The organism is Streptomyces sp. NPDC059477, from assembly GCF_042749375.1.
Taxonomy (GTDB): Bacteria; Actinomycetota; Actinomycetes; order Streptomycetales; family Streptomycetaceae; genus Streptomyces.
The window spans coordinates 1-55,338 of sequence record NZ_JBHYUG010000048.1; the positions used below are offsets into that span (position 1 = coordinate 1).

50 protein-coding genes, 2 tRNA genes and 5 pseudogenes (1 of these 57 only partly in view) are annotated in these 55,338 nt (G+C 71.4%); 27 read left to right on the forward strand and 30 right to left on the reverse strand.

The features are described from left to right. Window positions 1-559: 559 nt before the first annotated feature. A complete protein-coding gene (locus ACFXAZ_RS23230) occupies window positions 560-1,486 on the reverse strand; it encodes a hypothetical protein (protein WP_384594399.1) in 927 nt (308 codons plus the stop codon). 177 nt (window positions 1,487-1,663) lie between these two features. On the opposite strand from ACFXAZ_RS23230, the gene ACFXAZ_RS23235 reads away from it, so the two are divergent. Further along, complete coding sequence (locus ACFXAZ_RS23235) at window positions 1,664-2,362, forward strand: hypothetical protein (protein ID WP_384594558.1); 699 nt, start codon at window positions 1,664-1,666, stop codon at window positions 2,360-2,362. A 310-nt stretch (window positions 2,363-2,672) separates the two neighbouring features. On the opposite strand, the gene ACFXAZ_RS23240 is transcribed toward ACFXAZ_RS23235, so the two are convergent. The 3 genes from ACFXAZ_RS23240 to ACFXAZ_RS23250 all read right to left on the reverse strand — a co-directional run bounded on the left by ACFXAZ_RS23240 (window position 2,673) and on the right by ACFXAZ_RS23250 (window position 4,594). Continuing rightward, the gene (locus ACFXAZ_RS23240; RefSeq protein WP_384594402.1) at window positions 2,673-3,770 is read right to left on the reverse strand and encodes a hypothetical protein; all 1,098 of its coding nucleotides are present in this window, start codon (window positions 3,768-3,770) and stop codon (window positions 2,673-2,675) included. A 135-nt stretch (window positions 3,771-3,905) separates the two neighbouring features. Continuing rightward, window positions 3,906-4,241, reverse strand: coding sequence for a helix-turn-helix domain-containing protein (locus tag ACFXAZ_RS23245; RefSeq protein ID WP_384594405.1), 336 nt, complete (start codon window positions 4,239-4,241; stop codon window positions 3,906-3,908). Next, a complete protein-coding gene (locus ACFXAZ_RS23250; protein ID WP_384594561.1) occupies window positions 4,238-4,594 on the reverse strand; it encodes a tyrosine-type recombinase/integrase in 357 nt (118 codons plus the stop codon). The genes ACFXAZ_RS23245 and ACFXAZ_RS23250 overlap by 4 nt, the downstream gene beginning before the upstream one ends. A 1,187-nt stretch (window positions 4,595-5,781) precedes the next feature. Here ACFXAZ_RS23250 and ACFXAZ_RS23255 point away from each other — a divergent pair. Beyond that, window positions 5,782-6,772 (forward strand): annotated as a pseudogene (locus ACFXAZ_RS23255) (tyrosine-type recombinase/integrase). Between the two features lie 101 nt (window positions 6,773-6,873). On the opposite strand, the gene ACFXAZ_RS23260 reads toward ACFXAZ_RS23255, so the two are convergent. Then, a complete protein-coding gene (locus tag ACFXAZ_RS23260; protein ID WP_384594408.1) occupies window positions 6,874-7,635 on the reverse strand; it encodes an SDR family oxidoreductase in 762 nt (253 codons plus the stop codon). A gap of 188 nt (window positions 7,636-7,823) precedes the next feature. Here ACFXAZ_RS23260 and ACFXAZ_RS23265 point away from each other — a divergent pair, with 188 nt between their 5' ends. Continuing rightward, window positions 7,824-8,696, forward strand: a complete 873-nt coding sequence (locus tag ACFXAZ_RS23265) for a helix-turn-helix transcriptional regulator (RefSeq protein WP_384594411.1) — start codon at window positions 7,824-7,826, stop codon at window positions 8,694-8,696. Window positions 8,697-8,801: 105 nt separating this feature from the next. Here the strand turns inward: ACFXAZ_RS23265 and ACFXAZ_RS23270 are convergent. Next, window positions 8,802-10,438: pseudogene (locus tag ACFXAZ_RS23270) on the reverse strand (Tn3 family transposase); the annotation flags it as partial. 544 nt (window positions 10,439-10,982) lie between these two features. Here ACFXAZ_RS23270 and ACFXAZ_RS23275 point away from each other — a divergent pair. The 3 genes from ACFXAZ_RS23275 (at window position 10,983) to glsA (ending at window position 15,077) form a co-directional block, all read left to right on the forward strand. Next, the gene (locus ACFXAZ_RS23275; RefSeq protein WP_384594414.1) at window positions 10,983-12,356 is read left to right on the forward strand and encodes a glutamate decarboxylase; all 1,374 of its coding nucleotides are present in this window, start codon (window positions 10,983-10,985) and stop codon (window positions 12,354-12,356) included. Between the two features lie 148 nt (window positions 12,357-12,504). After that, a complete protein-coding gene (gadC, locus tag ACFXAZ_RS23280; protein ID WP_384594417.1) occupies window positions 12,505-14,091 on the forward strand; it encodes a putative glutamine/gamma-aminobutyrate antiporter GadC in 1,587 nt (528 codons plus the stop codon). Further along, window positions 14,088-15,077, forward strand: a complete 990-nt coding sequence (gene glsA / locus ACFXAZ_RS23285; protein ID WP_384594420.1) for a glutaminase A — start codon at window positions 14,088-14,090, stop codon at window positions 15,075-15,077. The genes gadC and glsA overlap by 4 nt, the downstream gene beginning before the upstream one ends. Before the next feature lie 174 nt (window positions 15,078-15,251). On the opposite strand, the pseudogene ACFXAZ_RS23290 reads toward glsA, so the two are convergent. Then, window positions 15,252-15,716: pseudogene (locus tag ACFXAZ_RS23290) on the reverse strand (IS5 family transposase); the annotation flags it as partial. Window positions 15,717-15,913: 197 nt separating this feature from the next. On the opposite strand from ACFXAZ_RS23290, the pseudogene ACFXAZ_RS23295 reads away from it, so the two are divergent. Then, window positions 15,914-16,276, forward strand: a pseudogene (locus ACFXAZ_RS23295) (tyrosine-type recombinase/integrase); the annotation flags it as partial. Window positions 16,277-16,534: 258 nt separating this feature from the next. Here ACFXAZ_RS23295 and ACFXAZ_RS23300 read toward each other — a convergent pair. Then, window positions 16,535-16,608: transfer RNA gene (locus tag ACFXAZ_RS23300), tRNA-Pro, on the reverse strand. A 92-nt stretch (window positions 16,609-16,700) separates the two neighbouring features. On the opposite strand from ACFXAZ_RS23300, the gene ACFXAZ_RS23305 reads away from it, so the two are divergent. From ACFXAZ_RS23305 to ACFXAZ_RS23315, 3 genes are all read left to right on the forward strand, one after another. Next, window positions 16,701-17,213 (forward strand): DUF309 domain-containing protein, encoded by a 513-nt coding sequence (locus tag ACFXAZ_RS23305; RefSeq protein ID WP_384594422.1) that lies wholly within the window; start codon window positions 16,701-16,703, stop codon window positions 17,211-17,213. Window positions 17,214-17,280: 67 nt separating this feature from the next. Next, window positions 17,281-18,054: a precorrin-6A synthase (deacetylating) gene (gene cobF, locus ACFXAZ_RS23310; protein WP_384594425.1), complete on the forward strand. Its 774-nt coding sequence runs from the start codon at window positions 17,281-17,283 to the stop codon at window positions 18,052-18,054. A 330-nt stretch (window positions 18,055-18,384) separates the two neighbouring features. Continuing rightward, complete coding sequence (locus ACFXAZ_RS23315) at window positions 18,385-20,463, forward strand: MDR family MFS transporter (RefSeq protein WP_384594428.1); 2,079 nt, start codon at window positions 18,385-18,387, stop codon at window positions 20,461-20,463. 167 nt (window positions 20,464-20,630) lie between these two features. Here the strand turns inward: ACFXAZ_RS23315 and ACFXAZ_RS23320 are convergent, their stop codons facing one another. Both ACFXAZ_RS23320 and ACFXAZ_RS23325 read right to left on the reverse strand, forming a co-directional pair. Further along, the gene (locus ACFXAZ_RS23320) at window positions 20,631-21,395 is read right to left on the reverse strand and encodes a cobalt-precorrin-6A reductase (RefSeq protein ID WP_384594431.1); all 765 of its coding nucleotides are present in this window, start codon (window positions 21,393-21,395) and stop codon (window positions 20,631-20,633) included. 26 nt (window positions 21,396-21,421) lie between these two features. Then, entirely contained in the window at window positions 21,422-22,198 is a 777-nt protein-coding gene (locus ACFXAZ_RS23325; RefSeq protein ID WP_384594434.1) for a sulfite exporter TauE/SafE family protein, read from the reverse strand. Window positions 22,199-22,534: 336 nt separating this feature from the next. Here ACFXAZ_RS23325 and ACFXAZ_RS23330 point away from each other — a divergent pair, with 336 nt between their 5' ends. Then, window positions 22,535-23,347: an SAM-dependent methyltransferase gene (locus tag ACFXAZ_RS23330; protein ID WP_384594437.1), complete on the forward strand. Its 813-nt coding sequence runs from the start codon at window positions 22,535-22,537 to the stop codon at window positions 23,345-23,347. Between the two features lie 82 nt (window positions 23,348-23,429). Here the strand turns inward: ACFXAZ_RS23330 and ACFXAZ_RS23335 are convergent, their stop codons facing one another. Together ACFXAZ_RS23335 and ACFXAZ_RS23340 are read right to left on the reverse strand one after the other, a co-directional pair. Further along, the gene (locus ACFXAZ_RS23335; protein ID WP_384594440.1) at window positions 23,430-24,671 is read right to left on the reverse strand and encodes an amidohydrolase; all 1,242 of its coding nucleotides are present in this window, start codon (window positions 24,669-24,671) and stop codon (window positions 23,430-23,432) included. Window positions 24,672-24,754: 83 nt separating this feature from the next. Continuing rightward, the gene (locus tag ACFXAZ_RS23340) at window positions 24,755-25,666 is read right to left on the reverse strand and encodes a Cof-type HAD-IIB family hydrolase (RefSeq protein WP_384594443.1); all 912 of its coding nucleotides are present in this window, start codon (window positions 25,664-25,666) and stop codon (window positions 24,755-24,757) included. A gap of 243 nt (window positions 25,667-25,909) precedes the next feature. Between ACFXAZ_RS23340 and ACFXAZ_RS23345 the strand changes: the two genes are divergently transcribed. From ACFXAZ_RS23345 to ACFXAZ_RS23365, 5 genes are all read left to right on the forward strand, one after another. Then, complete coding sequence (locus ACFXAZ_RS23345; RefSeq protein WP_384594446.1) at window positions 25,910-26,722, forward strand: SAM-dependent methyltransferase; 813 nt, start codon at window positions 25,910-25,912, stop codon at window positions 26,720-26,722. A gap of 40 nt (window positions 26,723-26,762) precedes the next feature. Then, window positions 26,763-28,184: a glutamine synthetase family protein gene (locus tag ACFXAZ_RS23350; RefSeq protein ID WP_384594449.1), complete on the forward strand. Its 1,422-nt coding sequence runs from the start codon at window positions 26,763-26,765 to the stop codon at window positions 28,182-28,184. Between the two features lies 1 nt (window position 28,185). Continuing rightward, a complete protein-coding gene (locus ACFXAZ_RS23355; RefSeq protein ID WP_384594451.1) occupies window positions 28,186-29,319 on the forward strand; it encodes an amidohydrolase family protein in 1,134 nt (377 codons plus the stop codon). A 15-nt stretch (window positions 29,320-29,334) separates the two neighbouring features. Next, on the forward strand, window positions 29,335-29,871 hold the full coding sequence (locus ACFXAZ_RS23360) for an NUDIX hydrolase family protein (protein WP_382687064.1): 537 nt from the start codon (window positions 29,335-29,337) through the stop codon (window positions 29,869-29,871). Between the two features lie 160 nt (window positions 29,872-30,031). After that, window positions 30,032-30,451: a molybdopterin-binding protein gene (locus ACFXAZ_RS23365; RefSeq protein WP_384594455.1), complete on the forward strand. Its 420-nt coding sequence runs from the start codon at window positions 30,032-30,034 to the stop codon at window positions 30,449-30,451. A 32-nt stretch (window positions 30,452-30,483) separates the two neighbouring features. Here the strand turns inward: ACFXAZ_RS23365 and ACFXAZ_RS23370 are convergent, their stop codons facing one another. Continuing rightward, on the reverse strand, window positions 30,484-31,488 hold the full coding sequence (locus tag ACFXAZ_RS23370; protein WP_384594458.1) for an XdhC family protein: 1,005 nt from the start codon (window positions 31,486-31,488) through the stop codon (window positions 30,484-30,486). A gap of 476 nt (window positions 31,489-31,964) precedes the next feature. Here ACFXAZ_RS23370 and katG point away from each other — a divergent pair, with 476 nt between their 5' ends. From katG to ACFXAZ_RS23385, 3 genes are all read left to right on the forward strand, one after another. Beyond that, window positions 31,965-34,178 carry a catalase/peroxidase HPI gene (gene katG, locus ACFXAZ_RS23375; protein ID WP_384594461.1) on the forward strand — a complete coding sequence of 738 codons (2,214 nt, stop codon included), beginning with the start codon at window positions 31,965-31,967 and terminating at the stop codon, window positions 34,176-34,178. A 143-nt stretch (window positions 34,179-34,321) separates the two neighbouring features. Continuing rightward, the gene (locus ACFXAZ_RS23380; protein WP_384594464.1) at window positions 34,322-34,609 is read left to right on the forward strand and encodes a zinc-ribbon domain-containing protein; all 288 of its coding nucleotides are present in this window, start codon (window positions 34,322-34,324) and stop codon (window positions 34,607-34,609) included. Between the two features lie 117 nt (window positions 34,610-34,726). Then, a complete protein-coding gene (locus ACFXAZ_RS23385) occupies window positions 34,727-35,902 on the forward strand; it encodes a DUF418 domain-containing protein (RefSeq protein ID WP_384594467.1) in 1,176 nt (391 codons plus the stop codon). Here ACFXAZ_RS23385 and ACFXAZ_RS23390 read toward each other — a convergent pair. Together ACFXAZ_RS23390 and ACFXAZ_RS23395 are read right to left on the reverse strand one after the other, a co-directional pair. Continuing rightward, complete coding sequence (locus tag ACFXAZ_RS23390) at window positions 35,823-36,368, reverse strand: nuclear transport factor 2 family protein (RefSeq protein WP_384594470.1); 546 nt, start codon at window positions 36,366-36,368, stop codon at window positions 35,823-35,825. The two genes, ACFXAZ_RS23385 and ACFXAZ_RS23390, sit on opposite strands and share 80 nt — an antisense overlap. Window positions 36,369-36,486: 118 nt before the next feature. Next, window positions 36,487-37,410 (reverse strand): LysR family transcriptional regulator, encoded by a 924-nt coding sequence (locus ACFXAZ_RS23395; protein ID WP_384594473.1) that lies wholly within the window; start codon window positions 37,408-37,410, stop codon window positions 36,487-36,489. Between the two features lie 71 nt (window positions 37,411-37,481). On the opposite strand from ACFXAZ_RS23395, the gene ACFXAZ_RS23400 reads away from it, so the two are divergent. Further along, window positions 37,482-38,279 (forward strand): helix-turn-helix transcriptional regulator, encoded by a 798-nt coding sequence (locus ACFXAZ_RS23400; RefSeq protein WP_384594476.1) that lies wholly within the window; start codon window positions 37,482-37,484, stop codon window positions 38,277-38,279. A 91-nt stretch (window positions 38,280-38,370) separates the two neighbouring features. Here ACFXAZ_RS23400 and ACFXAZ_RS23405 read toward each other — a convergent pair whose 3' ends face one another. Next, on the reverse strand, window positions 38,371-38,721 hold the full coding sequence (locus ACFXAZ_RS23405; protein WP_384594479.1) for a VOC family protein: 351 nt from the start codon (window positions 38,719-38,721) through the stop codon (window positions 38,371-38,373). Window positions 38,722-38,880: 159 nt separating this feature from the next. Here ACFXAZ_RS23405 and ACFXAZ_RS23410 point away from each other — a divergent pair, with 159 nt between their 5' ends. Then, entirely contained in the window at window positions 38,881-39,729 is an 849-nt protein-coding gene (locus ACFXAZ_RS23410) for an SDR family NAD(P)-dependent oxidoreductase (protein ID WP_384594482.1), read from the forward strand. A 76-nt stretch (window positions 39,730-39,805) separates the two neighbouring features. Further along, a pseudogene (locus tag ACFXAZ_RS23415) lies at window positions 39,806-40,483 on the forward strand (oxaloacetate decarboxylase); the annotation flags it as partial. Here the strand turns inward: ACFXAZ_RS23415 and ACFXAZ_RS23420 are convergent. After that, window positions 40,483-40,665: a hypothetical protein gene (locus tag ACFXAZ_RS23420; RefSeq protein ID WP_384594485.1), complete on the reverse strand. Its 183-nt coding sequence runs from the start codon at window positions 40,663-40,665 to the stop codon at window positions 40,483-40,485. The pseudogene ACFXAZ_RS23415 and the gene ACFXAZ_RS23420 overlap by 1 nt on opposite strands. Window positions 40,666-40,721: 56 nt before the next feature. On the opposite strand from ACFXAZ_RS23420, the gene ACFXAZ_RS23425 reads away from it, so the two are divergent. Further along, entirely contained in the window at window positions 40,722-42,023 is a 1,302-nt protein-coding gene (locus ACFXAZ_RS23425; protein ID WP_384594488.1) for an amidohydrolase family protein, read from the forward strand. Between the two features lie 103 nt (window positions 42,024-42,126). On the opposite strand, the gene ACFXAZ_RS23430 is transcribed toward ACFXAZ_RS23425, so the two are convergent. Then, window positions 42,127-42,200, reverse strand: a tRNA-Pro gene (locus ACFXAZ_RS23430). Between the two features lie 122 nt (window positions 42,201-42,322). Here ACFXAZ_RS23430 and ACFXAZ_RS23435 point away from each other — a divergent pair. Next, window positions 42,323-43,024, forward strand: a complete 702-nt coding sequence (locus tag ACFXAZ_RS23435; RefSeq protein ID WP_384594491.1) for a transketolase — start codon at window positions 42,323-42,325, stop codon at window positions 43,022-43,024. A 73-nt stretch (window positions 43,025-43,097) separates the two neighbouring features. Then, a complete protein-coding gene (locus ACFXAZ_RS23440; RefSeq protein WP_384594494.1) occupies window positions 43,098-44,018 on the forward strand; it encodes a transketolase family protein in 921 nt (306 codons plus the stop codon). 21 nt (window positions 44,019-44,039) lie between these two features. Here ACFXAZ_RS23440 and ACFXAZ_RS23445 read toward each other — a convergent pair whose 3' ends face one another. From ACFXAZ_RS23445 to tdh, 7 genes are all read right to left on the reverse strand, one after another. Continuing rightward, window positions 44,040-45,344: an MFS transporter gene (locus ACFXAZ_RS23445; protein WP_384594497.1), complete on the reverse strand. Its 1,305-nt coding sequence runs from the start codon at window positions 45,342-45,344 to the stop codon at window positions 44,040-44,042. Window positions 45,345-45,507: 163 nt separating this feature from the next. Further along, on the reverse strand, window positions 45,508-45,867 hold the full coding sequence (locus ACFXAZ_RS23450) for an MmcQ/YjbR family DNA-binding protein (RefSeq protein WP_384594500.1): 360 nt from the start codon (window positions 45,865-45,867) through the stop codon (window positions 45,508-45,510). Between the two features lie 67 nt (window positions 45,868-45,934). Then, window positions 45,935-46,573, reverse strand: coding sequence for a GNAT family N-acetyltransferase (locus ACFXAZ_RS23455; protein WP_384594503.1), 639 nt, complete (start codon window positions 46,571-46,573; stop codon window positions 45,935-45,937). Continuing rightward, window positions 46,570-47,139: a helix-turn-helix domain-containing protein gene (locus ACFXAZ_RS23460; protein WP_384594506.1), complete on the reverse strand. Its 570-nt coding sequence runs from the start codon at window positions 47,137-47,139 to the stop codon at window positions 46,570-46,572. The genes ACFXAZ_RS23455 and ACFXAZ_RS23460 overlap by 4 nt, the downstream gene beginning before the upstream one ends. A gap of 95 nt (window positions 47,140-47,234) precedes the next feature. Next, window positions 47,235-48,137, reverse strand: a complete 903-nt coding sequence (locus ACFXAZ_RS23465) for a LysR family transcriptional regulator (RefSeq protein ID WP_384594509.1) — start codon at window positions 48,135-48,137, stop codon at window positions 47,235-47,237. A 33-nt stretch (window positions 48,138-48,170) separates the two neighbouring features. Continuing rightward, window positions 48,171-49,364: a glycine C-acetyltransferase gene (locus ACFXAZ_RS23470; protein ID WP_384594512.1), complete on the reverse strand. Its 1,194-nt coding sequence runs from the start codon at window positions 49,362-49,364 to the stop codon at window positions 48,171-48,173. Window positions 49,365-49,567: 203 nt separating this feature from the next. Further along, window positions 49,568-50,596, reverse strand: coding sequence for an L-threonine 3-dehydrogenase (tdh, locus tag ACFXAZ_RS23475; protein WP_384594515.1), 1,029 nt, complete (start codon window positions 50,594-50,596; stop codon window positions 49,568-49,570). A 319-nt stretch (window positions 50,597-50,915) separates the two neighbouring features. On the opposite strand from tdh, the gene ACFXAZ_RS23480 reads away from it, so the two are divergent. Together ACFXAZ_RS23480 and ACFXAZ_RS23485 are read left to right on the forward strand one after the other, a co-directional pair. Next, the gene (locus ACFXAZ_RS23480; protein WP_384594518.1) at window positions 50,916-51,212 is read left to right on the forward strand and encodes a muconolactone Delta-isomerase family protein; all 297 of its coding nucleotides are present in this window, start codon (window positions 50,916-50,918) and stop codon (window positions 51,210-51,212) included. 122 nt (window positions 51,213-51,334) lie between these two features. Beyond that, entirely contained in the window at window positions 51,335-52,009 is a 675-nt protein-coding gene (locus tag ACFXAZ_RS23485; RefSeq protein WP_384594521.1) for a GPP34 family phosphoprotein, read from the forward strand. Between the two features lie 104 nt (window positions 52,010-52,113). On the opposite strand, the gene ACFXAZ_RS23490 is transcribed toward ACFXAZ_RS23485, so the two are convergent. From ACFXAZ_RS23490 to ACFXAZ_RS23510, 5 genes are all read right to left on the reverse strand, one after another. Next, a complete protein-coding gene (locus ACFXAZ_RS23490; protein ID WP_384594524.1) occupies window positions 52,114-52,692 on the reverse strand; it encodes a GAF domain-containing protein in 579 nt (192 codons plus the stop codon). 73 nt (window positions 52,693-52,765) lie between these two features. Next, complete coding sequence (locus ACFXAZ_RS23495) at window positions 52,766-53,326, reverse strand: ATP/GTP-binding protein (protein WP_384594564.1); 561 nt, start codon at window positions 53,324-53,326, stop codon at window positions 52,766-52,768. Between the two features lie 208 nt (window positions 53,327-53,534). Then, on the reverse strand, window positions 53,535-53,906 hold the full coding sequence (locus tag ACFXAZ_RS23500) for a DUF742 domain-containing protein (RefSeq protein ID WP_384594527.1): 372 nt from the start codon (window positions 53,904-53,906) through the stop codon (window positions 53,535-53,537). Between the two features lie 2 nt (window positions 53,907-53,908). Then, window positions 53,909-54,343, reverse strand: coding sequence for a roadblock/LC7 domain-containing protein (locus ACFXAZ_RS23505; protein ID WP_382686537.1), 435 nt, complete (start codon window positions 54,341-54,343; stop codon window positions 53,909-53,911). An 87-nt stretch (window positions 54,344-54,430) separates the two neighbouring features. Continuing rightward, window positions 54,431-55,338, reverse strand: the 3' portion of a protein-coding gene (locus ACFXAZ_RS23510; RefSeq protein ID WP_384594530.1) for an ATP-binding protein. The gene runs 1,114 nt beyond the window's last position; the window shows 908 of its 2,022 coding nt (coding positions 1,115-2,022); its start codon lies off the right edge, out of view — the gene reads right to left on this strand; the stop codon is at window positions 54,431-54,433.

The following is a 55,338-nucleotide window of genomic DNA, read 5'->3' on the forward strand; positions in this document are numbered from 1 at the left end:
GAGTCCTCGAAGTCCTGGGAGTCGTCGAAGGGGAAGCGCTCGCGCACGGCGGCGTTCTCCGCGGCGATGCGGGGTTCAGCGGCCTTGGCGGCCTCGGCGGCCTCAGCGGCCCTGGCGGTCTCGGTGGACTCGGTGGCCCTGGCGGTCTCGGTGGACTCGGCCATCGTGGTCTCTCTCCCGTCGCAGGCCGTGGGGTCCTCCCCCCTCCGTGGCCACTGCCACGTTTCCGCAGGAGCAAGGAGCCGGCCAGCGCCGTGAACCGTCCGGGGGACGGAGCCGAAGCTCAAGCCGAAGCCGTCAAGTATGCGGCAGCAGGTGGTCCGTCATTCGGCGATGCCAGACGCGGTCGCTGGGGCTGCGTACAAGAAGCCCATTGGGCGTCGCCGGCGCTTGGGTGCGATTCCGGGAATACGGGTCTTCAGGATGCCGACCTGGCCGCCCTGTCCACCGTGGATCGGTTGTTGCCGCTTTGGGCACGGTACGCGGCGCCGTGGCGATCGAGATGCGTGGTTCATTGGGCCACCTGGGTGCAGGCTCGGGGAAACCGGTGTGCGGGTGGTCAAAGAACGCGATAGCGGTGTCGTACGGCGAGTCCGGTTGGTCGACGGCGAGACGGCGAACAGCGGGGGGGCGACGGCCGCCGGGGTGAGACGGGCGGTGGACGCGTACGCGCGGCGGGCGTGTTCGGCATGGAAGGCGTCATCGCCCGCGAGCGCACGGCCAGGGCGACGGCCTCGGCCGCGGTGGTGAAGCACAGGGCGGGGTCGATGTGCTCGGCGAACCAGCCCATGCGCGGGGCGATCACCGGCAGGCCCATGCCCTGGCAGTCGACCACACTCATGGACCAGGGGCAGGCCGGCCGGAACGGGGCGATCCCGAAACGGGAACCGGCCAGCAACTGCCGGTAGCGGACCCGGTCGCCTCGGTCCGAGACGACCTGCACGTGCGGCAGGGCAGCGAGCGCCTTACGCATCCGCTCCGGACTGTCATCGGGTCCGGTGCGCCCCGCCCGCCGCTGGCCGAACAGGTCCATCACGCGCACCCGCACCGTCCCGGAGACGGTCAGCTCCCTGGCCAGGTCCACGAATCGGGCAGTGCCGTAGCGCGCGTACAGGCGGTGGTGGCAGACCCCGATCGGCGCCGCACCCGGACGATCCCCGACCAAAGCGGTGGCGCCCGAGCTGGCGGGGTCGCGGACGATGCGGCAGCAGTCGCACGGCGGAGGCACCACCCGCATCCGGCCGGTGAGGTCGACGCCCGCCCCGGTGACGGCAGCCCACACCCAGGACGCCGCCGTATCGGAGTGCACCAGCACCCGGTCACACGCCGACAGACCGGCGGCGAACGCCAGCAGCACACTGCGCCCGAGCCCCGCGTCGTCGAGCGACGGGTCCGGCAGGAGCCCGCCGTCGCTGCCGGGCTGGAAGGGCAGGTAGTGGCAGTACCCGGCCAGCAGCGCACCGGACCCGGCCTCCAGCAGGGCCACGCGCACCGGACTGGCCGCGTCACCGCCAACCGCCCCCTGACCGCCGCCCTCACCGTCGCCGAAGCCGGGGGTTGATACTGGTGGGCTCGCGTATTCAACCGTCGCGAGTCGGCCCACCTGACTCCGGCACTGTTACTGAGCGTGACAGCCCTGGGGGAGATTCTGGGTGTCAGGGGCATCCGGTTGGATGAGCACGTGACTGTCTATGACGTAGCTCGCCAGTTCCCTTCGATCGCTGACCTGCGGAACCTGTGCCGCTCACTGGCGATGCTCGACGCGATCCTGAGCCCGGACTGGGAAGGCCGGTACTACTCCTTCAACGCCGGCTGGGCCGACAACGAGGAGATGGCCTCGATGCGCAACGGGTCGGGGGACGAGTACTCCATCGTGTTCTCCGCGGCCGGGGCCTACGTCCGTGGCTTTGACCACGAAGCACCGATGAGCCCGTACGGCAACGATGGCGAGCCCTGGCCGGGAGTGATCGACGAGGTTCCGGGGGTCTTCAAGCCCTTCGTCGAAGAGCCGGCGTTCACCGACGAGGATGACGTCCCCGTCGTGACGGCCTGCCTGTGGCGGGAGGCAACGGATGATCGGTGGCGGCACGGCGTGATCGACTTCCCCGCCGGGAGTTCCGACCCCGACGGGGCAACGGGCCTGTTCGAGCTCCTGGTCGACCGCTCGCCGGAGGCGTTCCAACGCTTCGCCGAGGACTGCTACGAGGTTCCCGTGGACCTGGAATCGGTGCGCGACGTGTATGCCTTGCGGCCGCTGAGCCAGAAGCTCGTGTCATCGCTGAACGCGGAGGTCACCCTCGCAGACCTAGCCGAGGACCTCGCCGAGATCGGCTACCCGCAGCCGACGCGGGACGTGATCTGAGCTTCAGCCGTGGGCGATTGGAGAGGGAGTCCAGCCGGATGGTGACCGGGTGTGGTCGCCTGCGGCGTATCGGCTCCAGGTCCCGCCGTTCTCTCTGAGGAGGCGGCTGGCGGTCTTGTCGTGGTAGCCGAGGGCGTCCGCGACGACGGGGGCGGGCAATTCGAGGAGTTGCTGTCGGACAGCGGCGCCGCGGGCAGCGGCGACCGGGATGCCGATCTCGCCCAGGAGTGAGGACAGGTGGTCGGGACGGGCTGGCTGGCCGGCTCGGCGGCCGGGGAAGAGCCAGCGGGACGCCTGATTGGTGCGGTGTTCATGTTGCCGCGGTCGGCGATATACGCCGGCAGCAGGGCTGCCGCTGGTGCGGGGAGGGAGAGGCAGGCTCCCCGAGCCGCAGAAGCGTGGTCCCTCCGTCGTGGAACACGTCGTCGACCGTCAGCCGGACGATCCGGGTGAGGGGTTGCGCGTAGAGGAGGACGATGACGCTGGCGACGCGGAGGCGCATCGGTGCGTCTGTGTCGGTCAGCAGCCGGCCGAGTGCGGCCAGGCGTTCGTCCTCGCTCAGGACGGGCCGCCGGGAGATCCTCTGTGCGGGGATGAGGAGGGAGCGTGGGCACCGGCGGCTCTGCATGGCCCAGTTGAGGAAGGGCCTCAGGGAGGTGCGGCCGCGTTCGATGTTCTCGGTGAACCAGGCGTCGATGTCGAGCTGGCCCAGGGACGCGAGGGTACTGTTCCGGGCGCTGAGCCAATGCGGGAAGGCCGTCGCGCAGGTGATCTGCTCGGCTGCGAAACCGCGGACGCTCGGTGTGATCCGACTGCGATCGGCTCGTTCCCGCAGGTGGGGAAGGACACGCCAGGTCGCGAAGAGCTTGATCGTCTTCAGGTGCTCGGGTTCTGCGATGCCGGCCAGGTGGCTGGGCAGCCATCGTTGGAAGGAGCAGATGTACTTGTCGACAGCGGGCAGGACTCCGCTGGCCATCAGGAGTTCTTCCAGATGGGCCGCTGCCCGCCAGGGCTGGAGTTCATGGAAGGCTTCGTGGGTCAGGGGGATCTGTCCGAGCCCGAGCCGCCGCAGTAGCTGCGAGGCGTTTCCCGGTTGGCCTCGGCGCATCGCTAGCCAAGCCAGGCCGCTTCTGGGCTCGTCCATCGCCACCAGCACGTCGAGCAAGGGCGTGAGCGTCGGGCGGACTCGGCCGGTACCGTCCTCCAGGAGGGCGGTCAGCCGGTCGGTGAGCGTGCAGCGTTCGCAGAGCCGGCCGCCGAGGAGTTTGCCTTCGAAGCCGCAGCGCGAGCAGTCGAAGGTCTGGGAGAAGCCGGCACAGGTCGTGCAGACCGCGGCGCCGTCGGCGGGGTGACGTCCGGGAAGGGCCCGGTCCTGGCCGCATCCGGGGCACGTTCCTCGCGTTCGCACCGCGCGGTCCGAGCAGGTCCGGCAGACGTAGCCGTCCGGCCAGGTGCCGGACTTGTGCCTGCGGCGGCCGGCCGCAACGGCAGCACTCGGCCATGAACCAGCGTTCGTACTGCTCGTCGGTGGCGTAGGGGCGGCTCATGCGTCGGGCAGGATGCGGGCCGCGCGGGGCCGGAGCTTCGCGACGTTGGAGGGCGGGGTGGGTAGGTCGCCGGTGGCGGTCTTGCGGACGCCGGCGTTCTCGGCGGTGGTGGTCACCAGGTCGGCCGGGGTGCAGGAGAGGATGTCGCAGAACGCGGACAGGACCTGCAGCGACAGCCTCTCCGGTGTGCCGGAGACCAGGCGGTGGACCTGGGAGGCGGACAGGTCGATGCCGCGTTCGCGCAGCAGCGGGACCAGTTCGGTCGCGGTGAAGATGTGGCGCTGGGCCATCAGCTCACGCAGCCGCCAGGTGTAGCCGACCTTGCGCTTCATGCCTGCTTTCCGTTCTGGGCCTGGAGGGCGGCGACGGTGGCGTCCAGGTGCCGGCGCAGGGTGCGGGTGCGGAAGTCCGAGGAGACGCAGGTGTAGATGGACGTGGTGCTGGCGTGCTCGTGGCCGACCTGTTCCTGGACGAAGCGAGGGTCCCAGCCGTCCTCGATGAGGTGGGTGACACGTAGGACCTTCGGAAGGAGTGGTAGTCCAGCCCGTCGTCCAGGCCCAGGGCCTTGCGGTAGGCGATGAAGCGGGAGTTGATGCGCTGGCAGCCGATCCGCATCCCGCGCTCGGACGGCCAGGCCGCGGGGTTGCCGTCGGTGCCCAGAAGCGGGCGGACCTCGGTGAACCACTCGTCCAGGACGTCGGGGGTCCAGCCGAAGACGGTCAGCACGCCGCGGCGCTTGGGCGGTGAGCCCTTCTTGGCCTTGCCGAACCGGACCTGGCAGTGGCCGAACTCGCCGTACTCGGCGCCGTGCGGGTTGCGGCCGAAGTCGGCGGCGTCGAGCATCCGCGTCTCGTTGCGCCGCAGCCCGTAGGCGTAGGCGGTCTTGAACAGGGTGGCGTCACGGAACGCCGGCAGCCAGCCCTTGCGGCCGAAGGCCCTGATCCGGGCGACCTCGTCGTCGCAGTGCTCGAAGAACGCGTGCAGCTCGGCCTTGGTGAAAGCCCGCTTCTTCGCGTCGGCCTCGTTGTCCTGGACGTGCACCACAGTGTTCCACTCGTGCACGACCTGGACTGGGTGGGTGCCGAACCGCTCCTCGCACGTGGCCGCCCAGTCGTAGAGCGGGTCAGTGACGAAGTGGCAGAAAGCCCGGACTGCCTCCGAGTAGGACCGGATCGTGGAACGGCGCAGGTCCCGCAGCGAGCGTAGGTCGCCGAGCCACTCGTCGACCATCGCCGGCGTCCAGTGCCACGGGTAGGTGTTCACATAGGCGGCGAACGCCTTGACCGTGTTCTCCCGGCCCTCAACCGTCGTCCGGGCCAGGTTCCGCGCGAGCTGCTGGTTGGCGAACCCGGTCAGCATCGCAGTGAAGACCTGTTCCTCCGGCCGCAGCAGCGCGACTCCGTCCACCAGGTGCAGACGTGCCGCACCTGGGATCGACCCGTTGAACCCCACCGGTCCACCACCCTCCGTCACTCGCGTCGTATGCGAGAAAACCGCATCTGATGCGAGTCGACGGACAAACAGCAGCTCAGTCAGCCGGACGAGTGACACCAGCTGGCGTCGCCTTCACGTCCGTCGCTACCGTCGGCACCAGCAGGCAGGACCAACTTCCATGGTCAGCACGCTGGCGGGCGCCATTGGCTACGACGATTCGCGAACCATCGCGAGTTCGCATCAGATGCAATTGACGGCACTTGGAACATCCATGTCAGATCGTGCGCTAAGCGTTCGTCGGCTCTGGTGGGAGGCTGACGGGGCGTCGGCGGCCGGAGGGTTCTGAAGTCGTCCCACAGATAACACTCGAATATCTGCGGTGGCTTGGTTTGTCACCTGCGGTGACGTTCTCCGGCCGCCGCGTGAAGCGGCCCTGTTATGTGCGGCAAGGGGGAAGCGGTGCCCACCATCGTGCAGTTGCCGGCTGGAAAGGCGTTGACCGTCCGAGCGGCGGCGGACGTGTTCCTCGACTCGCTCGGCAACCCGAACACGGTCCGGAACTACGGGATCGGGGTGGGCAAGACCGTCGAGCGGATCGGCGAGGGCCGGCCGCTGGCCTCGGTAGCGGACGATGAAATCGGCGAAGCCCTCGAACTGCTCTGGGGCACCGCAGCGGTCAACACCTGGAACTCCCGCCGGGCGGGGGTGCTGGCCCGGCTGGTGCCGGGATCGCGGCTACCAAGGGCCGATGGTCCCGGCCTGGGCGAAGCGGCTGACGGTGCCGGACTCCGAGACCCCCGCCCGCTCAAAGATGGCCATTGACCGGCTGATCGCGTGGCGCGAGGTGCACCTGCGGGAGAAGACGCTGTGGCGGATGCTCTACGAGACCGCCGGACGGGCGGAGGAGATCCTCGGCGTCAACATCGAGGAACTGGACCTCGCCGCGCGCCGCTGCCAGGTCAAGGCCAAGGGCGCCCGGAGCAAGGCCCGCCGCCTGGGCCAGGCGAGCGAGGACTACGTGCTGGAGACCGTCTACTGGGATGCCGGCACCGCCCGGCTGCTGCCCCGGCTCCTCAAGGGACGAACCCGCGGGCCGGTGTTCGTCACCCATCGCCGCCCGGGGCCGGGCAAGGTCGTCAGCCCCCGCGACGTCTGCCCGGACACCGGCCTGGCGCGCCTGTCGTACGGGCAGGCCCGCGCGCTGCTGGACGAGCACACCGCCCCGCGCGGCCTGGGAACGGGCTGGGACCTGCACGAGTACCGCCACTCTGCCCTGACCCACCTCGGCGAGCAGGGCGCCTCGCTGCTGATGCTGATGGCGAAGTCCCGGCACAAGAAGCCGGAGAACGTCCGCCGCTACTTCAAGCCCTCCCCGGAGGCGATCGCCGAACTCACCAGCCTGCTCGCCCTTGGAGATGCCCGCCGCTGAAACTGTCGCCGCCGGCCAGGCTGGGCCGCGCGGGCGGGGCCGTTCGGGTGGCGGGGTTCGGGCGATGAGCGATGAGGCCGCCGAGCGGGAGGGGAAGAGTGTCAGCCTTGGCGGCTGGGGAGCATGGCCAGCGCCTGGGATCGCTGTGCGACGAGGTCGTCGTAGGTGCCGTCGCGCTCGGCCCAGCGGTGCACGAGGACGCCCCTCACGAGGATCTCGTGGGGGGTGGGGTCCTGCGAGAGCAGGTGCATGACCTCGGTGGCGAAGTCGTCGAGCGGCAGCGCGTGCGGGTTCACCTTTTCCTGTCCTGCCGTGGCGACGGCCGGGGGGACGAGCTCGACGACGCCGACACCGGTGCCGTCGAGCTGCGCGCGTAGTGCCTCGGAGTAGGCGTGCACCGCGGCCTTCGAGGCGGCGTAGCTGGGCATGGGCGGGAACGGCAGGAAGGCGATGCCGGAGGTGACGGTGATGAAGGTGCCAGTGCCCCGTTGGACCAGGTGCGGGGTGAAGGCATCGATGACCCGGATGGTGCCGAGCAGGTTGGTGTCGATCGTCGTTGCTGTCGCCTCGAAGTGCGCGGGGTCGCGCAGGTCCTCCAGGAGCATGACGCCCGACATCGTCACCACGGTGTCGAGCTCGGGGTACCGGGCGAGCACGGCGTCACGGGCAGATGCGACGGAAACACTGTCGGTGACATCGATGCTGATCGTGCCGAAGCCTTCTTCAGCGAGTTCCGAGAGTGCCTCCGGGCTACGGCCGCCAACGGCCACGGTGCTGCCCGCCACAGCGAACCGCCGGGCCAACTCCCGCCCGATACCCGAGGTTCCGCCGACGATGAGAACGGTGCGGTTGGAGAGATCCACGAGGTCTTCCTTCAGTCCAGGGCGCCGTCGGCGTTCAGGCCGGCGGCGCAGACAGTGATGCTCTCTGTCTCTTTCAAAACAGTGCTATCGCAGTCTTGACGGCATCCGCCGGCTGTGGCAGGGCCCCCGTCTTCCCTGGTCCTGCCAGGGCCCCCTCTGGAAGACGCGCACCGCATTACGGTGTCGGTATGAAGGATGAGGAATCCGGCAACCGGCTCGGCAGCTACCTTCGTGCCCGGCGTGAGCTGGTCTCCCCGGCACAGGCAGGACTCCCGCCGGGGGGCAACCGCCGCGTGCCCGGCCTGCGCCGTGAGGAAGTCGCCCTGCTCGCCGGAATCAGTCCCGACTACTACCTTCGGCTGGAACGGGGCCGTGACAAGAACCCCTCACCGCAGGTCCTCGAATCACTCGCGCGGGTCCTGCAGCTCGACGACGTCGAGCGGACGTATCTGCTCGGCCTCGCGGCGGCACGCCCCAGGGAGCCACGGCGCAAGCGGCCCGAGCACGTACCGGCGCGGGTGCACGAGCTGCTCGCCCACCTTCAGATCCCCGCGTTCGTCGAAGGGCGCGCGTTCGATGTCCTGGCCTCCAACCCTATGGCGGTGGCGCTCTCCCCCCGCCTGCGGCCCGGCCAGAACCGGCTTCGTTCTCTCCTCCTTGATCCTGAGGAACAAGCCTTCCACCAGGACTGGACGAAAGCCACCGCCGATTTCATCGCCGCCCTTCGCACCACCATCGGGGACGACACCGACAACCCCCGGTTCGTCGAACTTGTCGGAGAACTCGCACTGTCCAGTCAGCGGTTCCGTACCCTGTGGGCCCGCCACGACGTCCGCAGCCTCGACGGAGGCACGACCACCGTCCACCACCCTGTTGTCGGTGAACTACGCCTCCACCGCGACAAACTCGCCATCGGCGACGTCATCCTCGTCGTCTACTACCCCGACAAGGACAGCGACAGCGACGAGAAACTGCGGCTCCTCGCCGCACTCTCGCACACCGAGTCAGCCGGTACAGCACACGACAGACCGGCGGACGCCCCGCCCTCAAAGACACCCTGACGAGCACGCGCCGCCCCACCGTCGCAACCAGAACGCCCGCACCATGCCGCACATCCGGACGTACCTCCATGGTCCACCCGTCCGGCGGTGCGGGCCAGGACCCGGTCATTCCTCGTCGGTGACGTCCGGGTCGCGCAGCGGGCGCAGGCCACCGGGCAGGTCGGGAAGCTGGAAGGAGTACCGGCCGAGCATGCTGATGTGATGCCTGACGAACGGCGAGAGGCGAGCCACGTCCTCGTCACGGACGTCGAAGCCATCCGCGCGCAGCTGATTCGCCGCGGCGTCCATGTACCGCGTATTGAAGAGCACGAGGGCGTTGAGGACCAGGCCCAGGGCGCCGAGCTGGTCCTCCGTGCCGTCCTGGTAGCGCTTGTACAGCTGCCCCTGCTTCCCATGGAAGATCTTCCGGGCCAGCGCGTGGCGGCCCTCCTGGAGGTTGGCCTGCATCTTGATCTGGCGGCGGTAGGCGGGCTCGTCGGCCAGGCGCAGGATGTGCAGGGTCTTGGCGATCCGCCCGTAGTGGGCGATCGCGTCGCCGAGCGGCGTGGGGCGGCCATCGCGGGACAGCGTCCGAATCACGTCGTACGCACGCACGGCCCCGGTGTGGATGGAGCCGATGATCCGAAGGATGTCCTCCCAGTGCCGTTCGATCCGGGCGAGGTCGACCCGGCCGCGGGCCGCGTCATGGAAGGCGCCGTAGTCGGCGGCGCGGTCGATGCGCCACATCTTCTGGTCCGGCAGGTCCGCGAGCTGCGGCGCGTACGCGAACCCCGCTGAGGTGAGCAGCCCGAAGACGATGTCGCTGTAAGAGGCGGTGTCGGTGACGATCATCTCGGGGCGCTTGCCGCCGTCGCGGTCGTAGAGGACGTCCAGTACGTACAGCGAGTCGCGCGGAGTGCCGGCCACCACCTTCCCGCCCAGCCCCGCCGCCTGGTCGTTGATCATGTTCAACCAGGTGGCACCGCCCCGGCGCCCGAAGTACTTCGGTTCGGCCGGGCGCACACCGACGGCACGGGGACAATGAACCGCATGCCGTCCACCGAGGCGACCAGGCCGCCGCCCCACGCCTGCGCGAGCGGGACGGACGCCTGGTAGTCGATCAGCGTGGCGTTCGCGGCCCGGTACGTCGCCAGCCGCAGATACGTCTGGTCGACATGGGACAGGCGCCCGTACTTCAGCGCGTCCGCGGCCCCGATGACCGGGGTGTAGCCGACGTTGCAGCTGTGCGCGACCAAGAGCGCGGCGATCGTCACGTGCAGATCCTTCAGTCGGGCCTCGCCGCCGGTGACCGAGGTGAACGCCTGGTCAGCGCCGGTCCACGAGAACACCTCCAGCAGGGCCTCCGGCAGGTCGACCCGGGGCAACATCGCCTCCACTGCCTCGCGCAGCTGGCGCAGGGAAGCGGGTTCGGGCTCCGGTTCCAGGGCGGCGAAGTGCAGGCGGCCGTCGTCGTCGAACACGATCTGGGAGTTCACCGGCACCCGCGCGGTGACCTCGCGGTAGGTGCCGTCCAGCAGCGCGGCCCGCGCCGCCAGGTGCTCACCCGCCCCGGCGGGCAGACCGAGCGACGCCAGCACGGTGGGCCTGGCCTGCTCCCACGCGTCCCCGTCCAGCAGCTTCGCGCGGAGGTCGCCCCACTTGGAGGAGTTCTTCGCGAACACCTGCTTGCTCCGCAGCATCCGGTGCAGATGCTCCAGCACGCACAACGCGTACGCCTTCCAGTCGACCGTGCCCGGCTCCAGGACGCTCAGGGCCCGGCGGGCCACCGAAAGTGTCTTTCCCTCAGCGATCTTGCGGAGGCAGCAGTTCTGTCCGCGTCGGCCGTCACGGATCCGGCAGACGGCCATGGTGTGCGGAACCGAGCTCAACGAGTGGCTGCCACCGATGCTGAGGCGGTGACGGACGTTGTTGTCGCTGGAGGTGTCCAGGGGTGCCCCCGCCCGTTTCCACTCCTGTGGACAAGACGACGACCGGGCGGGCAGGTCCCCACGCCGCTCCTGATCACCCCGGGTCGGTGGTGAGCACGATGAACGCGACGACGCGGCCGTCCCTGGACCGCGGACCACCCCCGCGCAGGGTCTGTGCGGGTGGTGCCGATACTCGCGTGTGCCGTTCGGACAGTCCGGAGGGCGGAGGCGGTCCGTCACATCGCGCCCGGCCGGCTGTGCGCCGTCCAGGTGGTGTGTGAGGCCGGGCGCCTTCGTTCGGGTGCCACGGGATGCGGGAGAGGCGTTCGGGCGGCAAGCCTGAAAGCGTCTTCTAGCGTCGGCGATTGTGGAGAGGTTGATGTCGTCGGACCCTGTGGTATCGGTGAATCCTCTGTTCGCGCGTCCTGGCGAGACCAGGTCGGTGGAGCGGTACAGGATGCCGGTGGATTCCATGCTGCCGGAGACGGCGTATCAGATCGTGCATGACGAGATCATGCTCGACGGCAACGCGAGGCTGAATCTGGCGACATTCGTAGGCACGTGGATGGACGAGTACGCGGCACGGCTGTACGTGGACGCGTTCGACAAGAACATCATCGACAAGGACGAGTATCCGCAGACAGCGATGGTAGAGGACCGATGCTGGAAGATGCTCGCGGAGTTGTGGCACGCTCCGGAGCCTCAGCAGACGATCGGCACCTCCACCGTCGGTTCCTCCGAAGCCTGCATGCTGGCGGGTCTCGCACTCAAACGGCGCTGGCAGCACGCCCGGCGTACCGCAGGGAAGTCCGCTGAGCGGCCCAACCTGGTCATGAGTTCCGCGGTCCAGGTGGTGTGGGAGAAGTTCTGCAACTACTGGGACGTCGAGGGCCGGTACGTTCCGATCAGCGAGGAGCACAAGACCCTCGACGGTCATGATCTGGCTTCCTATGTGGATGAGAACACGATCGGTGTCGTTGCTGTCCTGGGCGTCACCTACACCGGGATGTACGAACCCGTGAAGGAGATCGCGGCTGCTCTGGACCGGGTGCAGCAGGAGAGCGGGCTGGATGTTCCTGTGCACGTGGATGGGGCGTCCGGGGCGATGATCGCTCCGTTCCTGCAGCCGGACCTTGAGTGGGATTTTCAACTGGAACGGGTCCATTCGATCAACACCTCGGGCCACAAATACGGTCTCGTGTACCCGGGTCTGGGCTGGGTGGTGTGGCGGTCCGCGGATCTGCTGCCCGAGGACCTGGTCTTCAAGGTCAGCTACCTCGGCGGTGACATGCCGACCTTCGCTCTGAACTTCTCCCGGCCCGGCGCACAGGTCCTTTTGCAGTACTACCAGTTCCTGCGACTGGGCCGGACGGGATACCGCGAGGTGCAGGCGGCGTCACAAAGTGCCGCGATGTACCTCGCGCAGGAGATCGGCGGGATGGACGCGTTCGAACTGTGGAACGACGGCTCTGACATCCCCGTGTTCGCCTGGCGGCTCGCTCCCGGGCACACCATCAGATGGACACTGTACGACCTGTCCGACCGCCTGCGCCTGAAGGGCTGGCAGGTACCTGCGTACCCGATGCCGGACAGCCTCGCGGACATAACCGTCCAGCGGATCGTCGTGCGCAACGGACTCGGCATGGACCTGGCCCGCGCCCTGCTGGACGACATCCGTGAAGCGGTGGACTACCTCGACCGGCTCCAGAGTCCGCTGCCGTCCGAAGGGCAGACATCGGGCTTCCACCACTGACTCCCGGGAACCGGACCCCGTCAGCCACGGTGACCCGGCCCCAGCGCAGACCCCGGGCGGGCTTCCCTCCCTGCCAGATGACCGAATTTCGCCTCGAAAGCCCCCATGGCTTGAGCGGTCAGTACCCCACAGTACGAAAGGCCGGCCGATGAACGGCAGGACTGAGCTCCCACCAGAGGAGAAGGCGCCGGGGGTCAGCCAGAAGAGGCTGACCATCGCCGCACTCGTGATCATGAACATGGTCGCGGTCATCAGCCTGCGCGGACTTCCGGCCGAAGCCGAGTACGGGCTCAGCTCGATCTTCTACTACGTGTTCGCAGCCGTCTTCTTCCTGGTCCCGGTCTCCCTGGTGGCGGCGGAACTGGCAACGGGGTGGCCGGAGAAGGGCGGTGTCTTCCGCTGGGTCGGGGAGGCATTCGGCGGACGGCTCGCCTTCCTGGCCATGTCGATGCTGTTCATCGAGGTCACCATCTGGTTCCCGACCGCGCTCACCTTCGGTGCCGTGGCGCTGGCCTACACCGGCCCGGACAAGGGGCTGGACGCACAGCTCTCGGGGAAGCGGTTCTTCGTGCTGGCCGTCGTGCTCATCGTGTACTGGCTGGCGACGTTCGTTGCGTTCCGCGGGGTGGCGTCGTTCTCCCGGGTCGCGAAGTGGGGCGGCATCATCGGGACGATCGTTCCCGCGGGCATCCTCATCGTTCTGGGCTTCTCCTACGTGATCGCCGGGAACAGCCCAAGGATCGACACCGGCTGGGGCGAGCTCCTGCCGGACTTCGGCAACTTCAGCAACGTCGTCCTCGCTGCGAGCATCTTCCTTTTCTACGCCGGCATGGAGATGAACGCGATCCATGTCAAAGAGGTCAAGAACCCCTCGCGGAACTACCCGATCGCCATCCTCATCGCCGCGGTCGGAACCGTCGTCATCTTCGTCCTGGGCACCTTGGCCATCGCCTTCGTCGTACCGCACGCCGATATCAATCTCACGCAGAGCCTCCTGAGCGCGTACGGCGACATGTTCGACTGGGCGGGGATCTCCTGGGCGGCACCCATCGTGGCAGCCGCACTCGCGGTGGGGGTCCTCGCCGGGATCGTGACCTGGGTGGGCGGCCCTTCCTCCGGACTCCTCGTCGTAGCCAAGGGCGGCTACCTCCCCCGCTTCTTCCAGGTCACGAACGCACACGGTATGGCCACGCACATCATGTACCTCCAGGCCGGAATGGTGACGTTCCTGTCCGTACTCTTCGTGGTACTGCCATCCGTACAGGCGGCCTACCAGATCCTGAGCCAGCTCACCGTGATCCTGTATCTCGTCATGTATTTGATCATGTTCGCAGCGGCCATCCACCTGCGCTACAGCCAGCCGTACCGGCCCCGTCCCTACCGCATCCCGGGACGCGGGAACATCGGAATGTGGATCATCGCCGGGGCTGGTTTCATCGGCGCGCTGATCGCCTTCGTCCTCAGTTTTGTCCCGCCGGACCAGATCTCCATCGGCAGCCCCGCCCTCTACGTCGGCCTGCTGATGGGACTGGCGATCGTCTTCATTGCGCTGCCCCTGTGGATCTACGCGATCCGCAAGCCGCACTGGCGCGACCCGGATGCCGGGTTCGCCCCCTTCACCTGGCAGGCGGAAGGCCGCCACCCCGGTGTGCAGAGCGACTCCTCCGCCACCACCGGCGAACTCCTCCATCACCCGCCCCTCAAGGGGCCTTCCGGACCCGGGAACGCCCCGTGACGATCTGCGCCTCACGGATCCAGAGAACCCTCAACGCCGCACACGCCGACCACGCCGCCAACACGACCGGGGCGAACGCCGACTACATCCCCTCCCTCTCCACCGTCGACCCGAACCTCTTCGGCATCGCCGTCGTGACAGTCGCCGGCGAGGTCATCGAGGCGGGCGACAGCCGCCACGAGTTCGCCCTCGAATCGATCTCAAAGGTCTTCACCCTGGCCCTGGCCATGGAAGACGTAGGCCCGCAGGTCATCAGAGCGAAGGTCGGAGCCGACCCGACCGGGCTGCCCTTCGGCTCGGTCATGGCACTCGAACTCCACGGCGACAAGCCCCTCACCCCGCTGGTCAACGCCGGCGCGCTGTCGACGACCAGCCTGGTGCGCGCCAGCACGCCGTCGCAACGATGGCAACGCATCCTCAAGACGCAGAGAGCGTTCGCCGGAAGGGACATCTCCCTGAGCAAGGAGGTCGACGCCTCCGAGCAGAGCACGAACTTCCACAACCGGGCCATCGCGTGGCTGCTCTACAGCGCGGGAGCCATGTACGCGGACCCCATGGAAACCTGCGAGGTCTACACCCGCCAGTGCTCGACCATGGTCACCACCACCGACCTCGCCGTCATGGGCGCCACTCTCGCGGCAGGCGGAACCAACCCCGTGACCGGACACCGCGTGATCCGGGACACGTACATTCCCCGCATCCTCGCCGAGATGACCATGGAAGGCCTGTACGACACCTCCGGCGACTGGGCCTACACCGTCGGCCTGCCAGGCAAGAGCGGCGTCGGGGGCGGACTCCTCGCCGTCGCCCCCGGCCGACTCGCCATCGCGGCGTTCTCACCGCCCCTGGACCCGGTCGGCAACAGCGTGCGCGGCTGCGCGGCCATCGCCCAGATCGCCCACGACCTCGGACTCAACCTCTACCAGTCCCCAACCCCAGTAAGGACATCTCAGGCCGCCCCCGCACCCCCCGGCAGCAGCACATGACATCGACCGCAGCACCCAGCCCACACCCCTGACGCCATCCAAGCACCAGGTGTGCGACACCCCAAGAGATCCCCCGAGCCCGGGTGAGTCACCAACCTCGTGGCCAGGGGGTTCTTCCTCCCTCGTATGTTCTGCGACTCTGTGACGCAGCATCGGGATTCTTAAGACATCGTTTCAGTTGGTGAGTCTGCGGTGGCAGATGAGGGCTGCGGCTATGCCGACGAAGGCGAGGAAGTGCTCGGGCTTGCGTTGGTGGCGGCGGTGGAGTCGTCGGCAGCCGGCCAGCCACGAAGCCGTGCGTTCGACCACCCAGCGGTGCCGACCCAGGCGCTGGGAGGACTTGACGCCCTTGCGTGCGTTGCGGTGGCGGATGCCTCTGCCGCGGAGCCATCGGCGCAGGTGGGCGTAGTCGTACCCCTTGTCGCTGTGGAGCTTGGCCGGGCGGCGGCGCCGCGGTCCGCGGCGGGAGCGGATGGGCGGGATGCCGTGTACGAGGGGCTGAAGGCCGAGGCTGTCGTGCATGTTCGCGGCCGAGATGCCCAGCGACAGCGGCAGCCCGTTCCGGTCCGTGATCAGGTGGATCTTCGACCCGCTCTTGCCGCGGTCGGTCGGATTCGGTCCGGTCAGCGGCCCCCTTTTGCTGCCCTCACGCCGGCTGGCAGAAGCTCTACAAGCAGACCGAGGACGAACTCCTCGACCCACGCGCGCTGGGCCTGCCCGACTGGGAGACCCTCGTTGCGCTGGCCGACGCGCTCGTGGCCGCCTCTCACGACCGGTACCGCGGCTGGGGAGATGTGGTCGTCTTCGCCGCGTGCGCCGCCGCACGGATCGGCGAGGTGTCGGGCTGCCGCGTCGGGGACATCGACACCACGCAGTGGATCTGGACCGTTCGGCGCCAGACCACACCCGCGCCCGGCGGGCTGACCGACAAGGGCACCAAGGGCAAGCGGGCCCGCAAGGTTCCCATCGTCGAGGAGATCCGTCCCCTCGTCGCCCAGCGCATTCTGTCCGCCGGCCCGAATCCCGATGCCCGTCTGTTCACCGGCCCGCGCGGCGGACGCATCTCCACCGCCGTCCTGCGCGACGCCACACACGGGGACGACGTGGTCACCAAGCTCGGCTACGAGCACCTGCGCCGCCACGATCTCCGGCACACCGGACCGACCTGGTTCGCCGACGCCGGAGTCCAGGTCCGCGTCCCCCGCAGGATCGCCGGCCACGGATCCCTGACCACCACCCGGCGCTACCTCCACCCGGACGTCCACAAGATCACCGCCGCCGGAGCGACACTCTCCGTACACCTCAGCGCGCTGCGCGCACCACGCACGCTACCGAGCCCCATCGTCATGACCTGCTGCCCCCGGTCAAGGGCCCTGGTCCCCAACTGGTCCCCAGGAACGATCAAGGGCCGGTCTCGGATCTCTCCGAAACCGGCCCTGAACTACGACTGTCTCCAGTCGGGACGACAGGATTTGAACCTGCGACCCCTTGACCCCCAGTCAAGTGCGCTACCAAGCTGCGCCACGTCCCGATGCGCGTCCCGCGCCAAGGCGGTGAGGTGGGGAATCGCGCGGGACGTACATTACCCCACGTCCCGGGGCGGCCGTCGCGGACAATCGTCCTATGGACCATCGCAGCGAAACCGACGGGCGGCGTGACCGGGACAGTGACGGCCGGGCACGTAGTGCCCGGCCCCGGGACGGGCTGGGGCGGCCGTTGCCGTACGGGGCGACGGGGGTGGCTCGGCAGCCCGAGGGGATCGTGCGGACGCCGGAGGACACGGTGATGGAGGCGCAGGCGCTGCTGGACGCGGGGCGGCCGTTCCACGCGCATGAGGTGTTCGAGGACGCGTGGAAGGCGCGGCCGGGCGAGGAGCGCGGGCTGTGGCGCGGACTCGCGCAGCTCGCCGTGGGGCTGACACACGCGGCGCGCGGGAATCCGACGGGCGGGGCGCGGCTGTTGCGGCGGGGGGCGGGCGCGGTCGAGGAGTGGGCGGCGGAGTCGGGGCGGGCACGGCCGTACGGGATGGATCTCGGGGGGCTGGTGCGCTGGGCGCGGGACCTGGCGGCCGAGGTGGCGCGGGACGCGGCGAAGGTGGACGCGGTGGCGCGGGCGCCCCGGCTGCGTGGGCGGTGACCCGGAGCGGTGCGGGGCGGGGGTGGCGGCGGTCGCGTTGTCAGTGGCGTACGGCAGACTCGACGGTGTGCGAGAGATTCATGTCATCGGTATCGGCGCGGGCGACCCGGAGCAGCTCACCCTTCAGGCGGTGCGGGCGCTGCGGAGCACGGATGTGTTCTTCCTGCTCGACAAGGGCGAGGTGAAGTCGGATCTCACCGGGCTGCGCCGGGAGTTGCTGGAGGCGCACATACCCGAGGGCACCTACCGGATCGTGGAGGCAAGCGATCCGGAGCGGGACCGTGCGGCGGGCGGTACGCGGTACTCGCCGGCCGTGGAGGACTGGCGCAGCGCGCGGGCGGCGCTGTACGAGCGGCTGATCGCCGAGGAGCTGGGCGAGGACGAGCACGGGGCGTTCCTGGTGTGGGGGGATCCCGCGCTGTACGACAGCACGCTCGGGATCCTTGAGGAGGTGCTGGCGCGAGGCGCGGTGGCCTTCGCGTACGACGTGGTGCCCGGGATCAGCAGTGTCTCGGCGCTGGTCGCCCGGCATCGCACCGGGCTGAACAGAGTGGCGCGGCCGGTGCAGATCACCACGGGGCGGCGGCTCGCCGAGGGTTTCCCGGAAGGCGTGGACGACGTGGTGGTGATGCTCGACGCCCACCAGGTGTTCCGGAAGTACGCGGACCAGGACATCGACATCTACTGGGGCGCGTACATCGGCACCCCGGACGAGATCCTCGACTCGGGCCCGATCGCCGAGGCGGCGCCGCGCATCGAGCGGGCGCGGGCCGAGGCCCGGGAGCGCAAGGGCTGGATCATGGACACCTACCTGCTGCGGCGCCGAAGAGCGGACGGCTGACCGACACGGTCCACCGTGCCTGCGGTGTCGCGGTGCGGCACCCGCACGGTCGCGGTCCTCGACACCGGCACGGTCGCGGTCCTCGGTACCCGTGCGGTCGCGGTCCTCGGTACCCGTGCGCTCGCCGTCCTCGACACCCGCACGATCGCCGTCCTCGGTACCCGTGCGCTCGCCGTCCGCGCTGCCCATGCGCTCGTGGTCCGCAGTGCCCGTCCGGTCGCGGACCACCCCCCTGCGGTCCCGGATCACCCCACCCCCGGTCCCGGACCACGGCACCCGTGCGGTCGGTCCTGACATGCGGGGATGGACAGGTGGTGTGATCGTGGCTCAGTGACAGTCGCCGAGGAGATCGCCCCGCCCGCGGCCCAGCCGCCCGTTCTCGACAGACGACGGCGCAATGTCGTCTTCGTGACGATCATGCTCGGTGTGCTGCTGGCGGCACTGGACCAGACGATCGTGGGCACGGCGCTGCCGACGATCGTGTCGGATCTGGGCGGCGCCGAGCACATGTCGTGGGTGGTCACGTCGTATCTGCTCGCGGAGACCGTGTCGACCGTGCTGGTCGGCAAGTTCGGCGACCTGTTCGGGCGCAAGGTGGTCTTCCAGGTCTCGGCGATCGTCTTCATCACCGGTTCGTTCCTGTGCGGTCTGGCGTCCAACATGACGCTGCTGATCGTGTGGCGGGGCATGCAGGGTGTCGGCGCGGGCGGGCTGATGGTGACGGCGATGGCGCTGATCGCCGACGTCATCCCGCTGCGGGAGCGCGGCAAGTACCAGGGCGCGATCGGGGCGGTGTTCGGGGTGGCCACGGTCATCGGGCCGTTGCTCGGCGGGCTGTTCACCGACCATCTGACCTGGCGCTGGGCGTTCTACATCAACGTCCCGATCGCGGTCCTCGTGGTGGTCGCGGCGGCCCGGACGATCCCGGTGGTGAAGTCGGTGTCCCGGCCGATCATCGACTATCTCGGCATCGCCGCCGTCGCGGTCGGCGCCAGCGCGCTGATCCTGGGGACGAGTTGGGGCGGCAACGAGTACGCGTGGGGCTCCCCCGTGATCATCGGGCTGTTCGTGGGCGGGGTGGTGGCGCTCGGCCTGTTCTGCTGGGTGGAGACCCGGGCGGCCGAACCGATGCTGCCGATGCGGCTGTTCGGCAACCCGGTGTTCACGGTGTGCTCGGTGCTCAGCTTCATCGTCGGTTTCGCGATGCTCGGCGCGATGACGTACCTGCCGACGTATCTCCAGTACGTCGACGGCGACTCGGCGACGATCTCCGGGGTCCGTACGCTCCCCATGGTGTTCGGACTGCTGATCGCGTCGGTGTTCAGCGGCAATGTGGTCAGCCAGACCGGCAGATACCGGCTGTTCCCGGTCGTCGGCTCGCTGGTGATGGGCGCCGGCCTGTATCTGATGTCCCTGATGGGGCCGGACACCGGGGTCTGGCTGGAGTCGCTGTACATGTTCGTGCTGGGCACCGGCATCGGTCTGGGCATGCAGGTGCTGACCATCGTCGTGCAGAACACCGTTGTCTACGCCGATCTGGGCACCGCCACCTCCGGGGTCACCTTCTTCCGGACACTGGGCAGTTCCTTCGGCACCGCCGTGTTCGGCACGATCTACACCAACTCGCTCACCCCCAACCTCCGCGACGGGATCACCTCGGCCATCGCGACCGGGGCCGCCGATCCACGGACGATCACGCGTGCGGCGACCAGCCCCGAGGGCCTGCACCGGCTGCCCGCCGAGGCGGCGGCACCGATCATCCACGCGTACGCCGAGACGCTCCAGACCGTCTTCCGGTGGACCGTGCCGATCGCGGCCGTGGGCTTCGTGGTCGCCCTGTTCCTCAAACAGGTCCCGCTCCGCGACAGCTCACGGCTGTCCTCGACCGACATGGGAGACGCCTTCGCCCAGCCGCACGGCCCCGACTCCCAGCGGGTTCTGGAGGGTTCCGTCGGCCGGATCCTCGGCACCACCGACCTGGACACCGCGCGGCGGCTGGTGCGTGACTCCGACACCCGGCTCGACCCGGCGGGCGCGTGGGCGGTGATGCAGGTCGAACTGTTCACCCGCCTCGTGGGCCACGCCAGCCTGGGCCTGATCGCGGCCCGCCGCCACATGCCGCCGGAAGTCCTGCTGCCGGTCTTCGACCGTATGGTCCAGGAGGGCTATCTCACCCGTGACGGCTCCCTCTTCTCCCACACCGAGGCCGGTGCGCGCGAGGCCCGCGTGATCACCGACGCGTGGGCCGCCTGGCTGGAACAACGCGTCGAGCAGGACATCGGCCGCCCCTCGGGCAAGGACCTCCGCGCCGCGGTGGACACCATCGCCAAGCGCCTCCTGGTGGAGGACCTGAGCCAGGTACTCCCCACCCCCACCACCAACCCAACCTCGGACCCGGCTCCGGCCTGACCTGCACCTCCCGAGGGCACGCGCACACCGCAGGGCAATTCGGCGAGGACACAACCAACGCCCACCCCAACCCCCCAGAGGCGCGGGGAACTGCGCGACCAGCCACAACGCACCCACACCCGAAAAGCCCCCCAGCCCAACCCTCGCCCCCTCACCCGATCCCAGGTTCACCCCGCACAACCCACCCCCTCAAGCCACCCCACCACCCCCGCCACATCACCCACGACCACCCCCACCCCCACCGGCAGCGCAGGCCGCTCGACCACCACCACCGGCAACCCGGCCTCCCGCGCGGCGACCAGCTTCGCCGAGGTAGCCCCACCCCCACTGTCCTTCGTGACCACCACGTCAATGCGATACGCCCGCAGCAGCGCACGCTCATCGGCCACCCCGAACGGCCCCCGCCCCAGCACCACCTCCGTGTGCACCGGCACCGGCGGCTCAGGCGCCTCCACCGATCGCACCACGAATTCATTGCCGTCGAGAGAGGCGAACGCGGCGAGCCCCAACCGCCCGGTGGTGAGCAGCACCCGGCGCCCGAGGGAAGGAACGACCGACGCCGCGGCGGCGAGCGAGGGAACCCGGTGCCACCGATCCCCCGGCACCGACCGCCACCCGGGACGCCGCAGCACGACAAGGGGCACCCCGGTGATGGACGCGGCCCCCGCCGCGTTCCCCGTGATCCGCTCGGCGAACGGATGCGTGGCGTCGACCACCGCGTCCACCGCGTGCTCCCGCAGCCACCCGGCGAGCCCGTCCACCCCGCCGAACCCACCGATCCGCACCTCCCCCGCCACCGCCCCCGGCCGGGCCACCCGCCCGGCCAGCGAGGTCGTCACCCGCACCCCCGGCCGCACGGCGAGCACGGCGGCCAGTTCACGCGCCTCGGTGGTGCCGCCGAGGAGGAGGATGTGCGGGGAGGTGCGGGACATGGGCCGAGCGTACGGGGCGGCTCCGGTCACCGGAGCAGCAGCTGAACCCCGCCGACCACCGTCGCCGCGATCACGAGTTGTTCGAACATCCGCTGGTTGATCCTGTTCACAGCCCATCTGCCGAGCAACGCACCCGGCAGCACGAACACCACCAGCGCCGCGTCCAGCAGCAGCGACCGCGCGTCGATCAACCCCAGCCCCACACTGAACGGCACCTTGGACACATTCACGATCAGGAAGAAGAACGCCGACGTCCCCAGGAAGCCCAGCTTCCGAAAGCCCGCCGACAGCAGATACATCGACATCACCGGTCCCCCGGCGTTGGCGACCATCGTCGTGAACCCGCCGAGCACCCCGTACGACCGCGCCTTCACCCGCCCCGACCGCGTCACGATCTCGTCCGGGTCGGCCTCCCGCGCGCTCTCCTGGCGGCGCCGCCACACCGTGACAGCCGCCATCAGCAGCAGGATCGCGCCGATCGAGGTCCGCACCTGGGCGTCGTCCGCCCACAGCAGGAACACGGTGCCGAGCACCACCCCCGCCCCGACCGCCGGGAACAGCCGCCACAGCGTGGGCCAGTGGGCGTGCCGCCGGTACACGAGCACCGCGAGCACATCACCGGCGATCAGCACCGGCAGCAGGATCCCGGTGGACTCGCGGGCGGGCAGCACCGCGGCGAAGACCGCGAGACTGACCGTGTTGGCCCCGCTCACCGCGGTCTTGGAGAAGCCGACGAGCAGCGCGGCGAAGGCGAGCGCCGCGAACCCCCCACCGGATATGTGCCAGAGCGTCATCGTGTCCATGCCGACACCGATGCTAGATCCACGCAACTGCCCCCCGTAAGGTCCGACGTAAGGAGTGACTCATCACACGGCCGCCCCCCACACACCCCACACGTACCTACACACCCCCACCCATCGCCCCACACCGCCCCACACCGCCCAGCCGATACACACGCCCCTCCCCGTCCCCTCCCCGTCGACGCGTGGCCGAAGACCGACTCCGATCGGCCCCCGCCGCCGTGCCAGACTGCCTCGGACACCTGAGTGACACCCCGACGGACATCCGGCCGGACTCCCAGCGCCGAGGTGTCGTACGACGCTGGGCAGCACCCGAAGGCCGGGAAAGAGGAGCGCCCTGTGACCGGGACCGAGCCGACCGGCCCGCTGATCGACACGACCAGGCCGCACCCCGCGCGGGTGTACGACTGGTTCCTCGGCGGCAAGGACAACTACCCGGTCGACGAGGAACTCGGCCACCGGATCATGTCCATCGACACCGGCGCCCCGCGCGCGGCCCGCAGCAACCGCTGGTTCATGCAGCGGGCGACCCGGCTGCTGGCGCGACAGGAGGGAATCAGCCAGTTCCTGGACATCGGCTCCGGGATACCCACCGAGCCCAACCTCCATCAGCTGGCCCAGGCCGTGACGCCCGAGGCCCGGATCCTGTATGTCGACAACGACCCGATCGTCCTGGCGCATGCCGCCGCCCTGCTGCGCGGGACCCCTGAGGGCAGGACGGAGTACGTCCAGGCCGACGCCCGGAACGCGCGCACGATCATCGAACAGGCCGCGCGCGTCCTGGACTTCGACCGCCCCATCGCGCTGTCCCTGATCGCGCTGCTGCACTTCATCGCCGACGAGGACGGCGCCCACGACCTGGTGGGCACCCTTGTCGACGCGCTCGCGCCGGGCAGTTTCCTGGTGCTGTCCGCGCTGACGGCCGACTTCGAGCCGGAGAACGTACAGCGCGGTATAGAGGCGTACACGGCGGGTGGGGTCACCCTGGTCGCGCGCTCGCAGGGCGAGTTCGGCGGGTTCTTCAAGGGGCTCGACCTGGTGGCGCCGGGGGTCGTGGCGCTGCCCGAGTGGCACCCCGAACTGGCCGAGGACGAGTCGGACATCGGGGACAACCTGGTGTCCCTGTACGGCGCGGTCGGCCGCAAGCCCTGACGTCCAAGGCCCGCGAGATCCCGCCGCCGGGCGCCCCACGTGACGTAGGCCGGCTCGGTCCCCCATCCGAGCCGGCGGGCCCTCACGCCAGCCGGCTCAACGCCGCCGACACCAGCGTCCGCACTCCCGGTACCAGCGCCGCCGGATCCGGCGCGAACCGCGGGCTGTGATTGCCGGGGACGTTGGCGAACTTCTCCATGAGCCCGTCGCCGGGCGCCGCCGCCCAGACGTCCGGCGGGGTGGTGGTGACGTACCAGTAGTCGTACGGCACCCCCGGCGGCGGGAGCAGCGAGATGTCCTCGCTGCCCATCACCGGACCGAAGTCGAACACCGTGCCGGGCCCGAAGACCTCGCGGTGCACGGCGGCGATCTCCGCGTCGAGGGCGGCGTCGTTGACCGTGTTCGGATGGCCCGGCAGGACGGTGATCTCCGGCGGCACCGGGCAGCCGGCCGCGTCGCACTCGCCGCGCACGATCCGCTCGACGGCCGCCAGGACCCGGGCGCGCACGCCGGTGTCCTGAGTACGCAGATTCAGGGCGAGCCGGGCCTCGGCGGGGATGATGTTGTGCTGGGTGCCCGCGTGGAACTGCCCCACGGTCAGCACCGCGGAGTCCTTCGCGGCGACCTCGCGGGCGACGACGGTCTGCAACCGGGTGACGATGTGGGCCGCCGTCACCACCGGGTCGACGGTCGACTCCGGGCGTGACCCATGGCCGCCGACGCCGTGCACGACGACGTCGATGTCGTCGACGGCGGACATGGTCAGGCCGGGCGTGTGCGGGTAGAAGCCGACGGGTCCGGGCGCGGCGTGCTGGCCGAAGAGCACGTCGGGGCGCGGGAACCGCTCGCGCAGCCCGTCCGCCACCATCGCCCGCGCTCCCCCGCCGTTCTCCTCGGCCGGCTGCCCGATCACCACCAGCGTGCCGGACCAGCTGTCGCGGGCGGCGGCGAGGGCCTCGGCGGCGGCCATCAGCCAGGTGACATGCAGATCATGGCCGCAGGCATGCATCACCCCGTCGACGGTGGAGGCGTACGGCAGCCCGCTGGCCTCCCGGACGGGCAGCGCGTCCATGTCACCGCGCAGCCACACCACCGGCCCGTCGCCCTGGACGAGAACCCCGACCACACCGGTACCACCGACGCCCTCGGTGACCCCGTAACCGGCCGCCCGCAGCCGCCCGGCGAGCTTCGCGGCGGTCCGGTGCTCCTCGAACGACAGCTCGGGATGACGATGCAGATCACGGTAGAAGTCCGCCAGCTCCCCGGCCTCGATCCCGGAGGTGATGTCCCACGCCAGGCGGGCGACGGAGGCCGGCTCACCCATGCTGCGTCCCTCTCCTCGGTCCCGGTCCAGCTCTCGAACAGGTTCTCGCACTCCCCCCGGTCCTGCCCGTACGGCGACGCTCCTCAGAGGGGCGGATTGCCGCCCGGCAGCCCCAGCACCCGGCTGATCGTGCGCAGCACCCCGTTGTCGTTGTTCGACGGGGCCACATGGCGGGCCCGCGCCAGGATGTCGGGGTGGGCGTTGGCCATCGCGAAGGACCAGTCGGCGGTGTCGAGCATCTCCAGGTCGTTGAGGTAGTCGCCGAAGACCATGGTCTGGGCGGGGGTGATGCCCAGCTCGCGCTGGAGTCGCCGGACGGCGGCGCCCTTGTCGGCGGTGCGGTTCATGACGTCGACCCAGTGCGCGCCGGAGATCACGACCTGGTGGGTTCCGGCGAAGGGTGCCAGCGCCGGTGCGGTGGTCCGTTCGACGGCGCCGAAGTCGAAGAGGGCGACCTTGAGGATGTCGTCGTCCACGGCGGTGACGTCCTCGACGACCCGGTGCTGGACGTAGTACTTGCGCACCTCGGCGAGGAACGGCTCGTCGGCCCGTTCCACATAGGCGGACCGCTTGCCGCAGACGACGGCGCCGACATCGGCGCCGGACGCCACCAGTTCCCGTACCGTGCGCACGATCCGCGTGGCGACGCCGGGGGTGAGCGGGTCGGAGCTGAGTTCGACGCCGTCGCGGACCACGTACGTACCGTTCTCGGCGATGAACACCATGCCGTCGCGGGCGCGGGCGAACTCCCGGGCGAGGGTGGCGTACTGGCGTCCGCTGGCCGGGCTGAACAGCACTCCGCGCTCGCGCAGCAGGTCCAGGACGGTCCACAACTGCGGCGGCATCCGCTTGGCGTCGTCCAGCAGCGTGCCGTCCATGTCGGTGACGATCAGCCGGATGTCGGCGGGAGACCCCCTGTCCAGCCGGATGTCGGCGGGACGCCCCGCGTCCTCGGGGGCGGTGGGCGGCGGCGAGGTCGCGCGGGAGAAGGGCATGGACCGTTTCCTGTGGGGCGCCGGGAACACCGCCCGGGGCTGCGGATGAACATGCGTTCGCTGGATGTATCAGCCTACGGACATATGGACGTACGGCCGTCCAGCCTACCCGGCGCGCCCGCCGCCGCCCGCGCCCGGCGAGACCCTCGTCCCATTCCTAGGAAAGCCGATCATGGGCAGTGCACAATGACGGCGACACCGGCCGGGGCACGGCGGCCCCCGGGGGCGAGGAGGACGGACGACGTGAGCGAGAGCCCGACCCCGGCGGACGGACCGGCGGAGCCGAGGACGCCCGTGGCCCACAGCGCGCGGGTCTGGAACTACTGGGCCGGCGGCCGGGACAACTACGAGGTGGACGAGCGGGTCGGCGAGCGGGTCGCCGCGATGTTCCCGGTGATCCGTGACGTCGCCCATGCCAACCGGGCCTTCCTCGCCCGCGCGGTGGGCTTTCTCGCCCAGGAGTGCGGCACACGCCAGTTCCTGGACATCGGCATCGGGCTGCCCACCGTCGAGAACACCCATGAGATCGCCCAGCGTGTCGCCCCCGACGCGCGGATCGTGTACGTCGACAACGACCCGGTGGTGCTGATGTACGCCCGCGCCCTGCTGACCGGCACCAGCGAGGGGGCGACGGACTACGTCGACGCCGATGTGCGCGACCCGGAGGCGGTCGTCGAACGGGCCGCGAAGACCCTGGACCTCGACCGGCCGGTGGCCGTGCTCATGCTGGGCATACTGAACTTCGTCCAGGACACCGGTGAGGCGCGGGACATCGTGCGCCGGACGATGGCGGCGCTCCCGTCCGGCAGCCATCTGGTGCTGACCCACCCCACCGACGATCCCGCCCTCGGCGGCGAGGGCCAGCTCGCGGCGATGGCGTACTGGAACGAGCACGCCGGGCCCCCGATCACCGCCCGCGGCCGGGCCGAGACCGCTTCCCTGTTCGACGGGCTGGACCTTCTCGACCCCGGCCTGGTGTCGTGTTCGGCGTGGCGACCGGACGGCCAAGCCTCCGCCGTGGTACCGCAGTTCGGAGCGGTCGCCGTGAAGCCCTGACCCCGGCGCCGCCCGGACCGAGCACCACGCTGGAGGACACATGACCGCCGTCGCCCCCCTCGACCAGCTTGCCGATCCCGTGCCCGGTGGCCGTGCCGGGGAGGTGGAGCGGGCGACCGCGCTGGGCGCGGAGCTCGCCGGGCGCGGGGTGCACGGCATCGTGCTCGCCTACGTCGACACCGCCGGCGTCTGCCGGGTGAAGACGGTCCCGGCGGCCAAGCTGGCCACGGCGGTGGCGTGGGGCGTCGGCATGTCGCCGGTGTTCGACACGTTCCTCGCGGACGACTCGATCGTCACCACCGACGTCCTGGGCTCCCCCGACGGCGATCTGCGGCTCTACCCCGACCTCGACCAGCTCACCGTGCTGGCGGCGCAGCCCGGCTGGGCGTGGGCGCCGGTCGACCGGATCACCCAGGACGGCGAGCCGCACCCCGGCTGCTCCCGCACCTTCCTGCGCCACCTGGTGGCCCGTGCGGGGCGCGAGCACGGGCTGGACTTCCGCGCGGGCATCGAGATCGAGTGGACGGTCGCCCTGGCGGGCGTGCCGGACGACGGTTTCGTCCCGGCCACGACCGCTCCGGCGTACAGCGCGACCCGGCAGGTCGAGCTGAGCGACTACGCGGCGGAGCTGCTGGCGGTGTGCGCGGCGCAGGGGCTGGACGTGGACCAGTTCCATCCCGAGTACGCGGCCGGGCAGTTCGAGCTGTCGATCGCGCCGCTGGACCCGGTGGCGGCGGCCGACCGCAGCGTGCTGGTGCGGCAGACCGTGCGGGCGGTGGCCCAGCGGCACGGCCTGAAGGTGTCCTTCGCCCCGGCCGTGCGCGCCGAGGGTGTCGGCAACGGCGGCCATCTGCACCTGTCGGCCTGGCGCGACGGCGTGAACCTGCACACGGGCGGCGACCGCCGGCACGGCATGACGGCCACCGCCGAGTCCTTCGCGGCCGGGGTCCTCGCCCACCTCCCCGCGCTGACCGCCGTCACCGCGCCCAGCCCGGCGAGCTATCTGCGGCTGAAACCCTCCCAGTGGGCAGGGGTGTTCACCGCCTGGGGCCTGGAGACGCGGGAAGCGGGGCTACGGGTGATCCGGGGCACCGCGGGGCTGCGCGGCCGGTCCGCCAATCTGGAGGTCAAGCCGGTCGACCTGGCCGCCAACCCGTATCTCGCCCTCGGCTGCGCGATCGGCGCCGGGCTGGACGGGATCGGCGCGGGCGCCACGCTGCCCGAAGAGATCACCGGCGATCCGGCCCGGCTCGACGCCGCCGAGGCCAAGGCCAGGGACGTGCGCAGGCTGCCGGTCTCGCTGGCGGAGGCGGTGACGGAGTTCCGGGCGGACGACGTGCTGCGGGCCACCCTGGGCCCGGTCCTCGCGGACGCGGTGACCGCCGTACGGCAGGGCGAGATCGCGGCCGTCGCCGGGTTCGACGACGAGCGCGTGGCCGCCGCCTACCGGTGGAAGTACTGACATGGCGAAGGTGCGCGAGGCGCTGGACGCGCTGTGGCTGGTGGACCACCACTGCCACGGCGTGGTGACCGGCGCCCTGAGCCCGGAGGGCTTCGAGGACCTGCTCGGCGAGGGCGGGCCCGCCCCGGGGATCTCCCTGTTCGACACCCCGGCCGGTACCGCCGTACGCCGCCACTGCGCCCCCTTCCTCGACCTGCCCGCCCACGCCCCGCCCGCCGACTATCTGCGGCGCCGGGCCGAGCTGGGCCCCGACGAGGTCAACCGGCGATTTCTGGCCGCCGCCCGCACGGATGTGTTCTGCGTCGACACCGGCTTCGCGGCCGACCGGCTGACCCCGCCGGACGCGCTGGCCGGGGCGGCGGGCCGGGGGGCGGTGGCGTACGAGGTGGTACGGCTGGAGAGCCTCGCGGAGCGGGTCGCGGCCGGTGGCGTGGAGGCGGGCGAGTACGCCGACGCCGTACGGTCCGCCGCGCGGGCGGCGGTGGGGCGGCCCGGGGTGGTCGCGGTGAAGTCGGTGGCCGCGTACCGCACCGGCTTCGACCTGGACCCCAGACGCCCGGACGACCGCGCGGTCACCGGGGCGGCCCGGACCTGGCTGGCAGCGGGCGGCCGGCTGACGGACCCGGTGCTCGTACGGCAGCTGCTGTGGACGGCCGTCGACCTGGGGCTGCCGCTCCAGCTGCACACCGGGTTCGGGGACGCCGACCTGCGGCTGCACCGCGCCGACCCCGCCCTGCTGACCGACTGGCTGCGGCTGACGGCCGGCACGATCCCGGTCCTGCTCCTGCACTGCTGGCCCTACCAGCGGCAGGCCGGCCATCTCGCCGCCGTGTTCCCCCAGGTGTACCTCGATGTCGGCCTCACCCTGCACCACGTGGGACCGGTACGCGCGCGGGCGGTGCTGGAGGAGGCGCTGGAGATCACCCCGTACCGGAAACTGCTGCACAGCTCCGACGCCTTCGGGCTCGCGGAGTTCTACCATCTCGGCGCGCTCGCCTTCCGGCGCGGGCTCGCCGAGCTGCTCCAGGACCGCGTGGACGCGGGCGAGATGGCCCTGACGGACGCGCTGCGGGTCGCCGAGTGGGCGGGCCGGGAGAACGCTCGAAGGATCTACCGGATTTCCGACGACAACTGAAAGTATGATCTAGCAATGTCTGACATGACCGAGACCACGCCCGGCTGGCTGCCCTCCGACGAGCTGGAAGCGGCCCGTGCCCGGATGCCGATCCTGTACGTCGACGCGGTGCCGGTGCGTGTCGACGACAGCGGCGAGGTCACCAGCATCGGCCTGCTCCTGCGGATCGGACCGGACGGCACGGTCAGCCGCACCCTGGTCTCCGGCCGGGTGCTGCACCACGAGCGGGTACGGGACGCGCTGCTGCGCCACCTGGAGAAGGACCTCGGCCCGGTGGCCCTGCCCCGTATCCCGGCCTCCCTCCAGCCGTTCACCGTCGCCGAGTACTTCCCGACCCAGGGCATCACGCCGTACCACGACCCGCGTCAGCACGCCGTGTCGCTGGCGTACGTCGTCCCGGTCACCGGCGACTGCCGGCCCCGGCAGGACGCCCTCGACCTGGTGTGGTTCAGCCCGCAGGAGGCGCTGTCCGAGGCCGTGCACAGTGAGATGCCGGGCGGCCACAGCGCGCTGCTGCGGCAGGCGCTGGCGCATGTCGGGGTGGCGCCGTAGGGGGGCGACGACCGACCCCCGCCCGTCGGTGGCCCGGGGCACGTGACCGGTGTGCGGTGCGGGGGTTCGCGGTACTTTCTCCGGTTACGGTGGCCTCGCGCACGGTGACCGAAAATCGCCCCCGCGTACCCCCGTACCCACGCCTCCCGGGAGAACCGTCATGAGCCTGAGCATCCGTAACCAGCTGCCCGGCACCGTCACGTCCGTCACGCCCGGCGAGGCCATGGCGACCGTGAAGGTGCGGCTCGTGGGTGGCCAGGACCTGACCGCCGCCATCACCGCGGAGGCGGTCACCGACCTCGGCCTCGCGTCCGGGAGCGGGGTGCGCGCCCTGATCAAGTCCACCGAGGTCGCCCTCGCCACCGGCCCGGTCCAGGGGCTGTCGATCCGCAATCAGCTGCCGGGCACGGTCAGCGAGATCGCCGAGGGCGCCGCGATGGCGTCCGTGAAGGTGACCGTGGCGGGCGGCGAGCTGACGGCCGCGGTGACCAGGGACGCCGTCGACGATCTGGGCCTGCGCTCCGGCTCGTCGGTCGTGGCGCTCATCAAGGCGACGGAGGTGTCGCTGGCGGCGGGCTGAGGCCCCCTGTCACACGCCTCGCCCAGCCGCCGTCACGCTCCCCGCAGGGCGCCCAGCACCTCCGCGCAGATGGCGAGGGCCGTCTCCGCCGGGGTGCCCGCGCCCAGGTCGAGGCCGATCGGGCCGTGCACCCGGGTGAGCAGTTCGTCGCTCACCCCGGCCTCCCGGAGCGCGGCGGTGCGGCGGGCCTGGGTGCGGCGGGAGCCCAGCGCGCCGACGTAGGGCACGCCGGTGCCCAGCGCGTGGCGCAGGGCGGGGACATCGACGTCGGGCTCATGGCTGAGGACGATCAGACAGGCGGCGCCCGGCCGTTCGGCGATCAGTTTCCGCACGTCCTGCGCGGTGTGCGCCCCGCTCACCCGCCAGTCCAGCAGCGCGGCCTGCGCGGTGAGCAGTTCGGCCAGTTCACCGCCCCCGGCGATGATCAGATGCGGGACGGCCGGGCACGCCTCGATCAGCACCGGCCCGCCCTCGGCGGCGAACGTCTCCCGTCCGGCGCGACGGCGGTGCAGCAGCCGACGGGCCTGGCGGACGGCGTCGGGTGAGGGTCCGCCGCCACCTTCGTCGCCCTCGTCACCGTCGTATCCGTCGTAGCCGACGAGCGGGCCGGGTTCCCCCGCCGCGACCACCGTGCTATCGGCCCGGGTGCGTGTCCCGCTCAGCCGGGTGACGAGGGCGGCGTCCGCCCCCTCGGCCAGCAGCTGCCACCAGCGCGCGGGGACGGCGGTCAGCGGCTGGAGCAGCACCTCCGCCTGTCCGCCGCAGGTCAGCCGGGCCTCGGCGACCCGCTCGCCGTGCACCTCTACCGCGCACACGCGCGCGTCGCCGCCCTCGGCGAGCAGCGCGGTGGCCTCCTGGGCGAGCCGCGCGTCGCACGCGCCCCGGTAGAGCGCCCCGTACGGGATTCCCGCCGCGTCGATCAGGAGCGCGTCGGACGGGCGGCGGGGCCCGAAGCCCTGTTCGGTCAGCGGCCGGGCGAGCACCCCGGCCCGTCCCTCGGTGGCCCATCGCCGAGCGGTCTCGGCCAACTCGCGCATGTTCACGCCCCTTCTCGCCGTCCGGCGGGCAGTCTGGTGCCCTGGACTCTAGCGACCTGGGGATATCCCCCGTTTCGTTGACGAACTGGTCAAAGAGCGACAAATATCGCCGACCTATGGATTACCGATTCGCCCAGGTCACGCCCGGTCGGACCAAGATTCTCTGGACGACGTACAAAGCTTGAATAACTTCTTTTCTTGAACCCTTCGCGTCTGAGCGGATAGGTTGGGCGTCGTGACCGCAGCCCAGCCCCCGACACCCGCCGAGGAGCTGCGCGGAACCGGCCCCATGGGGAGGCCGTCCCGCGGCACCGGCATCGGGGGGGGGGGGGGGGGGGGCGGCGCCCCCCCCCCCCCCCGGGCCCGCCGCCCCCCCCCCCCCCCCGCCCCCGGCCGCCCCCCCCCCGGCCGGTCCGCCCTCGACCGTTCCGTCAGCAGTTCCTGAGCACCGATCAAGCAAGTTCGGAAGGATTCCCATGGCTGAGAACCCCGATGCGATCGTCACCGACCCGAAGGCGGAGGGCGCGGGCGGCTGCCCCGTCGCCCACGGTCGTGCCGCGCACCCCACCCAGGGCGGCGGCAACCGTCAGTGGTGGCCGGAGCGGCTCAATCTGAAGATCCTTGCCAAGAACCCGCCCGTGGCGAACCCGCTGGGCGAGGAGTTCGACTACGCGGCGGCGTTCCGGTCCCTGGACCTGGCGGCCGTGAAGCAGGACATCGCCGAGGTGCTGACGACGTCGCAGGACTGGTGGCCGGCCGACTTCGGCAACTACGGGCCGCTGATGATCCGGATGGCCTGGCACAGCGCCGGTACGTACCGGATCAGTGACGGCCGCGGTGGCGCGGGCGCCGGTCAGCAGCGGTTCGCGCCGCTGAACAGCTGGCCGGACAACGCCAGCCTGGACAAGGCCCGCCGTCTGCTGTGGCCGGTGAAGAAGAAGTACGGCCAGTCGCTGTCCTGGGCCGACCTGATGGTCCTGACCGGCAATGTCGCCCTGGAGACCATGGGCTTCGAGACGTTCGGCTTCGGCGGTGGCCGCGCGGACGTCTGGGAGGCCGAGGAGGACGTCTACTGGGGCCCCGAGACCACCTGGCTCGACGACCAGCGCTACACGGGCGACCGTGAGCTGGAGAACCCGCTCGGCGCGGTCCAGATGGGCCTCATCTACGTCAACCCGGAGGGCCCCAACGGCAACCCGGACCCGATCGCCGCCGCCCGTGACATCCGGGAGACGTTCCGCCGGATGGCGATGAACGACGAGGAGACCGTCGCCCTCATCGCCGGTGGCCACACCTTCGGCAAGACCCACGGCGCGGGTCCGGCGGACGCCGTCGGCGCCGACCCCGAGGCCGCCCCGATCGAGCAGCAGGGCCTGGGCTGGAAAAGCACCTACGGCACGGGCGTCGGCAAGGACGCGATCACCTCGGGCCTGGAGGTCACCTGGACCACCACGCCGACCCAGTGGAGCAACGGGTTCTTCAAGAACCTGTTCGAGTACGACTACGAGCTGACGCAGAGCCCGGCGGGCGCCAACCAGTGGGTCGCCAAGGACGCCCCGGAGATCGTCCCGGACGCGTTCGACGCGGACAAGAAGCACCGCCCGACGATGCTCACCACGGACCTCTCGCTCAAGTTCGACCCGATCTACGAGCCGATCTCCCGCCGGTTCTACGAGAACCCGGCCGAGTTCGCCGACGCCTTCGCGCGTGCCTGGTACAAGCTGACCCACCGTGACATGGGCCCGAAGTCGCTGTACCTCGGCCCGGAGGTCCCGGCGGAGACGCTGCTGTGGCAGGACCCGCTGCCCGCCGCCGAGGGCACGGCCCTCGACGCCGCCGATGTGACGGCGCTCAAGGCCAAGATCCTCGACTCGGGTCTCAGTGTCTCGCAGCTGGTCGGCGCCGCCTGGGCGTCCGCGGCCACCTTCCGTGGCAGCGACAAGCGCGGTGGCGCCAACGGTGCCCGGATCCGCCTGGAGCCGCAGCGCGGCTGGGAGGTCAACAACCCGGACGACCTGGCCCAGGTGCTGCGCGCCCTGGAGAGCGTCCAGGCCGAGTTCAACTCCGGCGCCAAGAAGGTCTCGCTGGCCGACCTGATCGTCCTCGGTGGCTCCGCGGCCGTGGAGAAGGCGGCCAAGGACGGCGGCGTCGAGGTCGAGGTGCCGTTCTCGCCGGGCCGGGTCGACGCGACCGAGGAGCACACGGACGCCGAGTCGTTCGCCGCGCTGGAGCCGGCGTACGACGGCTTCCGCAACTACCTCGGCAAGGGCAACCGGCTGCCGGCCGAGTACCTGCTGCTGGACCGCGCCAACCTGCTCACGCTGAGCGCGCCGGAGACGACCGTGCTGGTCGGCGGCCTGCGCGTGCTGGGCGCCAACCAGGGCGGCGCCCAGCTCGGTGTGCTCACCGAGACGCCGGGCACGCTGACGAACGACTTCTTCGTCAACCTGCTCGACCTGAACACCAGTTGGTCGTCCACGTCCGAGGACCAGACCACGTTCGAGGCGCGTGACGCCTCCGGCGCGGTCAAGTGGACCGGCACCCGTGCCGACCTGGTCTTCGGCTCCAACTCCGAGCTGCGCGCCCTCGCGGAGGTCTACGCGAGCGACGACGCGAAGGAGAAGTTCGTGACGGACTTCGTCGCGGCCTGGGCCAAGGTCATGGACCTGGACCGGTTCGACCTGCGCTGATCTTCGACCTGCGCTGATCGTTGCATCGCCCTTGTCCGGGCCGGCTCCGCGAGGGGCCGGCCCGGACGCCTTCGTCCCGGTGGGAACGGAGGGCGGGGCTCGGGAGTTCTCAGAGCGGAGACCGGCACGGGAGGGCATCAGACATGATCATTTTTGGTACCAAGGGGTATCTGTACCAGCTCGCGATCCTCACGCTGGTCTGCGGACGCTGCGGCAACCCGGCGGCCCACACCCTGCGCAAGCACGTCACGAAGTTCTCCCTCTTCTTCATCCCCTTGTTCCCGGTGTCGACGAAGTACACGACCCAGTGCACGTTCTGCGGGGCCGAGGAGCGGGTCACCAAGGAGGCCGCGGATCACCTGCTGACGCAGTCGGCGGCCGGTCAGGGCCCCCACATATCGGCTCAGCCGCAGCAGCAGTACCGCCCCTGACCTGCGGGCGGGGGTCCCCCGGTCCGAGGCGGGCCACCCCGGCTGCATCGAAGGATGCAGTGCCCTTTCCTCCATACGCAGGAAGAACGCGGCCCGGTCGCCGGGGACGCTGGTGTCATGTCCGAGAGCATGCGCGCGTCCCTGGCCGCACCGCCCGTCGGCGGGCCTCCCGGGGGCCGAATACCTCTCCTCGACGTCCTGAGAGGCGTGGCGATCCTCGGCACGCTGATGACCAACGTCTGGATCTTCGCCACGCCGGGCTCGGAGTGGGCGTTCCTCCAGGGTGTGCCGATGGCGGACCCGTTCGAGGAGCCCGCCGAGGCGCTGTTCCGGTTCCTCGCGGACGGCAAGTTCCTGGCGATGCTGACGGTCCTGTTCGGGGTCGGGCTGGCGATCCAGTACGACAGCGCGAAACGCCGGGGTACCGCGTGGCCGCGCGGCTACCGGCCCCGGGCGCTGTTCCTCCTCTTCGAGGGCACCGTGCACTTCGTCCTGGTCTTCGGCTTCGATGTGCTGATGGGCTACGCGCTCACCGCGCTGCTGGCGGCCCGGCTGCTGGTGCGGTCCGAGCGCGGGCGCCGGGTGATCATGTGGATGTCGGTGGGCCTGCATCTGGCCCTCATGACGCTGATCACCCTCGCGCTGCTGGCCGACCCGTCCGACGGCCCGCGTGGCGTGTCCGCCGGGACCGTCGATGTCTACGCGCACGGAAGCTGGCTCGACCAGATCACCTTCCGGCTGGAGAACGCGCTCGCGCTGCGCATGGAGCCGGTCATCTCCTTCGGTCTGCTGCTCTTCCTCTTCCTGCTGGGCGTACGGCTGTACCGGGCGGGCGCCTTCGCCGCGAGCGACCACGGACGTCTGCTGCGCTCGCGTCTGGCCCGCTGGGGCCTGGGCCTGGGCCTCCCCCTCAACGCGGCCGTCTCTCTGGGCGGCGGGGACCTCTTCTTCCTGGGCCGCTATGTGGCCGCGCCCCTGGTCGCCCTCGGCTACCTGGGCCTGATCGGCGTCCTGGTCGATCGCGCCCGGCTGCCGGGCGCCGCGACACGCGGCCTCAGCGCGGTCGGCCGTACGGCACTGACCTGCTACGTCCTCCAGAACGTACTGGCGATGCTGGCCTGTTACGGCATCGGGCTCGGCCTGGCGGAGACCTTCGCGGACAGCGGGCCGTGGTGGGTGATCGGCCTGTGGGCGGTGATCTGCGGTCTGCTCATCACCTTCGCCACGGTGTGGCTGCGCCGCTTCTCGCAGGGGCCGCTGGAGTCGGTGCAGCGGTGGGTGCTGCGGCGCTGAGGGGAGCGGACAGGGGGTTTGTCGAGGGTGCGTGCATGGCGTCACGGGGCAGGCGGGAATTGTCAGACACTCCCTGGGCCACGGGCTCGGTGAGGCCGCCCAGGAACTCGCGGTACTCCACGATGCGGCCCCGTGCGTCGACGCGGTGCAGGACCGTGGTGAGGAGGCCGGTGCAGGGCTTGCCGCGCAGGATCCCTTCGCCGCGGTTGCAGGACACGACCCAGGGGCCGTCGTGGAGGCGGAGGTTCTCGCCGGTCGTGGTGAGGCGGCTCGTCTCGAACATCGCGCGCCAGCGGTCCCGGTGTTCGACGGCCTCGGCGCCGGTCCAGCGGCCGGTGAGGGGCGGGGAGGGGAACTCGAAGACGACCTCATCGGCGTACAGGGCGATGTACTCGTCCCAGGCCCCGTCGGTCCAGGCCCTGCCGAACGCTTCGACGACGGCGTCCAGTTCTGCCTCGCGGTCCATGGCTGCTCTCCGTTGCTCGCGCGGGGCGGGGTCCCCGTACGTACCGACGAGGCTAGTCAGGGGGTGGGGGTGGGGAGCGCCGTGAAGGGGGTGGTGTCGGCACCAGGCATGGGCGTCATCAGAGTGCTGTGTCCGTGGCGCGGGCCGCGGTGCGCAGGGCGTCGGCGACCCGGGACACGGCGTCGTCCGGTGGGGTGGGCAGCCGGGCGAGGAGGAGCCGGCGCTGTTCCTGGGCGCCGCCGCGGACGGGACGGATGGCAACACCGTCGGGGGCGGCCGGGGCGAGGGAGGCGGGGACGGTCGTCAGTCCGCAGCCGGCGGCGACCAGGTGCAGCTTGGCCAGCCAGTCGCGGGCGGTGTGGGCGATGACGGGCCGTTCGTCGAGTCCGGGCCAGACCCCCATCAGCCGGTCCTCGCCGGCGGCGGGCCCGGCGATCCAGCGCTGTCCGCGCAGGTCGGCGATGTCGACGTAGGCACCGCGGGCCAGCGGATGGGACGCGGGCAGCGCGAGGCACAGGCTGCGCTCGGTGAGCGTCTCGGTCACCAGTGAGGGGGACTCGGCGTCCAGCGGGCGATACGGCGGGGTGGAGCTGAGCAGGGCGAGGTCGATGCCGCCGGAGCGCAGGGCGCGGACGAGTGCGGGGGTGCTGCCCTCGCGGGAGGTGACGGTGATCGCCGGGTGGGAGGCGCGCAGGGCGGTGAGGGCGCGGGGCAGCAGCACGGCCCCGGAGTTGGGCGGCCAGCCCACCCGTACGGTGCCGGCCCGGTCGGGCAGGCCGGACAGTTCCCGGGCGGTGCGGTCGATCTCGTCGAGCACGGTGGTGGCCCGGCGCAGCACCAGGTGCCCGGCGGGGGTCAGGCGCACGCCCTCGCGGCGCCGGTCGAGCAGCGTCGTCCCGGCGGCGCGCTCCAGGGAGGCCATCTGGCGGGAGACCGCGGACTGGGTGTAGCCGAGGGAGACCGCGGCGGCGGTGAAGGTGCCCTGCTCGGCGACCGCCCGGAAGACCCGGAGGGCGGTGAGGGAGACGTCCCGGAAGTCCATGACATTCACGCATATCACGTGTGCCGAAGTCTCGCTGGTGTCATGGATGGGGGGCTCCTACGGTGGTCGGTGTGACCGCTTTCCTGTCCGACCTGATCCAGCGTGCCGAACTCGGCTCCTTTCTGCGGGCCCGGCGGGAGGCGACCGATCCCCGGTCGGCCGGGTTCCGGCCGGGGCCCAGGCGCCGCACCCCCGGGCTGCGGCGCGAGGAACTCGCGCAGCTCTCCGGGCTGAGCGTCACCTGGTACACCTGGATCGAGCAGGGCCGTGACATCAGCGTCAGCCGGCAGGTCATCGAGAGCCTGGCCCGTGCCCTGCGGCTGGCGCCCGCGGAGCGTGCCCATCTCCTCACCCTGGCGGGCCTCGCCCTGCCGCCCGCCGCGCCGGGCTCCCGGACGGTCGACCCGCTGCTGCGCCGACTGGTCCAGGAGCTGCACCCCAGGCCCGCGTACGTGATGAACCCGTGGTGGGATCTGCTGACGTACAACGACGGTTACGCCGAACTGCTCGGCGGGCTGGACCGGCGGCCCGAGGGGGAGCGCAACGTCCTGTGGATCACCTTCGTCGAGTCGCGCGGCTCGGGGCTCTTCGTGGACTGGGCGGGCGAGGCACGGTCGCTGGTCGGCCAGTTCCGGGCGACGCCGGCGCGGTACCCGGACGATCCGCGCGGCACCGAGCTGCTGCATTCGCTTCAGCGGGCGTCCGGTGTCTTCCGTGAATGGTGGGACGCGCAGACGGTCAGCGGGTTCACTTCGTCCCGCAAGGAATTGCGGCACCCCCGGGACGGCCGGATCGACCTGGATTATCTAAGACTCGCCGATGCCCAGAACGAGCAGCAGTCCTTGATAATCTTTCTGCCGGGGAATTGACCGTTCCCGAGGTTTGACTGGCGTCCTACGAATTGCCAGGGGTCCTGCGAATCGACAGTGACCGGTCCCGCGAATTGAGGTGGGCCGTCCGTCACCCGGCCTGAAAACATTCGAAGACATTTCCGTCCCGGTCGCGCACGATGGTCCGGCGCCCGCCCGCCGCGTCCACCGGTCCGTCGATCACCGCGCCGCCCTCGGCGACAAAGGCGTCGACGGCCGCGGTGAGGTCGTTGACGTGCAGTGTGGCCTCGCGGTGGAACTTCTCCAGCGTCTCCGTGTCGCCCTCGATCAGCAGGATCGGGCCGACGACGGCCGGCCGCAGTCCGGGAAAGTCGAGCACGGGCGCGTCCGTGACGCCGGTGATCCGCTGGTAAAGGGGCAGCGCGTTCTTGATGTCGGTGACTTCGACACGCGCCGAGATCGATTCGATGAGGTTGCTCATGAATCTCACGGTAGAAATCCCCGTACCCACTTTCAATGCCTTGTCCGGGTGGCGGTACCACCAGCGTCATCGGCACCCGATCCAGAAATGACAAGCGTCTCGTTCTTGGCGCACTCTGGATTCCGGAAGCGGAATTGCGAAAGTATCGAGGAGGCACTCATGCCGAACGAACCGCGCGTCGCCCTGGTCACCGGAGCCACCCAGGGTCTCGGCCTGGCGCTGGTGAAGGCGCTCGCCCAGCGGCTGGAGGGCGCCGACGTCGTGTACGCGACGGGGCGCGACCAGGACCGGCTCCGCGAGGTCACGACCGCGCTCGACGGCACCGGCGCCCAGGTGCGGGCGGAGCACTTCGACGTGGCCGACCCCGAGCGCGCCGAGGAGCTGGCGGCCACGCTCGCCGACCGCCACGGCGGTGTCGACATCGTCTTCAACAACGCCGTCATGCGGGTTGGCCCCGGCGACGACCCACGGGCGGTCGTGGGCCCGTACACCGAGGTCAACAACTTCGGTACGACACGGGTGCTGCGGGCGTTCGCCCCCCGGCTGCGCAAGGGTGGCCGGCTGATCGTGGTCGCGAGCGCGCTGGGCACGCTCGCGTATCTCGCGCCGGTGCTGCACAGCCGGTTCGACGACCCGGCGACGCTGGACGACGTGGACCGCGAGGTCGCCGGGTGGCGGGACGCGGTGCGCGACGGCAGCGCGTTCAGCGGGCCCTGGCCGGCGTTCGTCAACATCCCGTCCAAGATCGGGCAGGTCGCGGCCGTACGGACACTGGCCCGGCGGCGGCGGGCGTCGGACCTGTCCCGCGATGTGCTCCTCGCCTCGGTGTGCCCCGGGATGATGAACACCCCCACCTCGCGGGAGTGGTGGGACGTCAGCGCCGCCCCGACCCCGGACGAGGCGGCCGTACCTCTGCTCGACCTGGTGCTGAAGCCGGTCCGCCCCGACCAGTACGGGGAGTTGCTGCGCGACGGCGAGGTACTGCCGTGGCACCCGGCCGCCGGCTGACGATCCACAGCGGCTTCCTCCACCGCCGAGGGGCCCGCTTGCCCATCCCGCGAGAAGAAGGACCCTCATGTCCCTCATGTCCCCCACCCTCGACCAACTGATCCGGTCCCACTCCCCGCTCATCGTCCCCAGCGTCCACGGCGGCATCTCGGCCCTCCTGATCCGCGAGGCCGGCTTCCAGGCGGCGTACGCGGGCAGTTACGCCACCGGCGCCACCAGGTACGGGCTGCCCGACATCGGATACATCGGCCTGGAGGACATGGCCGACCAGGTACGCCGGCTGGTCCCCCTCCTGGACGTGCCGGTCATCGTCGACGGCGAGGGCGGCTGGGGCAATCCGCTGCATGTCGCCCACGCCGTACGGGTCCTGGAGCGGGCCGGGGCCGCCGCCACGCACATCGAGGACCATGTCTTCGGCAAGCACCTCAAGGCGGACCCGGTGCTGGAGAGCGTCCGGGGGACGACCGACAAGATCAAGGCGGCCGTGGACGCCCGCGCGTCCGAGGACTTCCTGATCATCGGCCGCACCGACGCGTCCAAGCGCGGCACCGCCTCCGCCGACGGCCCGGCCGCGGCCGTCGAGCGGATGCTGGCCTATCAGGAGGCGGGCGCCGACGGCCTGTTCATCGCCGGGCGCCTGGACGAGCGGCACTGGCGGCTGCTCAGGTCCGAGGCCCGGGTGCCGGTCTACACCGTGGACCTCCCGGGCCGTACGGCGGCGGAGGTCGGGGCGTGGGGCGCGGACGTCGTGCTCTACCGGGCGCTGGGCCCGTTCGCGGCGGCGCAGGCCATGCGGCGCGCGTTCCGGACGCTGGCCCGGGAGGGGTCGACCACCACGATCGAGGCGGAGCTGGGCACCATGCCGGACTTCGACGAGTTCCTCGGCATCGCACAGGCCCGGGAGGAGGCCCGCCGATACGGACTCCTGGACTGCATCACCGCCCCCTCCCTCCCCCTGCCCTTTCCGCTCCTCGCGACAGACAGGCGGCGCCATGCCTCCCACCTGCTTCCACCACGCCCGGGTCATCACGGGCGACGGCCGTACCGTCGTCCAGGACGCGGGCATCCTCGTCGACGCCGACGGCCTGATCAGCGCGATCGGACCCCGTACGGCACTGCGGGTCCCGGCCGGCGCCCGCCGGGTCGATCTGGGCGGCCGGACCGTCATGCCGACGATCATCAATCCGCACGGTCACCTCGGCTATCTCCGCGACGCCACGGTGTCCAAGGACAACCACTCGCGCGCGAACGTCCTGGATCACCTGCACCGCCTGGCGTACTACGGCGTCAGCGTCTTCCAGCCCCTCGGCACCGACCGCGACGACGTGGAGATCACTCTGCGCGACACCCAGCGCTCCGGCCCGCCGGCCGACCCGGGGCTGCCGTCGCTGTTCACGGCCGGCACCGGCCTGGTCGCGCCCACGCCCGGCGAGATCAACGGCGGCCCCTACTTCGCGACGGACGTCGTGCACGAGGTGGCCGTCCCCGCCGGGGCCCGCGCCACCGTACGGGCCCTCGCCCGCAAGCGGCCGGACGCGATCAAGTTCTGGGTGGACGACCGCCGGGGCACCCGGAACAAGCCGGCCCCCGAGGTGTACGCGGCGATCATCGAGGAGGCCCACCGGCTCGGCTTTCTCGCCGTCGCGCGCATCTTCGAACTGGACGACGCCAAGGGCGTACTGCGCGCCGGGGTGGACGGCATCGCCCATATGGTCCGCTCCCCCGGCCCCGACGCCGAGCTGATCGAACTGCTCCAGGGCGACACCGTGTTCGCGTGCACGTCGATGGGCATCCAGCGCACGGCGTACGACGACAGCGGCTGGCTGGACGAGCCCGCGGTGGCCGAGACGGTGTCCGCCGCGGCTCGGGCGGAGGTCCGGGCCCGTATCGCCGCGCTCTCCCCGGCCGACGTGGCCGCCGCCGAGGCGTCGTACGCGGTCCTGGAGGAAGGGTTGCGGGCCTATGTCGCGGGCGGGGTGCGGGTGCTGCTGTCGGCGGACACGGGCGCGCGCACCCAGTTCTTCGGCATCGCCGAGCATCGGGAGGTGGAGTCCATGGTGCGGGCCGGGATGCCCGTCCTCCAGGCGATCCGCTCGGCGACGGAGCTGCCCGCCGAGGTGCTCGGCCTGCCCGACCGCGGCACCCTCGCCCCCGGCAAGCGGGCCGACCTGCTGGTCCTGGACGCCGACCCACGGGACGACATCGCCCACACCCGCGCGATCTCGGCGGTCTACTTCGCGGGCCGCGCGCTGGACCGGGCACGGCTGCGCGAACGCTGGACGGACGGGACGTAGACCGGACGGGATGTACAGCAGGCACAAACGCATGGGATGCACAGCGGGCGCAAACGCAGAAGAAGCCCTCACCGGCTCTCGCCGATGAGGGCTTCTCGCACCGTCGGGACGACAGGATTTGAACCTGCGACCCCTTGACCCCCAGTCAAGTGCGCTACCAAGCTGCGCCACGTCCCGGTGCCGTCTGACCTGGGGGTTTCCCTGGCCGAACGCGCACAGAAACCATACCGCACTCCGCCGGGTGGTCGCGCACCCGTTTCCTTGACCTGAACTTCGGTTGAGGTTGCACCATCGTCCGTATGACGATCACCGAACCGCGCGAGCGCTCCTTCGGCTACGACGACCTGCCCGCGCTGATGAGCCGGATGACCGGCGACGAGAAGCACGGACCGGCCGCGACCTCCACGCTGGACGTGCTGTGGGTGCTCTACGACCGGGTGCTGCGGGTGAGCCCCGAGCGCAGGGCCGATCCCGGGCGGGACCGGTTCCTGCTGTCCAAGGGGCACGGGCCGATGGCGTACTACGCGGTCCTGGCCGCCAAGGGGTTCGTGCCGGTCGAGTGGCTCTCCGGTTTCGGCTCCTACGACTCCCCGCTCGGACACCATCCCGACCGCACCCTGGTGCCCGGCGTGGAGATCGGCAGCGGTTCGCTGGGGCACGGGCTGCCGATCGCCGTGGGCACGGCGCTGGGGCTGCGCGCCCAGGGGCTCCCCGGCCCGGCGGTGTGGACGCTGACCGGGGACGCCGAGCTGGACGAGGGCAGCAATCACGAGGCCATCGCGTACGCCGGTCCGGCCGGCCTGGAGCGGCTGCACACGGTCGTGGTCGACAACTCCTCCGCCACCTACGCCCGGCCCGGCGGGATCGCCGCCCGCTTCGAGGCCGCGGGCTGGTCCGCCCGCACGGTCGACGGCCGTGATCACCGGGCGCTGTACGACGCCTTCACCGCACCGCACCCCGGCCGCCCGCACGTCGTCGTGGCCCGCGTCGAAGCCAGGTAGTTCCCGTCCGTCCGAGACCTCCCCCACCACTACCCCACAGCTACCCCACAGCTACGAAAGGCACCTACCCACCATGGACACCATGCGTGACCGTTTCGCCCCGACCATGGCGCGGCTGCTCGACGAGGATCCGCGGGTCGCGGTGGTCCTCGCCGAGATCGGCGTGGCCGCGTTCGACGAGGTGACGTCGCGGCATCCGGACCGGGTGATCAACGTCGGGATCCGAGAGCAGTTGCTCATCGGTGCCGGGGCCGGGCTGGCGCTGACCGGGCTGCGGCCGGTGATCCACACCTTCGCCAGCTTCCTCGTGGAGCGGCCCTTCGAACAGGTCAAGCTGGATCTCGGTCATCAGGACGTGGGCGCGGTGCTGGTGAGCGCCGCCGCGTCCTTCGACTGGCCCGCGGGCGGCTACACCCATATGGCGCCCGGCGATGTCGCCGTCCTGGACACGCTCGACGGCTGGACCGTCCATGTGCCGGGGCACCCGGACGAGGCCGAGACCCTGCTCCGGCACGCCGTCGCCGCGGGCGACGACAAGGTGTACGTCCGGCTGTCGGACCAGTCGAACGCGGAGCCGCTCCCGGTCGACGGCGCCGGATTCCACACCGTCCGCGAGGGCCGCTCCGGCGTGGTCGTCGCCGTCGGGCCGACCCTGGACGCCGTGCTCACCGCGACCGAGGGCCTCGATGTCACGGTCCTGTACGCCACGACCGTACGGCCCTTCGACTCGGCCGCCCTGCGGGCCGCCACCGAGGGTGCCGGAACCGATGTCGTCCTGGTCGAGCCCTACCTCGCGGGCACCTCCACCGCCGTCGCCAACGACGCCCTCACCGATGTCCCGCACCGTGTCCTCGGCCTCGGCGTGGGCCGCCGGGAGCTGCGCCGCTACGGCACCGCCGAGGAGCATGTCGCCGCGCACGGGCTGGACGCCGGGTCGCTGCGGGAGCGGATCAGCGGGTTCCTGGCGGGGGCGCGGGTGGCGGTCACCTTGTGACCCCTCCCGAGCAGGGAGCCGTCAGCTCGGCTGCCGGTCGCGCTCCTCCCGTATCGCCGGGGCGCCCGCGCCCACCGGTGGGGCGTCCACCCGTACCAGATTGCGGACCGCCGGTATCGCGAGCAGGGCGATGACGACGACGACGCTGGTCACGGCGGCGACCATGAGGACGCCTCCGGCGCCCAGACCGGCGGCGGCCGGACCGGCGAGGGCCTGGCCGACCGGCATCATGGCGAGGGAGCCCGCCACGTCGTAGGCATGGATCCGGTTGAGGACGTCCGGCTGGACCTGGGTCTGGACGCTGGTCGCCCACATCACGCTCCAGAACGCCATCCCGGCCCCGGCCACCGCCGCGCCCGCCGCCATCGCGGGGATACCCATGCCGAGCCCGACCGTCGCCGGGAACCCGGCGAAGCCGAGCAGGCTGATCGCGCCCGCGCGCAGCATCCGGCGCGGCCGGATCCGCAGGGCGAGCAGTCCGCCGACGACGGTTCCGGCCCCGAGCGCGGAGTTGACCAGGCCGTACGCCCCGGCGCCGTGCTCGCCCACGACCTCGGTCGCCACCAGCGGGGTGGTCGGGCCCCAGACGGCGATCATGTACAGGCACCAGACGAGGATCACGGCCCAGAGCCAGGTGCGGGAGCGGAACTCCCGCCAGCCCTCGACCAGATCGGCCCGGAAGGTGCTCTTCGCCCGGCCGTGCGCCGTGTGGCGCGTGCCGTACGCCGGTTTCGGCAGCCGCAGGAGCAGCAGGCACAGCGCGCTGATCGCGTAGGTGGCCGCGTGGGCGACGAACACCCCGCCGGGGTCGGTGAGTCCGACCAGGACACCCGCGGCGGCGGGTCCGGCGAGCTGGGCCGCGGACTCGGCGATGCGTATCGCGCCGTTGGCGCCCTGGACATCGCCGGCCAGCCGGGGGACCGTGCTGGCCACGCCGGGCTGGAAGACGGCGCCCGCCACGCCGTTGACCACGCCGATCGCGCAGATCTCCCAGAGCACCACATGCCCGGAGAAGAACAGCACGGCCGTCAGGGCCTGGGTGACCAGGCGCACCAGGTCGGCGCCGATCATCAGCCCCCGGGTGCCGAACCGGTCGGCGATCACCCCGCCGAAGACGACGAGCGCGGCGAAGGAGGCGGCCGTCGACGCCATCGCGAGGCCCACCGCGCCCGCCCCGTACCCGTGCTGGAGCAGTCCGGCGGCCAGGGCCACCGGCAGCATGGTGTCGCCGAGCCGGGCGACCGCGCGGGCGACGAAGAACAGGCCGAAGTCCCGTGACCAGACCGGGGGCGTCTTCCCCTCCCGCGCCCCGGCACCCGCCCCCATGAGGCTTCCCGCTCCTGTCCCCATCCCCGCTCCCGCTGGACCGTCCCCCGTCGACGGCGTCGACCTCCCGGACATCGCGCGCACACCCCTCCCCGGCTGATCCGCCGATCCCCACCACTGGTCTCCGGATGATGCCACGGGGCACTGACAACGCCCCGGCGCGTCACGTCCCGGCGGGCGTCCCCAACCGCGGGTGGGCGTCCAGGAGTCGGGTCGGGGCGGCCTGGCGCCAGGAGTCGGCGAGGATGTCCGTCAGCTCGTCCTCGCCCTCCAGCGCGGCCAGCCGGACCCGCACCCAGGCGAACTGCGCCTCGTGCCCGGCGATCCAGAACTTCTCCGGTTCGGCGAGGACCAGTTCGTCGCGCTCCTCCTTGGGGCAGCGCACGGCGATGGAGGTCTCGTCCTCGGGCAGCGTGGCGAACATCTTGCCCGCGACCCGGAAGGTGGGCATGCTCCAGGCGATCTTCTCCGTCGTCTCCGGCAGCGACAGGGCGATTCGGCGTACGGTTTCGGCATCCGGCATGACAGGCACGGTAACCGCTGCCACTGACAATGGCCCGATGCGCCGGGGTGTCCCGTGACGGGACGGCTCAGGGGTGCGCGTGCGGGCCCAGCCGCTTGTAGTAGATCGACGTCGGCCGTGGCACGCCCTGGGGGTCGGCCGCGTAGTCGGGGATCGCGCCGATCCGGGTCCAGCCCGCCGAGCCGTACAGCCGCTCGGCCCCGCTGTCCGTCTCGGTGTCCAGGTGCAGCAGCGTGACGCCGGACGCGGCGGCGGCCTCCTCGGCGGTGGTCAGGAGCCGGCGGCCGAGGCCCCGCCCGCGTGCGTCGCGGTGGACCATCAGCTTGACCAGTTCGGCGCGGTGACGGCTGTTGGGCTTGCCGGGGAAGGCGAGACTCACGGTACCGACGACCCGGCCCGCCGCCCGGGCCACTTCCCGGGCCACCTGGTCATCCGTCTCCCGGCCCAGCACCCGATCCGCCCCCGCGTCCCCGTCTCGCTCTCCCTCTGGCTCTCCCTCTGCGCCCGTCTCCGTCGCGACCCACACCGCCCGCCGCCCCTCGGCCACCCCCGCCGCCCACTCCCCCCACCACGCGAGCGCCTCCGCCCGTTCGAGGGGGGCGAGGAAGCCGACCGACGCGCCGTCGCCGACCGTGTCGACCAGCAGGTCCGCCAAGTCGTCCGCCAGGGAGCCGAGCCGGGCGGCGTCCACGCGCGTGATCCTCATGGCAGCACCACCGCCAGCACATACCGCGCGTCCCCCGGCCCCGGGCACCGGAACCGCGTCGCCCCCCACACCCGCAGCCGCAGACAGTCCCCCGCCTCCAGCAGATACCCGGCGTCCTCCGCCGTGATCTCCACCCTGCCCTCCAGGAGCCAGATGTGCTGTTCCAGGCCGGGCACGGGCGGCCGGTCATAGGCGATGTCGGCGCCGGGCGTCAGCCGTCCCTCGACCAGTTCACCGCGCAGCCCCGGATGCGGCGGCGACACGGACCGGCGTACGAAACCGGACGCGCGGTCCTCCCACACGGGCTGGTCGGCGGCGCGCAGCAGCGGCGCGGGGGCGGCGGCCTCCACCTCGCCGAGCAGCCGGGACATGGTCCGGCCGTAGACATGGCAGAGGCGGTTGAGGGTGGCGGCGGTGGGGCTGATCTCGGCACGTTCGGCGCGGGAGAGGGTGGAGCGGCTCACTCCGGTGCGCTCGGCGAGGTCGTCCAGCGACCAGCCGCGCTCGGCGCGGAGTTCGGCGAGACGGGTGGCCAGCCGGGCGTCCACGGGATCGTCGTCTCTCATATGTCGCCCCCTACATTGCCTCTCACATTCGGGATGATATCCCAGATGTGAGACAGAGGGAGACGGTCATACGAGGCGACCGGACAGCCGCGCGCTCACACCGGCGCCGCCTCCCCCAGTGCCGCCAGGACCGGGCGGATCAGCGGGTGTTCCTCGGCGCCACGGCGTACGGCGGCGAAGACCCGGCGGGTCGGGGCGACCCCGTCGACCGGGCGGACGACCACGCCGGTGAGGTCCATGCCGTGCAGCGCGGAGCGCGGTACGAGGGCGACGCCGAGCCCGGCGGAGGCGAGGGCGACGACCGCGCGGAAGTCGTCGGAGGAGTGTTCAAGGCGGGGCTGGAAGCCCGCGTTCTCGCAGGCGAGGACGACCACGTCATGGCAGGGATTTCCGGGGTAGGGGCCGATCCACGGGTCCTTGGCCAGCTCGGCCAGCGGCACCACCGCCGCGTCGGCGAGCCGGTGGGCGATGGGCACGACCGCGTCGAACGGCTCGGCGTACAGCGGCACCGGGGACAGCCGGGGGTCGTCGGCGGGCGGCGCTCCCCGGTACTCGACGGCCACGGCGACATCGATCTGCCGGTCGAGGACCATCGCGAGGCTGGCGTCGCCCTCGGCGTCCCGGACCCGGATGCGGATGCCGGGCGCGGTCGCGGCGAGCCTCGCCACGGCCGGGGCGACGACGAGGGCGATGCCGGTGGCGAAGGAGGCGACGGTGACCGTGCCGGCCGCGCCGGAGCTGTAGGCGGCCAGCTCCGCCTCGGCCCGCTCCAACTGGGCGAGCACGGCGTGGGTGTGGCCCAGCAGGATCTCGCCGGCCGGGGTGAGCCGTACGCCCTTGGCGCCGCGCTCCACCAAGCGGTGGCCGGTCTCCTGCTCCAGGGCGGTGAGCTGCTGGGAGACGGCCGAGGGGGTGAGGTAGAGCGCGGCGGCTGCCGCGGTGACCGTGCGGTGGTCGGCCACCGCGCGCAGGATGTGGAGCCGCCGTGCCTCGATCATGGGCCCATTGTCGTCCCAGGGCGTCGGCCCTGGTCAGACGGCCAGTTCCGCGCGGGCCGCGACGAACGCGTCCACGGCCCGGTGCACGTCCTGCGGGGAGTGCGCGGCGGACAGCTGGACCCGGATACGGGCCTGGCCCTGGGGGACGACGGGGTAGGAGAAGCCGACGACGTACACCCCGCGTTCCAGCAGCAGTTCGGCCATCCGGCCCGCCTCGGCCGCGTCGCCGATCATGACGGGCGCGATGGGGTGGTCGCCGGGGAGGATGTCGAAGCCCTCCTCGGTCATCCGGGCGCGGAACAGCGCGGTGTTCGCCCTGAGCCGCTCCCGCAGGTCCCCCGCCGACTCCAGCAGGTCGAGGACCTTGAGGGAGGCGGCGGCGATCACCGGGGCGAGGGTGTTGGAGAAGAGGTACGGGCGCGAGCGCTGGCGCAGCAGGGCGACGATCTCGGCGCGGGCGGCGACATAGCCGCCGGAGGCGCCGCCGAGGGCCTTGCCGAGGGTGCCGGTGATGATGTCGACGCGGTCCATGACGCCGTGCAGTTCGGGGGTGCCGCGTCCGCCGGGGCCGACGAAGCCGACGGCGTGCGAGTCGTCGACCATGACCATGGCGTCGTGGCGGTCGGCGAGGTCGCAGATCTCGGCGAGGGGGGCGACGTACCCGTCCATGGAGAAGACGCCGTCGGTGACGATGAGCCTGCGGCGGGCGTCGGAGGCGTCCTTGAGCTGCTGCTCCAGGTCGGCGAGGTCGCGGTTGGCGTAGCGCAGGCGGCGGGCCTTGGACAGCCGGACGCCGTCGATGATGGAGGCGTGGTTGAGGGCGTCGGAGATCACCGCGTCCTCGGGGCCGAGCAGCGTCTCGAAGACTCCGCCGTTGGCGTCGAAGCAGGAGGAGTACAGGATCGTGTCCTCCTGGCCGAGGAACGCCGACAGCCGGGCCTCCAACTCCTTGTGCACCTCCTGCGTACCGCAGATGAAGCGGACGGAGGCCATGCCGTAGCCCCAGCGGTCCAGCGCCTGGTGGGCGGCGGCGAGCACCTCGGGGTGGTCGGCGAGCCCGAGGTAGTTGTTGGCGCAGAAGTTGAGGACGTCGCCGGGGCGCCCGCCCGCGCTCACCGTGACGGTCGCGGACTGCGGACCGGCAAGGACCCGCTCGGGCTTGTGCAGCCCGGCGGCCCGGATGTCGTCGAGGGTGGCGCGCAGATCGTCGCGCACGGATTCGAACATCGTGGAAGCTCCTCAGGGATGACGCGGTCAGGTGGATACGGGGTGACGCCTGAATACGGGGTGATGCCTGGACACGGGGTGACGCCTGGACACGGGGTGATGCCTGGACCGGTGGCGACGCCGGGACACGTGGCGACGCCGGGACACGTGGCGACGCCTGGAGGTGTCGTAGCGCCTGGACGTGTGGTGACGCCAGTGCCCGCTTACGTGGTCCAGTCCAGGATGACCTTGCCGCCCGTGCCACCGGCGGCATCCTCGAAGGCCGTCTCGAAGTCGCGGTAGCCGTAGCGGCCGGTGATCACGGGGGCGAGGTCGAGGCCGCCTTCGAGCAGCACCGACATGGCGTACCAGGTCTCGAACATCTCGCGGCCGTAGATGCCCTTGATCGTGATCATCGAGGTGACGATCCGGGCCCAGTCGACGGGGAACTCCTCGGCGGGCAGCCCCAGCATGGCGATCCGGCCGCCGTGGGTCAGATTGCCGATGATGTCGCGCAGCGCCTCGGGGCGGCCGGACATCTCCAGGCCGACGTCGAAGCCCTCGCGCAGTCCGAGGGTGCGCTGGCCGTCGGCGACGGTCTCGGCGGAGACGTTCAGCGCGAGGCTCACCCCGATCTTCCGGGCCAGCTCCAGGCGCTCCTCGCTGACGTCGGTGATCATGACGTGCCGGGCGCCCGCGTGCCGGGCGACGGCGGCGGCCATCAGGCCGATCGGCCCGGCGCCGGTGATCAGCACGTCCTCCCCGACCAGCGGGAACGACAGCGCGGTGTGCACGGCGTTGCCGAACGGGTCGAAGATCGCGGCGATGTCGAGGTCGACGGGGACCCGGTGCACCCACACATTGCCCGCGGGCAGGGCGACGTACTCGGCGAAGGCGCCGTCGCGACCGACGCCCAGTCCGACGGTGGCCCGGCACAGATGACGCCGCCCGGCCAGGCAGTTACGGCATTTGCCGCACACCAGATGGCCCTCGCCGCTCACCCGGTCGCCCACGTCGATGTCGGTGACGTCCCGGCCGGTGGCGACGACCTCGCCGACGAACTCGTGTCCGACGACCAGCGGGGTACGGATCGTCTGCCGGGCCCAGCCGTCCCAGGACCGGATGTGCAGATCGGTGCCGCAGATGCCGGTGCGCAGCACCTTGATGAGGACATCGCCGGGCCCGACGGCCGGCTCGGGCACGTCGGCGAGCCACAGACCGGGCTCCGCCTTCTCCTTGACCAGCGCCTTCACGCTACGGCTCCAGGGGTTCGGGTACCGGGCGCGGGCATGCCGAAGCGGCCCGGACCGGGGAGGGAGGGTGGATTCCGGTAGCAATCTGCCCCATGGGAGCGCCCCGGTCCATCGAGGATTTCTTAAGCGGCACCCCAGCTTTGCTACAGGCCCGTGGACAGGGAGGCCGCGGCGACGCGCCTGGCCCTGCCCCACGTACACCCGAGGCGGCGGCCCCGATACGTCACCCGGCGCAGTCCCGGGTGCGCCGCCCCGGGCCGGCTGGGAGGCTCGGCGTCCGGCGGCGGGACGGATTCCGCCCGACATGAAAGAGCCCCCTATGCGTGAGTTTCTGGTCCAGATCACCACCAAGGTGCCCGACGGCACCCCGCGCGAGGAGGTCGCCGTGCTCCGTGCCGCCGAGACGGAACGCTCGGCGGAACTGGCCGCCTCCGGCCATCTGTGGCGGCTGTGGCGCCCCGAGGGCGAGCGCCGCAGCATCGGCATCTGGTGCGCCGACGACGAAGCGGACCTGCACGCGCGCGTGCTGGACACGCTCCCGCTGCGGCCCTGGATGACCGTCTCCGTCACCCCCCTCGAACCGCACCCGAGCGACCCGGGCCACGCGGGGAAGTGACCGATGAGATCCACGACATGCGCGTAGAGAGCCCCGCGACTGCCGTACGACGGCCAGAATCGAGGGACGTCACCGGCCGCCGCGGTCGGTGACCCACTCGGCCGACCGACCAGGAGCCGCCCATGAACACCGCCCGGGACCTCGCGATCGTCGCCCTGGACTCGGCGCCCGAACGCCCGCTGGAGCAGGGCGATCTGTCGCTGGCGCTGGCCGGGGCCGAACTGCTCGACCTCGCCGACGCGGGCGCGCTCTCTCTGGACGGCGACGACATCGTCCCCGGCACGGCGTCCCGCACGGGTGACCGTCTGCTGGACGGAGCCGCCGGGCTGCTGGTGCGGGAGCGGCCGTACGAGTCGGTCGAGGACTGGCTGTGGCGACGGGGGCGGGAACTGGCCGCCGCCTACACGGCCGACCTGGAGAAGGACGGGCTCACGGCCCGTCCGCGCGGGCGCCGGATTCCGCTCAGGGCCACCCGCGCGGAGCTGGTGGACTCACCGGAGCGTGGTCGGGCCCGCGAGCGGCTCGCCTCCGGCGATCCCGTACTCACCGCGCTCGCCGCTGCCGCCGGGGTCGGCGAGTTCGGGGAGGCGGGGGAGTTCGGCGGGGACGTGGATGCGGACCCGTCCGAGGATGCCGGGAAGGCGACCGCCAAATCTCTCACCGACGAATCCTTCACCGATGAGTCCCTCACTGCCGTTCTCGCCGCCGTCGGGGGTGCGGTGATGGAGCTGGAGGCCGTACGCCAGCGCCGGGCCATCGAGGACGCGGCGTTCGACAATGTGTGGCGCGGGTGGTGAGCCGTTGAGGACGGGGCGGGAGCGGGCAGAGACCGGGCGGGCTGAGTGACCCGCCATCAAGGCACGCCGTACCCCCAGGCCCCCCGCCCCTCCCGCCCGCCCCCTCACAACGCCGGGAATCCGTCCGCCTCCCGGCGTTCCAGGCGGGCGGCGAGTTCCGCGGCGGCTGCCTTGATGGTCTCCAGGCCCGGCCGTCCCCAGGGGCGGGGCGTGACGTCGGAGACGGACACGGTGCCCAGCACCATGCCCAGGGTGTCGATCATCGGCGCGCCCAGATAGGAGCGGACGCCGAACTCGTCGACGACCGGATTGCCCGCGAACCGCGGATAGTCGCGGACGTCGTCGAGTGCCAGCGCCCGGCGCCGCGCCACCACGTGGGTGCAGAAGCCGTGCTCGCGCGGCAGGAAGCGGCCGATCTCGGGCCGGGTGCCGTCCTCCCGGACCACCGGCACCGGGTCCGCCATGTGCAGCCCGGCGAAGAACTGCCCGTTCCCGGCCAGGAAGTTGACCATCGCGTACGGCGCCCCGGTGTGCTCGGCGAGGCGGGTCGCGAAGGCGTCGAGGGCGGGTTCGGGGCGTTCCCCGAGGCCCAGCCCGCGCAGTCGGCGGACGCGGGCGGGTGCGTCCTTGTCCTCGGGCGTGAGCAGCAGACGACCGGCCGGGCGGGGCGGGTCGTAGCTCATCGTCCGCCTCCCTCGCTGTGGGCGCTTGGCATGTGCGGCTCCGATGGGTGGGGTGGTACGGGCGGCGGGGCCGTCACCGGTGCGCGCCATGGCTCGGCGTGGGGTCCGGGGAGTGGGCGATCAGATGACGGACGAGGGTGAGCAGGGTCTGGACCCCGGACGCGGAGATCCGGGCGTCACAGCGCACGACGGGGATTCGCGGGTCCAGGTCGAGCGCGGCGCGCACCTCCTCGGGGTCGTAGCGGTGGCCACCGTCGAACTCGTTGACGGCGACGATGAATCCGAGGCCGCGCTCCTCGAAGAAGTCGACGGCGGCGAAGCACTCGGCGAGCCGCCGGGTGTCGACCATGACGACCGCGCCGAGGGCGCCCTCGGACAGCTCGTCCCACATGAACCAGAACCGTTCCTGTCCGGGGGTGCCGAACAGATACAGCACATGGTCGGGATCGAGGGTGATCCGGCCGAAGTCCATGGCGACGGTCGTCTCGACCTTGTTCTCGACGCCGTCGAGACTGTCGGTCTCCTCGCTGACGGCGGTGAGCAGTTCCTCGGTGCTGAGCGGCGCGATCTCGCTGACCGCGCCGACGAAGGTGGTCTTGCCGACGCCGAAGCCGCCGGCGACCAGGATCTTCAGCGCGGTCGGGAACGGATCCGAGTCGCCCCCTTCGTCGTCGTCCGCCCGGCCACCGTGACGGTGGTCGTCGTGGCGGCGGTGGTCGTGACCTTGGTCGGCACGGTCGAGATGACCGCGGTCGTCGTGGCGGTGGTCGTGGTGACCGCGGTCGGTCACGGAGTCGTACCCGTGCGGTGCGAGGTCATGGCGGGCCGCGCCGGTGGCGGGGTCAGAGCTGTCGTCGTAGTCCATCGAGCACTGCCTCCAGAAGGGCCCGGTCTGTGGGGTTGTGGTGGAACACGGGGGGCTTGGTGGTGAGCGCCCCGCAGTCGAGGAGGTCGGACAGCAGCACCTTGGTGACCACCGCCGGCAGCTTCAGTTGGGCTGCCACCTCGGCGACCGAGACAGGTGCCCGGCACAGGTGGAGCACCTGGGCCTGTTCCGGGCCGAGATAGCCGAGGGGGGTCGCCCCGGTGGCCATCAGCTGCGACATCAGATCCAGTGCGACGGAGGGGCGGGTGCGGCCGTTGCTGACGGTGAACGGCCGCACCAGCCGCCCCGCCGCGTCGTCGAGCCAGGGCCCGTCGCCGGCCGCCGCCACGCTCAAGACCTCATCGCCGTGGGTTCGACGGCGTGCTGCCGGGGCGCGGTCACCAGATAGGGGCGGACGCTCTTGACGAGCATGGCCATCTCGTAGCCGAGCACCGCCGCGTCGGCCTCGCGGCCGGCCATGACGGCGAGACAGGTGCCGGAGCCGGCCTTGGTGACGAACAGCAGATTCGCGTCGAGTTCCACGACGACCTGCCGTACGTCGCCGCCGTCGCCGAAGCGGACGCCGGCGCTGCGGCCGAGGGAGTACAGCCCGGAGGCCAGGGCGGCCATGTGGTCGGCGCTGTCGTGGTCGAGGCCGTGGACGGATTTGACGAGTCCGTCGCTGGAGAGGAGAACCGCGCTGCTGGTGTGCGGTACGCGCTGCACGAGGCCGCTCATCAGCCAGTCGAGATCGGATACCTGGCTGGTCTGCGCATCGCTCGCCATGGTGGATCGACTCCTTGGGGTACGAAGGTCTGCGGGAGCGGTGGGGGCGGGGGTGAAACGGGTGGTGCGGGGGGGTACGGGTGGTACTCATCCGGCGGGAGCGCTCCCGTCCTGCCGGAGGGGGTGGTCGTGGGCCGGGTCGCGGGGGGTGGGGGTCATGGACAGCGGGGCCGGCGGGGTCGGGCCGGTGTGGGGCGCGGTACCACGGGACGGCAGCGGCGCCACCGGGGGCAGCGGGGCCGGGGGCGTGGCCCTCGGGTCCTGTGGGTGGAGCGGCCCGTCGGGGTCCGGTCCGCCGCCCTGCTGGGCCTCGGCGAGGGTGACCCCGCGCTGGTAGGCGGCCATCAGGCCGGGGTCGTGCCCGGCGGTGGACTCGGGCTCCTCGCGCGGGCCGGGACGTTCGCGCAGCTGGGGTACGAGGTGCTGCTGGGCCCGGCGCCGGGGCAGCTGGGGCTTGCCCTGGGTGCCGCGCACGGCTCCGGCGCGCGGGGTGAGGGGCCTGGTCGCGTGCGACTCGATCAGCGACCGCTCGTCGGGCCGGATCCCGGGGACGGCCTCGGCCGGGGTGGACCGTGCCGCCCGGGCCTCACGCACGGGCAGCGGAGCGACGGCCCCGTCCCGGGCGACCTCCCGGGCGACCGGAACACTCCCGGTGCCGTACGCACCCGTCTCGTGGGCGACCGGCCCGCTCCCCGTCCCGTACGCCGCCGGAACACCCCCCGTGTCGTACGGGGCCGGAACACCGCCCGTCGCGTACGACACCGGCATGCCCCCGGTGTCGTACGCGACGGGCATGCCTCCCGTGTCGTACGCGCCGGTGTGTCCGGCGTGCGGATGGGCCTGGGCGGGCTGCTGGGGCGGGCCCGCGCCGTCGTGGGTCAGGGCGGGCTGCCCGGCGGTGGGCGCGGCGCCGAGCAGGGCCTGGGGTACGACCAGGACGGCCTGGACACCCCCGTAGATATTGGTCTGGAGCCGTACCGTGATGCCGTGCCGCC

Excerpts from the sequence above, each read along its gene's own strand:
- ACFXAZ_RS23450 (WP_384594500.1), bottom strand. The coding sequence starts at position 45,867 with ATGCCGGATGCCGAAACCGTACGCCGAATCGCCCTGTCGCTGCCGGAG.
- ACFXAZ_RS23340 (WP_384594443.1), bottom strand. The coding sequence starts at position 25,666 with ATGCCCTTCTCCCGCGCGACCTCGCCGCCGCCCACCGCCCCCGAGGAC.
- ACFXAZ_RS23435 (WP_384594491.1), top strand. The coding sequence starts at position 42,323 with ATGACGATCACCGAACCGCGCGAGCGCTCCTTCGGCTACGACGACCTG.
- ACFXAZ_RS23410 (WP_384594482.1), top strand. The coding sequence starts at position 38,881 with ATGCCGAACGAACCGCGCGTCGCCCTGGTCACCGGAGCCACCCAGGGT.
- ACFXAZ_RS23485 (WP_384594521.1), top strand. The coding sequence starts at position 51,335 with ATGAACACCGCCCGGGACCTCGCGATCGTCGCCCTGGACTCGGCGCCC.
- ACFXAZ_RS23470 (WP_384594512.1), bottom strand. The coding sequence starts at position 49,364 with ATGTTCGAATCCGTGCGCGACGATCTGCGCGCCACCCTCGACGACATC.
- ACFXAZ_RS23380 (WP_384594464.1), top strand. The coding sequence starts at position 34,322 with ATGATCATTTTTGGTACCAAGGGGTATCTGTACCAGCTCGCGATCCTC.
- ACFXAZ_RS23325 (WP_384594434.1), bottom strand. The coding sequence starts at position 22,198 with ATGGACACGATGACGCTCTGGCACATATCCGGTGGGGGGTTCGCGGCG.
- ACFXAZ_RS23395 (WP_384594473.1), bottom strand. The coding sequence starts at position 37,410 with ATGGACTTCCGGGACGTCTCCCTCACCGCCCTCCGGGTCTTCCGGGCG.
- ACFXAZ_RS23385 (WP_384594467.1), top strand. The coding sequence starts at position 34,727 with ATGTCCGAGAGCATGCGCGCGTCCCTGGCCGCACCGCCCGTCGGCGGG.
- ACFXAZ_RS23350 (WP_384594449.1), top strand. The coding sequence starts at position 26,763 with ATGACCGCCGTCGCCCCCCTCGACCAGCTTGCCGATCCCGTGCCCGGT.
- ACFXAZ_RS23305 (WP_384594422.1), top strand. The coding sequence starts at position 16,701 with ATGGACCATCGCAGCGAAACCGACGGGCGGCGTGACCGGGACAGTGAC.
- ACFXAZ_RS23265 (WP_384594411.1), top strand. The coding sequence starts at position 7,824 with ATGAAGGATGAGGAATCCGGCAACCGGCTCGGCAGCTACCTTCGTGCC.
- ACFXAZ_RS23480 (WP_384594518.1), top strand. The coding sequence starts at position 50,916 with ATGCGTGAGTTTCTGGTCCAGATCACCACCAAGGTGCCCGACGGCACC.
- ACFXAZ_RS23445 (WP_384594497.1), bottom strand. The coding sequence starts at position 45,344 with ATGGGGGCGGGTGCCGGGGCGCGGGAGGGGAAGACGCCCCCGGTCTGG.
- ACFXAZ_RS23405 (WP_384594479.1), bottom strand. The coding sequence starts at position 38,721 with ATGAGCAACCTCATCGAATCGATCTCGGCGCGTGTCGAAGTCACCGAC.
- ACFXAZ_RS23390 (WP_384594470.1), bottom strand. The coding sequence starts at position 36,368 with ATGGACCGCGAGGCAGAACTGGACGCCGTCGTCGAAGCGTTCGGCAGG.
- ACFXAZ_RS23275 (WP_384594414.1), top strand. The coding sequence starts at position 10,983 with ATGTCGTCGGACCCTGTGGTATCGGTGAATCCTCTGTTCGCGCGTCCT.
- ACFXAZ_RS23465 (WP_384594509.1), bottom strand. The coding sequence starts at position 48,137 with ATGATCGAGGCACGGCGGCTCCACATCCTGCGCGCGGTGGCCGACCAC.
- ACFXAZ_RS23490 (WP_384594524.1), bottom strand. The coding sequence starts at position 52,692 with ATGAGCTACGACCCGCCCCGCCCGGCCGGTCGTCTGCTGCTCACGCCC.
- ACFXAZ_RS23320 (WP_384594431.1), bottom strand. The coding sequence starts at position 21,395 with ATGTCCCGCACCTCCCCGCACATCCTCCTCCTCGGCGGCACCACCGAG.
- ACFXAZ_RS23440 (WP_384594494.1), top strand. The coding sequence starts at position 43,098 with ATGGACACCATGCGTGACCGTTTCGCCCCGACCATGGCGCGGCTGCTC.
- ACFXAZ_RS23335 (WP_384594440.1), bottom strand. The coding sequence starts at position 24,671 with ATGGGTGAGCCGGCCTCCGTCGCCCGCCTGGCGTGGGACATCACCTCC.
- gadC (WP_384594417.1), top strand. The coding sequence starts at position 12,505 with ATGAACGGCAGGACTGAGCTCCCACCAGAGGAGAAGGCGCCGGGGGTC.
- ACFXAZ_RS23420 (WP_384594485.1), bottom strand. The coding sequence starts at position 40,665 with ATGCAGTCCAGGAGTCCGTATCGGCGGGCCTCCTCCCGGGCCTGTGCG.
- ACFXAZ_RS23425 (WP_384594488.1), top strand. The coding sequence starts at position 40,722 with ATGCCTCCCACCTGCTTCCACCACGCCCGGGTCATCACGGGCGACGGC.
- ACFXAZ_RS23365 (WP_384594455.1), top strand. The coding sequence starts at position 30,032 with ATGAGCCTGAGCATCCGTAACCAGCTGCCCGGCACCGTCACGTCCGTC.
- ACFXAZ_RS23505 (WP_382686537.1), bottom strand. The coding sequence starts at position 54,343 with ATGGCGAGCGATGCGCAGACCAGCCAGGTATCCGATCTCGACTGGCTG.
- ACFXAZ_RS23245 (WP_384594405.1), bottom strand. The coding sequence starts at position 4,241 with ATGAAGCGCAAGGTCGGCTACACCTGGCGGCTGCGTGAGCTGATGGCC.
- ACFXAZ_RS23355 (WP_384594451.1), top strand. The coding sequence starts at position 28,186 with ATGGCGAAGGTGCGCGAGGCGCTGGACGCGCTGTGGCTGGTGGACCAC.
- katG (WP_384594461.1), top strand. The coding sequence starts at position 31,965 with ATGGCTGAGAACCCCGATGCGATCGTCACCGACCCGAAGGCGGAGGGC.
- ACFXAZ_RS23370 (WP_384594458.1), bottom strand. The coding sequence starts at position 31,488 with ATGCGCGAGTTGGCCGAGACCGCTCGGCGATGGGCCACCGAGGGACGG.
- ACFXAZ_RS23460 (WP_384594506.1), bottom strand. The coding sequence starts at position 47,139 with ATGAGAGACGACGATCCCGTGGACGCCCGGCTGGCCACCCGTCTCGCC.
- ACFXAZ_RS23455 (WP_384594503.1), bottom strand. The coding sequence starts at position 46,573 with ATGAGGATCACGCGCGTGGACGCCGCCCGGCTCGGCTCCCTGGCGGAC.
- ACFXAZ_RS23360 (WP_382687064.1), top strand. The coding sequence starts at position 29,335 with ATGTCTGACATGACCGAGACCACGCCCGGCTGGCTGCCCTCCGACGAG.